This window comes from Erwinia sp. QL-Z3 (assembly GCF_004551645.1).
GTDB classification, from domain to species: Bacteria; Pseudomonadota; Gammaproteobacteria; order Enterobacterales; family Enterobacteriaceae; genus Erwinia; species Erwinia billingiae.
This window is the reverse complement of record NZ_CP037950.1, coordinates 460170-517840: the sequence shown is the minus strand read 5'-3', so window position 1 is coordinate 517840 and position 57671 is coordinate 460170. Positions and strand designations below refer to the sequence as shown.

The window sequence follows — 57671 nt, the reverse complement described above, 5'->3', positions numbered from 1 at the left end:
CTCAAACCAATATGGCGTGCGTCAGGCGATAATGCCTGACGGCAGCAGTGGCGGGACCTTTTACGAATACCAGTACGACCGCACTATCACCGAAACCCAGGTGACGGAAAGCGATCCGGGGCAGATTATTGCCGGCGGCAACCTGACCATCAACAGCAGCCAGGTCAATAATCATGACAGCCGTATCGTCGCCGGGGGGCTGCTCGGCGGTGCGATTGGCGAGCTGAATAACATCGCCACCACCGGGGAGCGGGTGATCACCGATACCGGCACGCAGACCCGCTGGTATGCCAAAAAGACACGACAACCGTTAGGCCCAACCAAAACCTCGCAGGGTAAAGACAGCAGTGAATATGATCCGGAGCCTGTCGTGCAGACCATTGATTTGCTAACCCTGGCCTGGCAGGGCAATGAGCCGGTGAACGGTAGCGGGACCTCCACCGCCAGCCGACAGCCCGCAGGCATCACGGTGACGGTTGTCGATCCTGGCGCCGTGTCTGCCCCGGCAGGGCAGACACCCGTTACGCTGCCGCCAGGGCAAATCATGGAAATTGTTCAGCCAGGCAGCGATAACAGCACCATCCGCGCGATAGCGCCGGACACGAAACTGCCGGACAACAGCCTGTTCCAGCTACATCCTGACAGTAACGTTGGTTATCTGGTGGAGACCGATCCACGCTTCACCAACCAGAAACAGTGGCTCGGCAGCGACTATATGCAGAACCAGTTCACCCAGGATCCGAATAACGTGCTGCGCCGTCTGGGCGATGGTTACTACGAGCAGCAGCTGATCCGCAGGCAGGTCATTGCGCTGACGGGCAACCGCTATCTGAACGGCTACAGCAATGACGAGGCGCAGTACCGGGCGTTGATGGACGCCGGCGTGCTCTTTGGCAAAACATACAGCCTGACGCCAGGCGTGGCGCTGTCGGCGCAGCAGATGGCCCTGTTGACCAGCGATATGGTCTGGCTGGTGACGCAGACGGTTAGCCTACCGGACGGCAGCACGCAACAGGTTCTGGTGCCGCAGCTGTATGCCCGCGTGAAGCCGGGCGACCTGGACGGCAGCGGTGCGCTGCTGTCGGGCAACGACGTGTCGCTTGCAGTCAGCAACGATCTGACCAACAGCGGGCACATTACCGGCCGGACGGTGACCCAACTGACGGCGGATAACCTGAATAACAGCGGCTTTATCGGCGGTGATAAGGTTGACCTGCGGGCCCGCACCGACATCAACAACATTGGCGGCACGCTGCAGGGCGGCAGTAACCTGACCGCCATTGCCGGGCGCGACCTTAACAGCATCAGCACGCTGGGCGGCAGCACGGGTAACATCACCTTTGACCGTCCGGCGGGCATTTACGTGCAGGGTGAAAACGGCACGCTCGGCCTGCAGGCGATGAATGATATCAACCTGACCGCGGCGCAAATCAGTAACGCTGGCGCGGGCAGCCAGACGCAGATTATTGCCGGGCACGACCTCAACCTGAACACCCTGACCACCACGGGCAGCGAAAGCGGCGACTGGGGCGGCGGCAATTCACGCAGCCTGACGCAGAGCACGGAGGTGGGCAGCCAGATTAACGGCGGCGGCGACGTGTCGCTGCTGGCTGGCAACGACCTTAACGCGCGCGCGGCGGCGGTTACCGCGCAGGACAGCCTCAGCGCGGTGGCGGGCAACGACCTTAATCTGACCAGCAGCAATGCGACTTACCACCTGACGGAAGACAGCCACCAGAGCAGCGGCGGGTTGCTGTCGCGGAAATCGGTCACCACTCACGACGAGGTGCAGAGTCAGACCGCGATCGGTAGCAGCTTCAGCGGCGACAGCGTGTCGCTGCAGGCGGGGCGCGATCTGACGCTAAGCGGCAGCAATGTTGTTGGTACCAATGACGTGGCGCTGTCGGCAGGCCGCGATCTGACCCTCACCACCGCAGAAGAAATGCGGCAGGAAAATCACCAGTATAAAGAAACCAAAAGCGGGCTGTCCGGCACCGGAGGCATCGGCTTCACGGCCGGCAGCAGCTCACTGAAGGTGACCGACGATGCGTTATCCCACAGCAGCGCGGGCAGCACGGTGGGCAGCACCAACGGCAATGTCAGCCTGACCGCCGGCAACACCCTGACGGTGAAAGGCTCTGACCTGCTGGCCGCTCAGGATCTGACTCTGAGCGGCAGCGAGGTGAATATCCTCGCGGCCGAAAATCAGAGCACGCAGAAGCACACCGTGGAGCAGAAGCAGAGCGGCCTGACGCTGGCGCTGTCGGGCGTGGTGGGCAGCGCAATCAATTCGGCGGTGACCATGGCAACCGATGCCGGCAGTGAAACCAGCGGACGGCTTGCGGTGCTCAAGGGGATGCAGGCTGCACTGACCGGGGTTCAGGCTTATCAGGGGGCGTCACTGGCGGAGGCCGGGGGAAGTGCGGGAAGCCTGGTGGGGGTTAACCTGTCGTATGGCAGCCAGTCGTCAAAATCTGAACAGACGATGACGCAGAACCAACACCAGGGCAGCCAGCTGACGGCCGGCAATAATCTGAGCATTACCGCCAGCAAGACCGACATCAACATTCAGGGCAGCAAGCTGCAGGCGGGCGGGGATGCAAGCCTGAGCGCGGCGCGTGACCTGAACCTGATTTCTTCGCAGGACAGCCAGAAGCTGGAGGGAAAAAACAAGAGCCAGGGAGCCTCCGTTGGCGTCGGCATCAACTTTGGTCAGGGTGCCAACGGACTGTCGCTGAACGCCAGCGTCAATGCCGGAAGAGGCAGCGAAAGCGGTAACGGCACCACCCACAATGAAACCACCGTCAGCGCCGGTAATAATCTCAACATTGTCAGCGGCCGGGACACCACGCTGACCGGTGCGCAGGTCAGTGGCGAGAAGGTGGCTCTCGAGGTCGGCCGCAACCTGACGATGACCAGCGAGCAGGACAGCGACAATTACGACTCGAAGCAGCAGAACGCCAGCGCGGGCGGCAGCGTCAGCATGGGCGGCGGCAGCGGCACGGTCAGCCTCAGTCAGGATAAAATGCACAGCACCTGGCGCTCGGTGCAGGAGCAGACCGGAATATTTGCCGGCAGCGGCGGCTTTGACGTGACCGTCGGCGAACACACGCAGCTGAACGGTGCGGTGATGGACTCATCGGCAGACGCGGATAAAAACAGGCTGGATACCGGCACGCTGGGCTGGAGCGACATAAAAAACGAGGCCGAATATAAGGTTCAGCACCAGAGCGTGGGCGTCAGCAGCGGCGGCAGTATGGGGACACAGTTTGCGGGAAATGCGGCGAATAACCTGCTGACCGGTGCCAACCGCAGCGGAAGCGACAGCTCAACGACCAAATCGGCGGTCAGTGAAGGCACGATTGTCATTCGCGATCCGCAAGGTCAGCAGCAAAGCGTGGCGGATATCAGTCGCGATACTAAGAATGCGAATGCTGGGCTAGGAAAAATCTTCGATAAAGAGAAAGAGCAGCAGCGCCTGAAGGAAGCCCAGCTAATTGGTCAAATCGGTGCACAAGTCGGGGATATCGCACGGACGCAGGGGCAGATTGCCGGAGAGAGAGCCAAGAACGATCCGGCCGCGCTTGAGGCAGCCAGAGACAAGCTGGCCGCTTCCGGTAAGCCATATACGGATGAAGATGTTGCAAAACAGGCTTATAACACGGCGATGGCACCCTATGGCACCGGCAGTAGTTTGCAACAGGGGATCGGCGCAGCTACGGCTGCCATACAGGGGCTTGCGGGCGGGAATATCGCGCAGGCGGTAAGTGGCGCGGCGAGTCCTTACCTTGCTGAACAAATCCATAATATGACCACGGACGCGTCAGGCAAGGTCAACACCGAAGCGAACCTGATGGCGCATGCCGTGCTGGGTGCGGTGGTTGCTCAGGCACAGGGCAACTCAGCGCTTGCCGGAGCCGCAGGCGCGACAACCGGCGAGTATATCGCGCAGCAGCTTTATCCGGGGATCGACCGCAAAGATCTTACGGAAGAACAACGACAGACCATCAGTGCACTGGGAACGCTAGCAGCGGGCCTTGCAGGCGGCATTGTTGGTGACAGCACCGGTAATGCTGTGGCAAATGCGCAGGCAGGTAAGAATTCGTCCGAGAACAACAATCTTTCACTACCCGGTTGTCTGGGCAGTTACGGTCAGGCAGCGGCTTCGCTGGGAAGCTCAATGATTGATGCCGGTGCAACCACGGAAGTAATTAACACGGCGCTTATTGAGAATGCGAAAGGTGATTTACCGGAAGGCGCAAATATTACCAAGGCCATTGTTGAGGGATATAAAGATGGCGTGCTTATTGCCGGATCAGCTTATTTAGGCCCGGCAGCAAGTATTGGTAAAGTTGTGGCAGGTGCTACAATAGCGGAGATTGCTAATGGTACTTATCAATGGTTCGATCTTAGCCAGCCAGGTAATGAAAATAATAGCTGGGATTACTGGGGGAGTGCCTCGGCAGCCGTTACTGGCGCACTTGCACCTGGTCGAGATATCTGGAAGAACGTAGGCATTGCAGCAGCAGGATCTGTATTCACTGATGGACCAGATGCCTTGGCTGTAGGTAGTTCAGCCGCCGGGGCATGGGCCGGTGGGATATTCGGTCAATATATGCCGGGGGTAGTGAACTCAGTGACAGGAAAAGATGCTCCAGGATTCATATTTGATACAATAGGCTCACTCGGCACAGAATTTTTAGGTGGTTATTCGAGAGATTTATTCATTAGAGCGAATCCGCAAAATACCTCTGAAAAAGAAAAGGAAGTTTCAAAATGATCCCCTATATCAAAATGCTAGTGTATTCTTGTGTTTTCTGTATGTTTTTTTGTTTTGTGCTTGGAGCTGGAGCTTCGCTCATTGCATATATTAAAAATGGATATTTTTTGATTCCTGATGGACAAATAACGCGAGCTATTCTTTTTGGAGGCATTGCAGGAACGGCGATAACTTTAGCTACATTAGTTTTTAACTTGATCGACAAATATAATTCGGGAAAAACTCCTCCATCAGACCCTGACTGATCTTCACATCAATTTCAGTCCATGTTGTTGGGATTTTACCAACCAAGCCTGCTAGTTGACATATGTAGCCTTTGCTTAGTAAAGCTGATTAACAATTACTGTTAAAAATCTGCTGCTCCAGGATATTGCTCAATTTGATTATACAATAGCATCAGCACACTGGGCAGTAGCGCCGGCAGTAACCTGACGGTGAAGGGCTCCGACCTGCAAGCCGGCCAGCGAGCTGACGGAATCGGAAAGGCAGACGGTAAGCGCGCTGGCAACGCTGGCCGCAGGTCTTTCAGGCGGGTTGATCGGAGACAGCAGAGCGGATGCTGTATCTGCAGCCCAGTCGGGCAAGACGACGGTGGAGAATAATCTAATGGCTGGGAATGAGCAGTCGCAGGCGAAGTTTGTACAAGAACACGGTAAGGATGTGCTGTCCTGTTCAGATAATCCAACATCAGCCAGCTGCCAGCGTGGTGAGGCGGTTAATAAAGCGATTGCTGGCGCGTTGGCAACTGGAGGCGTGGCATCTTAACTGCGCCAGCACAGGCGATGTGGACGCTGGGTGCAGGGTTTAACACAGTTGCTCAGTACGCCGATGATGGTACGGTGAACCCGGTAAACTCAATTGTGGCTGGCTGGACAAACGTTATCACCATCGGAAATGGGTGACAGGCGGTTGGAATCCTAAGTTTAATCCTGAGCTTTTAAAATATACCGAAGTTGAAGGACAACTGGGGATCTCTGAGCAAATGCTACCGAGAAAATTCCCCGTAGCATAGGAAATATTGGAGCTTAAGCAATTTCAGAGGGGAGCGCAAAAGCTGCTGAGAAGGCACGCAAAAAATCAGGAGAGGTAAATGAAAAATGATCTTAATCTCAGGGTGATTCAATCATTGTTTAACTTAGTTGCCACTGTGGTTTTTATAATTGTTGTTTCTGTTATAGGAAAGGTTTTTTTCTCATTACTACTTTGGCTCTTTGGGGAAGGGTTTGTTATCACCTCGCAGGATGTTTACACGGAATAAAAGTTGGTTCTTATACAGGAGGTGTCGGGGGGCGGGTCTTGCCTTACTTAGTTTTTTTAAAGTAATAAAATTTTAAACTTTTGGCATTTTTTAATACCACTTGGTTAAGAGGTTGTTACTTCTATTAGCCAATATCCATGACCAAACAAAAAGCCTTGACACTACAACGGCTAAGTTCCACAGTTCGGCTGCCCGGGGATTGGGTGGGGTTGACCCAGGCGGTTTCTACAACGGGAAGTAAAGTTCCCGGTAAGAGAACCCCGCATTAATATTCCTGAAAGGAATGATGAGCACAATTTTTATTAATTAAGGATGATTTATGAAAACAACGATTATCTCTCTGGCTATTTTAACTGCCATTAGTACCGCGACTGTTGTGCACGCCGCAGACCACACCATCACCCTGGGATATGCGCAAAGCAAAGTACAGGATTTTAAAAACATCCAGGGGGTTAATGCGAAATATCGCTACGAGTGGAACTCTCCTCTCAGTATCATAACCTCATTTACCTATTTGAATGGCAGTAATGACGGTCATTATTCAAACGTCAATAATACTATCTATCCAGAAGTTGATGTAAAGTATTATTCTTTAGCCGTCGGCCCGGCATATCGTATCAATGATTTTTTCAGTCTCTATGGTTTAGTTGGCGTGAACTATAACAAAGTTAATTACAGCTATGACTTGGAAAAGTTTGGCTTGGGAAATTCAAGCAGTACGAGTGACAATAAATCTACCAACCTGATGTATGGCGCGGGTGTGCAAATCAACCCATGGAATAATCTCACCATCGACGTGGGTTATGAGGGTTCAAGAGTCACAGACGGCGTTACGGATTACGCAGTGAATGGATTTAATGTGGGTGTTGGCTACCGCTTTTAAGTCGCGAGTGCACTGTTAAGAAGAATCCGGCCATGTGCCGGATTTTTTCTGCGCTTTTAGGGTATTAATCGCTAAAAGATAACGCTCAGCCAAATGATGATTGTCATCACCACGGCGACTAACTGTGCCGCACCGCCAATATCTTTGGCGCGTTTAGAGAGGGGATGAATCTCTAAAGAGATACGATCAACCACCGTTTCAATGGCGGTATTCAACAATTCCACGATCAGCAAAATAAAGCAGGTGGCAATTAACAGCAGTCTTTCTGTTTTTGTGATGTCCAAAAAAAATGTAATGATTAGTAAGAATGCGTTAATGATGATGAGTTGGCGAAAAGCATCCTCGGTGAAGATGGCATCTTTCAAACCTTCCCAGGAATTATTGACGCTGCTGATGAAGCGATTGATGCCTTTTTTCTTTTCAAAGGACATGCGTTTACTCTTATAAATGAGTTTGAATTAACCTACCCAATTAATAACGTCAGGTGAGTTATTTGGGGCTTTTAATGATTAATTATTTTAATTAATCATCTCGCGGCGATATTCACTTACAGTACAGTGCCACATGGCCGGCTGCGGGTAAGCAACACCGCCGCGAGAGTCGACGGTAAATAGCGTCTGCAGATGGCTCAGAGCGTCTTTTCAAACAGGCGATAGCGCTTATAGGGCACCGCACCAATGCGCTCCAGAATCGTTCGCATGCCGGTGTTGGATTCCAGGCTCCACGACATCTCCAGCGCATCAATATTGCGTTTTGCAAAGGGATCTCGTAACGCCTCAATCAGCAACAGCGCCATAATTGGCCCCATCCGACTGAACTGGAAATCATGGCGAACCCCCATCAATGGCACCCGCGCTGTGCGCACGCCGCTGACCTTCAGTCGCCATAACAGTTTTGCCCAGCCGAAGGGGAATAGACGGCCCTCTAAGCCAGCGATAGCCTCGTTAATATTTGGCAGGCCAACGATAAATGCGCAGGGCACCGAATCCACTTCGGCGATATAAATCATGTCGTCAGGCACCAGATATTTCAGCTGATCGCCCATGGTGGCGAATTCGTGTTCCGTGAAGGGCACAAACCCCCAGTTATTCTGCCAACCGGAGTTGAAGATTTCCCGCAGCACCTGCATTTCTTCGGCAAACTTCTTACGATTAAGGCGACGAATGCTCGCCTTTTTTCTCATCTGAGACATCAGCTTAGTCAGCGAAGGTTCAAAATGCAGATCGGTGCGTTTCATCAAATAGGCCAACAGATCAATGCCTTGTGCATAGCCTTGCTGTTCAAGGTAATTAGCGTAATAGGGTTTGCCGTGCGTCATCAGAGCAGAAGGCGGCGTATCAAATCCCTCGATTAATAAGCCGCTTTCCTGGTTGATATTCATGCTGAAAGGGCCGGTAATCTTTACCGCCCCTTTGGACTTCAGCCAGGCTTCGGCGGCCGCGAATAACGCCTCGAAAACCGCCGGATCGTCAATCGCATCAATCATGCCGAAATGCCCGGTATCCTGGCCATAACGTTCACGATGCAGACTGTCGATTTGCGCAGTAATTCTCCCGACAACCTTACCGTCTTTTTTCGCCAGAAACGCCTGCCACTCAATATGTTCAACGCTTGGGTTTTTCTTTGAAAGATGCTCCTCACGCTCAATAAACAGCGGATCAATCCAGTTGGGATCGTCGCGGTACAGTGAGGAGGGAAAAGCGATAAATGCCTTCAGATCGCGCTTGTCAGCGACTTTTTCAATGTGAATCATAAAAAACCTTTAATTATTTTCGTCTGTTCGAAGAAGCCCGTGGCTATCTGGCAGGCAATATTGAGTGCTTAACGCGATGAATAAACAGAACTGAATACTGATGCGTTTGATGGCAAAAGCATTATTTGTTAATAAGGATCCGGATTCACGCTGGTCAGTATTATTTTGAACATTACGTGCTTATGAAATTATTGGCAGAGTCCATCCTTTACTGGTTAAGCAATTTATGCTTTTGCGCTTTCGTGCTATTAGTTTTGTAAAGACCCGTGAGCGTTTTTAGTCTACTGAGTTTCTTTTGCTGGAGTGCGGCTATTTTTTATCACTTAATGCTTTTGTCATAATCATCGTGAATCAGCTATTCACTTTTAACCGGCTTCCGGCTACTGTTTATGAAGTGTTTAGGTTCAGTAATGAACATGTGAAGGTGCTGGAATATACCCTGGCATCCTGAATATGAATGCCAGTGAGACTCTTTTTCTTTAGTAATGGGTGGTTTGCGAATGCAAAACTGCCTGCGAAGCTAATGGCGGAATAAAAAAGAGTTAAATAACGGATTATAAAAAAATTTCATAATAAAACTTCAACTCTCTCGCCAACCCTGCCTGTCGCATTTGGTGATTTGAATCTATGGCTGATTTGTCTATGTCTGAAACACGCTCAACTCACTCTCTTCCTATGCGCTATGCCGATTTTGGCTCTCTGGTGGAGGCGTTAGATTACGCCGCCCAGGGGAGCACAGGAATGAACTTCTACGACCGGCGTAATCAACTGGTTTCCGTGCTGGAATACCGGACGCTCAAAGAGCGGGCGATAAGCGGCGCTCGTCGTTTGCTGTCGCTGGATCTGAAAAAAGGCGACCGCGTTGCGCTGATCGCAGAGACCAGCGTCGGTTTTGTCGAAGCGTTCTTTGCCTGCCAGTATGCCGGCTTAGTCGCGGTTCCGTTGGCCATTCCGATGGGCATCGGCCAGCGGGCGTCGTATATCGTCAAGCTGAAAGGATTGATTTCCAGCTGCGCGCCGGCGGCGATTATTAGCAGTGACGAGTGGGTGCCGTTAATCAGCTCAGCCACAGAGAATGCACCGCCTCCGCATATTCTCAGCAATGCCGAATTCAATGCCCTGCCGGAACGGGATATTGCGTTAACAAAACCGTCCGCCGACGATATTGCCTACCTGCAATATACCTCCGGCAGCACGCGTTTCCCGCGCGGCGTGATTATTACCCAGCGTTCCGTGATGGCCAATCTGCAGGTTATCAGCCATGACGGCATTAAATTACGCGCTGGCGACCGCTGCGTGTCCTGGCTGCCGTTTTATCACGATATGGGGCTGGTCGGTTTTCTGCTAACGCCAGTGGCGACGCAGCTTTCAGTGGATTATCTGCGGACGCAAGATTTCGCCATGCGGCCTTTACAGTGGTTAAAGCTGATCGATAAAAACCGTGGCACGGTCACCGTCGCGCCACCTTTTGGCTACGATCTGTGCCTGCGTCGCAGCAACATGAAAGAGCTGGCCGGGCTGGATCTTTCCAGCTGGCGCGTGGCCGGCGTCGGCGCGGAACCTATTCCTGCCGAGCTGCTTAAGCAGTTCGGGGAGCATTTCAGCGATCTTCATTTCGACCCTGACGCTTTTATGCCTTGCTACGGCTTAGCTGAGAACACCCTCGCGGTGAGTTTCTCGGAAGAGAACGCCGGTGCGCAAATTCATGAGATCGACCGCGAAGTGCTGGAATACGAAGGCCGCGCCGTCGCGCCAGGCAAAAATACCCTGGCCACCTCCTCATTTGTGAATTGCGGCAAGGCGTTGCCTGGTCATCGCATTGATATTCGCAGTGAGAATGGATCGGTGTTGCCGGAACATCAGGTCGGGCATATTTATATCGCCGGCCCCAGCCTGATGAACGGTTATTTCCGCGACGATGTCTCGCAGCAAATGATCAAGGCGACGGGCTGGATGGATACCGGCGATTTGGGTTATCTGTCAGGCGGAAACCTTTACGTCACCGGCCGCAAGAAAGACTTAATTATTATTCGTGGCCGTAATATCTGGCCGCAGGATATTGAATACGTTGCCGAAGCGGAGCCGGAAATTCACGCCGGCGATGCAATTGCGTTTGTCACCGAAGAGCACGGCGAGGGCGCCAGAATTATATTGCAGATCCAGTGCCGGATCGGCTCTGAGGAACGCCGTGAGCAAATTGTTCACTCGCTGTCGGCCAGCATTCAAAGCGAATTCGGCGTGGCGGTGGATATCGAACTTTTGCCGCCTCACAGTATTCCACGCACTTCCTCGGGTAAACCGGCGCGAGCAGAAGCCAAAAAGCGCTGGTTATCCGCCGCCCTTTATCCTGCTGTGCAGCTGGCTGGGCTGGCCTGATGAGCACCACGGTCGCAGTGACGGGCGCAACGGGTTTCATTGGGAAACACATCGTCGGGAATCTGCTGTCGCGGGGCTTCAGGGTGCGGGCCTTAACCCGCACGCCGCAACCCTCCACCGATGACAATCTGGTGTGGATCCAGGGCTCGCTGGAAGACCAGGCTTCACTCTGGGAACTGGTGCGCGGGGCGACCTGCGTTGTGCATTGTGCTGGGCAGGTACGGGGCAGTTCGCAAGATACCTTCACCCAATGCAATGTTAACGGCAGCGTCGGCCTGATGCAGGCGGCCCGGTTAAGCGGCAGCTGTAAGCGATTCCTGTTCCTGTCGTCTCTGGCAGCCCGTCATCCTCAGCTGTCCTGGTATGCGCGATCGAAATTTGTCGCCGAGCGCGAGCTGACCTCAATGGCCGTTGGCATGTCTCTGGGCATATTTCGCCCGACGGCGGTTTACGGGCCGGGTGATAAAGAGCTGAAACCGGTTTTTGACTGGCTGTTACGCGGCGTGCTTCCCCGGCTGGGCTCGCCCGAAGCGAAGCTCTCGTTTCTGCACGTCAGCGATCTTGCCGAAGCCGTCAGCCAGTGGCTGGTAGCCGACGTGCCGGAGACGCAAACCTGCGAACTCTGTGATGGCGTGCAGGGCGGATACAACTGGCTGCGATTGAAGGCGATCGGTTCAGCGGTGCGCGGAGGTCCGGTGCGGTTGCTGGGCGTGCCGTTGCCAGCGCTTAAATTCTTCGCCGACGTCAGTATGTTGTGGAACCGGCTGGCCAGAACAGAGCCGATGCTGACGCACAGCAAAATCCGCGAATTAACCCATCAGGACTGGTCGGCAAGCAACACATCTTTATCCGAAACCATTCACTGGTTTCCAGAGGTCAGTCTGGAACGCGCGCTGCGTGAAAGACTGTTTTAATTCTTACGAGTAGAGGTTTTCAACGTTCTTATGCTAAATCGCGACGAAGTGATGGATTATATTCTTACCTGCTTACAGGACATCGTTAAGGGCGGGGTGGAGGTCAGGCCGGACAGCGATCTCGTTAACGATCTTGGCCTGGAATCCATCAGAGTGCTGGATTTGCTGATGATGCTGGAAGACAAGCTGGATATTTCTATTCCGATTAATATTCTGCTGGATGTCAGAACGCCTGAGCAATTGCTTGTCGCGCTGCAACCTCACCTGGAGAGCGCCAATGGGTCTGTATGATAAGTTTTCACGCCTCGCGGGTGAGCGTGAGCAATTCCAGACGTCCGGACTGAATCCTTTTGGAACCTGTATCGATGAGATTTACTCCGCGACGGAAGGGCGCATTGGCGACCAGAAAATTGTGCTGGCCGGAACCAACAATTACCTTGGACTGACCTTTGATGCGCAGGCCATTGCTGATGGTCAGGCCGCTTTAGCCCTGCAGGGAACCGGCACTACCGGCTCGCGTATGGCAAACGGCAGCTACGGTTCACACCTTGCACTGGAGCAGGAGCTGGCGACCTTTTTCAACCGCCCCTGTGCCATCGTTTTCTCCACGGGCTATACCGCTAACCTCGCCGTCATCAGCACCCTTGCGGGCCCTGGCGCGGTGGTGCTGATTGATGCCGACAGCCACGCCAGTATTTATGATGCCTGTGCGTTGGGCGGCGCTGAAATTATCCGTTTCCGTCACAACGATGCTAACGATCTGGAACGCCGGATGGTCCGTCTGGGCGAACGGGCAAAAGAGGCGATCATCATCGTCGAAGGCATTTACAGCATGCTCGGCGACGTGGCTCCACTGGTGGAAATTGTCGATATCAAGCGCCGGTTTGGCGGGTATTTGCTGGTCGACGAAGCCCATTCCTTCGGCGTGATGGGCGAAAACGGTCGCGGTCTGGCCGAAGAGCTGGGTGTGGAAGAAGAGGTCGATATTATCCTCGGCACCTTCAGCAAAAGCCTGGCCTCGATTGGTGGCTTTGCCGTGGGCAGTAAAGCCATGGACGTGCTGCGCTACAGCAGTCGCCCCTATATTTTCACCGCGTCACCTTCGCCATCCAGCATTGCTTCGGTGCGTGCCTCCCTGCAGAAAATCGCGCAGCAGCCTGAGTTACGCAAAAAGCTGTGGAGCAATGCCAACCGTCTTTATAACGGGCTGGCGCAGATTGGTTATGAGCTGGGGCCACGGATCAGTCCGGTGGTGCCGGTGATGATCGGCTCGAAAGAAGATGGCCTGAATTTCTGGCGCGATCTGATAGCGAAAGGGGTTTACGTCAACCTGGTTCTGCCGCCGGCGGCGCCGTCTGGCGTCACGCTGCTGCGCTGTAGCGTCAATGCGGCACACAGTGATGAAGAGATCGATAAAATCATTCAGGCGTTTGCGGAACTGAAAAAGTAACCGCGCATTCCCTGCTCATGCATGAGCAGGGAATGCAGGATGAAAGCGGAGGTTATTGCGAGTGGGCGACCGACTCACCTTCATAAACCGGCACATAACCCTGGGCGGCCATGAATTCAGCGATAGCTATTTCCGCCGCGGCAATCACCTGATCGACAGGTTTATTGGCATCAATATCAACCAGCTGTGCGCCTTCAAAAGTCAGTAGCGGTGTGGCAGCCACTTTTTTGCTGAGTTGTTCGCGGCGGTGATCGGGCTTACGTGCACAGGCCACATCGAGATCAACATTCAGTTTGATCACCAGGTCTGGCTTATGTGCGGCCATCCACCTGAAGGCAGAACGCTCGCGCCCGGCCATCCATTTTACCAGGCCGTTGCCTTTGGTGTCTGGCGGGAACACCGTTCCGTCATAGGCACCGGGAATTTGCGCCTGAGGAAAACGGTCGGTTAAGACCATCAGCCCTTGTCGACGATAAGCCAGCATGCGGCGAAAACGTAATAAACGGCGAACGACAAAGGTCATTATCACCACCGACGGCAACAGACCCAGTTTGGTCTTTTTCGTTTTGACTTTTTTGGTATTGCGCTCGATAGCACGTTCGAAGGATTTGCCCATTAATGGCAGTTGTGAAACGGCGCGTCCGACATTACCGGCCTGTTTACCGAGGTGAACCCTTACCGCAGGACCATATTTTTTGACATGGACAATCAGATGTTCGCAGACAGTAGACTTTCCGGAGCCATCACTGCCAATTACCGCAATAAGCGGCGGGAGTCTGGAGGTCATAATACCTTGCTCTTTATCAACACTGAATGAAATGTACCATTTTGACCGCAGGAAGTCGTTAGCGCGCCATGGTTATAAAATGCTAATTGTTGACGGGTCTGGGTACGGGAAATTAAATCAGGCGGTTGGGTTTTTACTGAGTGATTTATTCTGCGGGTGAGCGGGTAAATATAGGTCGTCGGGCATGGATTTGTGCGTTTTAGAGCACGAAATAATAAGAAAAATAGCGTGAAAAGACGGTTTAGATGCCCGCTTAGCCGGTATTTAACAATACCTGCTACCCGGCGATAAATGACTTGAACCCATAGAGGAACAGAATAAAATGGCTTTTTTACCTGTGGATAGCTTGTTGTGCGCCAGAAAATAAATTCCCAGTCGCGTTATTCCCCGGTGCGCGTAATCGCTATTACAGGTTGTGATGGTTCCGGAAAATCGACGTTAGCTGCCAGTCTGGTTAAGCACTTCTCTTCGCAACAGCCGACGGAATTTCTCTATCTCGGTCAGTCATCAGGATTGATAGGAAAGTGGATCGCCGATCTGCCAATAATTGGTGCGCCGTTTGGCCGCTATTTGCTGAAGAAATCCGATCGCGTTCACCAGCGTCCTTCCACGCCTCCCGGCAATGTTACCGCGCTGGTGATTTTTCTGCTCTCTTTCTGGCGTGCTTATAAGTTCTGGAAAATGCTCAGAAAAAATCGCCCGGGTCAGTTGCTGATCGCCGACCGCTATCCGCAGGCCGAAGTGCCAGGTTTTCGTTTTGATGGACCGCAGTTGGCCAAAACCCACGGCGGAAATCGCTGGATTGGCTGGCTCAAAAATAAAGAGCAAAAGCTCTACCAATGGATGGCCTCATATCCGCCATTATTATTAATCCGTCTGGATATTGATGCGCAGACCGCACATGCCCGCAAACCCGATCATTCGCTCGCCGCCCTGCACGAGAAAATTGCCGTTATTCCGCATCTGAACTTCAATGGCGCAACCATTCTCGATCTCGATGGCAGAGAGCCGGAGAATAAAATTCTGGATGAATCATTACGTGCGATTCAGGCCTCATTAACCTATTCAGAGACAGAGTTATTTCATGACCATCATGCTGAAGAAAATTAACACCGAGCGTGCAGAAGATGACGTGGATGAGTCTTCTTCCTGTATCCCGGGACTTATTGCGGTTGTCGGCAGTGACGGTACCGGAAAATCGACGCTGACGGCGGATTTAGTCAGGAATTTGCAAAAGCAAAGGGTAACGGAACGCCGTTATTTAGGCCTGATATCCGGTGAGGATGGCGATAAAATTAAACGCTTACCGGTTATTGGTGTCTGGCTTGAACGTCGGCTGGCGGCAAAATCGGATAAAACCCAGCGCATGAGTAATAAGCCTCCGGCACTGTGGGCGGCTCTGATTATGTACGGTTTTTCATTGTGGCGTTCGTCTAATTTACAGAAAGCGATCCGCCTGGCGCAGAGCGGCGTACTGGTGATCAGCGATCGTTATCCTCAGGCTGAAATATCGGGTTTTTATTATGATGGTCCCGGCATTGGCGTGGAACGGGCCAAAGGCTGGTTAATGAGCCGACTGGCCGAAAGTGAGCGACGCTTATATCAGCAGATGGCGCTGATTCGTCCGCAGCTTATTTTGCGTCTGGATATTGATGTTGATACCGCCTATGCGCGTAAACCGGACCACAGTTATGAAGAGTTAGAAGATAAAATTTCTGCCATGGTCAGAATTCAGTACAACGGTTCGCGCATTATCGAACTGGATGCCCGCGCGCCTTACGATGAAGTGTTGGCGAAAGCGCTGGATTCGATCACGGCTGTTGCCGCCGGTTCCACATCATGAAGCACTGGTTTAAGGATGGCGCCTTTCGCACGATGCTGAAAAATGCCGCTTATCTTGGATCCGGCAGTGTGGCAAGTGCCTTGCTGGGCCTGGTGGCGCTTTCCTGTGCCGGCAAAGGCATGTCGACAGAAATGTTTGGCGTACTGGTGGTTATTCAGGCCTATACCAAAGCGGTCAGTGATTTAATTAAGTTCCAGACCTGGCAATTCGTGGTGCAATTCGGCACCCCAGCACTGGAAGGTAAGAATATCTCCCGCTTCCGCGACGTGATTTCGTTCTCCTTCGGGCTCGATATCCTTAGCAGCGTCGTGGCTGTATTGGGTGGAATGGCGCTGCTGCCTTTCCTTTCTCACTCGCTGGGACTGGATACTCACAGCCTGTGGCTGGCGGTGCTTTACTGCACGTTAATTCCGTCGATGACCTCGTCCACGCCGACCGGTATTTTGCGGGCGTTTAACCGCTTCGACTTAATTGCCGTGCAGCAGGCGATTAAGCCGTTCCTGCAGGCGGTCGGCAGTCTCTTCTGCTTCTATTTCGAGCTGGGTTTCCCCGGCTTTATTATTACCTGGTACGTTTCCAACCTTATCGGTGGCTCGCTGTTTTGGTGGTTCGCCGCGCGCGAGTTGCGATCCAGAGAGATTCATAATGCGTTAACTCCCCGACTGATGAACACCGCTCGCCGAATTGAAGGCGCGTGGGACTTTGTCTGGACAACCAATTTCGCCCATACGATTTGGGCGGCGCGAAACTCCTGCAGTACGGTGTTGGTTGGGATCGTTTTAGGTCCGGCGGCGGCCGGCCTGTTTAAAATTGCGCTGACCTTCTTTGATGCCACCGGCACGCCCGCCAAGCTGATGGAGAAAAGCTTTTACCCTGAAATCATGCGCCTCGATCCGCGCACCAGCAAGCCGTGGCAGCTCGGCCTACGCTCCGCGCTGTTTGCCGGTGGAATCGGGGTGGCGGTAGCCGTGCTGGTGCTGGTCGTCGGCAAGCCGCTTATTTCCGTGGTCTTCGGCTATAAATATTTGCAGGCCTATGACCTGATGCAAATTATGCTCGGTGCGATCATCGTTTCTATGCTGGGCTTCCCGCAGGAATCCTTGCTGTTTATGGCGGGCAAGCAGCGGGCATTCCTGATTGTGCAGACGATTTCTTCGGCCTGTTATATTGCGCTGCTGATCGGCATGTCGCACTTTTTCGGCGTTCAGGGCGCGGCGCTTGCCTATTTTGCTGGGCAATCCTTAGACGTATTATTAACGATGATCCCGACGTTACATGCGTGGCGTCATCGCAATGCCCTGCGGTTTACCCTGCCTCAAGAGAGTCAACAAAATGGATAATAGTTGGAAGAAATTTCCTGTAGAAACCACGGAGTTATTATTTGCCGCGGTGGAAGAGGATGACATCGTTGACGCGAATTTCAGTCTGCCGCAGCAGATCGCCTTGCCGTGCTCTCAGGAAGGACTGCGAAATAATTATGCGCTCTGCCTGCAATTTTGGGAGGACGGGTTTACCCGTGAGGAATTACTGGGTCTGGTTAATGATTTCCTCCGGGGACGCGAAATGTCGGCGTCGACGCGTTTACGCTACAAATATATTCGCGCGCGCTATAAGCATTTACGTTTTGCTCAGCGCCTGTACGGTAAAAAACATCAGTCGGGCCATCTGTTCCATCTGACCACCGTGCTTCTTGGCCACTTCCAGGATGCGTTTCGTAATGGCAATAAAAAGAACCTGGATCTGTACGGCAATATTCTGCGGGTGTTCCTCAGCAAGCCGATCTGGTCGCAGGTCAGCTATGGCCTGCGTCATTTAGAGTTAGAAACCGAAAGCGGATTTATTGCCTATCGTCAGGATCAGTTGCGGCAACTGCAAACGTTGATTGCCAACCCGATGCTGACCGGCAAGGAGTTTCACGACGTCCGCAAAATTGTCAGTCAGCAGGTTTCCTTTTACGACACCCTCCGATCCCTCGATCCCGATAACGTCGAAGCGCGGAAAATTTCCCGCTTTATGGCCGCCATTAACGGGCTGATGGGTGACCGGCATGATGTGATGGTGGCCGACAAGCTGTCTGGCGGTAAGTCCTACGACGCGCCTGCGGTGTTGGATATCGATATCCGCCAGCGGCTGGAATCCCTGCTCGCCAAGTTTCACGCGCAGTGATCAACGCCGGGATGCTGGGCAAGCTGCTGACCCTGGTATTGCTGCTGCTGCCATTGGCGGCCTCCGCTCATAACTTTGTTTATGGCCAACCCGTTGCGCCCGTGGCTATCGCCGACCGTGGCGAGTTGATCCTCAGGGAAGGGGAATTCAGCTATCAAAACTGGAACAGCGGCGAACTGGCGGGAAAGGTGCGGGTTGTGCAGTACATCGCGGGCCGTACGTCGGCGAAAAAGAAAAACTCGCTGCTGATCACCGCCGTTAAAGAGGCACAGTTTCCCGAGGATCGCTTCCAGCCCACCACCATCGTCAACACCGATGACGCGATCCCCGGCTCCGGTTTCTTCGTTCGCGGGAAGATTGAGAAGAACAAAAGGAATTATCCCTGGGCACAGTTCGTTATCGACAGCGACGGCATCGGGCGGAAAACCTGGCAGCTGCCTGAAGAGAGCTCCACCATTTTAGTGCTCGATCGGGAAGGGCGCGTACGTTGGGCCAAGGATGGGTCGCTGAGTTCGAGCGAAGTCAGCGATGTGATCGGCCTGGTGCAAAAGCTGATCGGCAGCGGCCAATCATGATGTGCAACCTGACGATGAGCCCTGTTGAGAAAAGCGGCTGGCCTGGCGCGAAAGGAGAACCGTTGTGTCGCTGATTGAACGCTATATCACGGTTGAAATTCGTCGACTGGTGATGGTTATCGTCGGTTTTCTGGTGGTGATGTTCGCCAGTTATTCCGCACAGCGCTACCTGACCGATGCCGCTAATGGCACACTTGCGCTGCAGGTGGTGTTTGATGTCGTCTGCTACAAAGTATTGATTGCGCTGGAGATGCTGCTGCCGGTTGGACTGTATGTTGCCACGGCCGTCGCGCTGGGCCAGCTTTACACTGACTCTGAAATCACCGCAATATTTGCGGCCGGTGCCAGCCCGATTCGCCTGTATAAAGCGGTGCTGTTTTTAGCGATTCCACTGGCGGTAGTGGTGACGCTGCTGTCTCTTTACGGCCGTCCGTGGGCGTATGGCAATATCTACCGGCTGGAGCAACAGTCGCAGTCGGTGCTGGATGTCAGCCATTTACAGGCCAATAAATTTAACGTCAATGGTAGCGGCAGAATGGTGATGGCCAGCCGTATCGATCCCGCCAGCCATCAGCTTACCGACGCGTTGATTTACTCCCGCTCCGGAAAAAATACCAACCTGTACCGGGCGCATTCGGTGGTGGTCACCGATCCCTCTCCGGCCACTCCCAGCGTCAACCTGAGGAATGGCACCGCGTATGTGCTGGATCGCGAGGGCGCGCAGGACAATATGCAGCACTATCACAGCCTTAATATCGCGTTGAAACCCTTTATTGAAAGTCAGGAAGTCAGGCGTAAGTCGGCTCCCGTGGCCGATTTATGGCGCTCGTCGGATCCGGCGGATAAAGCAGAGCTGCAGTGGCGTGAAAGCCGCGGCCTCAGCACCCTACTGATGGTGCTGTTAGCCATTCCGCTCAGCCGAACCAAACCGCGACAGGGACGCTACGCCACCTTGCTGCCGCTGACGCTGCTGTTTACCGCCATTTTTTATGGTGGCAACGTCTGCCGCACGCTGGTAGCCAACGGATCGCTACCTGCCATCCCCGGCGTGTGGCTGGTTCCGCTGGTGATGCTGACTGGCCTGGCGTTTTGTCTGGCGCGCGATTTCTCACTGCTGCGGAAATTCTCACTGCTGCGGAAATTCTCACGATGACTATTTTCAGCCGCTATCTGATGCGGAATATCTTTATCGGATTTGCTGCGGCCGCCGGTTTGCTGATCCCGCTGTTTACCACCTTCAACCTGATCAACGAACTGGATGATGTGGCGCCGGGCGGCTATCGCTGGACGCAGGCGCTGCTGGTTGTGGTGATGACCTTACCGCGTAGCCTGGTGGCTCTTGCGCCCTTTGTTGCCTTGCTGGGCGGCATTGTCGGGCTGGGACAGCTATCCAAAAGCCTGGAACTTACCGCTATCCGCACCGCCGGGTTTTCGATCTCCCGCATTGCGCGGGTAATGTTCTGCGCCGGGCTGGTGATGACTCTGACGCTCGGCGCGGTAGATGAGTGGGTGGCCGCTCCGTTGCAACAGCGGGCGTTGCAGATAAAGAATGTCGCAATGGCGAAAGCAGAAAGTGACTCCGATGCCGGCAATGCGCTGTGGGCCAGGAGTCAGGATGACTTTGTGACGGTGCAATCGTTGGATAATCGGAACCAGCCGGTGGGGATCGAAATCTTCAGCTGGCAGCCCGACCTGACGTTGAAGTCCTATATTTTTGCGCAGGGCGCGACCATCGCCGGAAAGGGCATGTGGACGCTGCACAACGTCACCGAAAAGCGCTGGGATAAGCAGCAGGAAACCGTCAATAACCTGCCAGAAATGCAGTGGCAGTCGCTGTTTTCGGGTGAAGATTTGAAGAGGCTCACGTTACCCGCAGAAAGCTTCTCGGCCCGACAGCTCGCTGACTATATTGTCTATCTGCACAAAACCGGGCAGCCAAGTCTGGAGTATGAAAGTGCGTTGTGGCAGAAAGCGGGGCGACCCATTTTGATTCTGGCGATGATCCTGCTGGCGGTTCCCTTCACCTTCAGCACGCCGCGTGCGCCGGGACTGGGAAGTCGCTTAGCGCTTGGGGTAATCGTCGGGCTGGTGACCTGGATTGTTTACCAGATCGTTCTGAACCTCGGGATCCTGTTCACAATCAATGCCCAGCTAACCACGCTGGTGCCGCCGGTATTGTTGCTGGGGCTGGCGGTGGGGTTGATCTATCGCTTCGATCGGCGGCTAAAGTATTAGATACGTAGCCTGACAAACCGAGCAGACCGCTCCCTTGCCCTGGATCCCGCGTAAGAATGAGGAACACTCAATGATCACGTTATGCAAAGCCTGCGGTACATCTTATGAGATAACCGATCCCCCGCCAGCACAATGCACTATATGCCAGGATGAACGACAGTATGTCCCCGCGACCGGGCAGCAATGGGTTGATTTTGATGTCCTTTGTGCTTCGCACAGCAATAAGTGGAAACAACACGACAGCGCTCTCCTGAGCATCCACACCATGCCAAATTTTGCCATTGATCAGCGCGCGTTTATTCTGCGTACACCTGAGGGCAATATTCTGTGGGACTGCATTGCCACGCTGGATGACGCGACGAAAACGTTAGTGGCCTCACTGGGAGGACTCAAGGCTATCGCGATATCGCATCCGCATTACTACACCACCATGCAAGATTGGGCTGAAGAATTTAACGCCCCAATTTACCTTCATGCCAGCGACCGTGAATGGGTGATGCGCGACAGCCCATGGATTACCTTTTGGGAAGGCGACACCCTCGAGTTGACCGGTGATGTCAGCGTGATACGTCTTGGTGGCCATTTTGCGGGCGGCTGCGTTCTGCACTGGGCGCGAGAGGAAGGCATCGTGCTTTCCGGCGACATTGTTCAGGTAGCCCCTGGCGGGCAGGGCGTCTCCTTTATGTGGAGTTACCCCAATATGCTGCCGTTGCCCGCCGCAACGGTCAGCGACATCACTCAACGCCTGAGTTCGGTGAAATTTAAGAAACTTTATGGCGCGTTTGAAGGAAAGGATATTACTGCTAACGCAGACGAAATCGTGCGGCGTTCAGGCGAAAAGTATCTTCGCTGCCTCAGATAAACGGGCAGAAAATTACTAAAACCCGCAAACTTTGTCCTCAGCGACGCTGATAAGGTTAACAGGCTGAGATGTTGCCCCCGTGACTGCGGGAGGGTTGGATGTCTTTTACGGGGACAGAAAAACATCAGTCCGGCAGGCAAATCACCGCACAACCGATTTGATCTTTAAGGCGCATGCCCTCCGTGAAAACCGCGCCGGAGCTTCAACTCCCGGAGTTACGAATACACTACCGGTCTGCTGCTGTGAGCTTGAGTCATGTGATGCGTTTTTCTCAATCGACAAACCGTGATTCTATCGTGTTATATGTTTAGTGGCGTCTGGAGGTCCGCGTACAGGATTACGAGCTTTTTACTGAGGAGAGGGGATGTATCTGAAGAAGCGCGTTTAAGAGGAAATCAAAAAAACTCATTTAAGCGAAAGATAAAAATATTATTGTTGATGCAGCGCGTAGTATTTCGACTTGCGCTCGAATGCACAACCTCTCATTTCCACTAAAAAGTAAAAAACCAGAATTTTCACTGTGGCGAATGTATTTCGTACAATTTGAGCCGCTAATTCAGACCGATCGTTTCTTAAACACCATTATCCCATGGGGTTTGCAGGATATTGCTAAGAAAATTCTTGCATATCATTATGATCCATTTTTGTTAATTAACCTTTTTGTAATATTTAGTTACATTAATCAGGTTCCCATAACACAACCAACATTTTTACACTCCTTTCAATGAGCACATCGAGTTATATTAATAAAATAGAAAGAATGTTGAGGAAATGTCATAAACTCAGGTTGGATATTGATGGGATATTGGCAGGTTGACTTAAAGTAGTGGAATAACGCAGGTGTTTCATCGGCAGGCTGTAAGCAGTTATGCCGTATTTCAGGGTATTTATTTTTATAGCTTTATTGATAGCAAGATGCATAAACGTTGTGTTCTACCAATCCCCTGCCGTTATCAGATGAGCCGTTCAGGCGTGGTGCTGTCGGTGTCGGATTCTATCAACCCGGACTTTTTAAAACAATATCATCAATTTCTTCTAATAGGGTTAAGTAAATGATCAAGATATTACACCGCAAGAGAAAACGACTGTCATTTTTAATGGCGAATGTGGCGATATCTGTTGTTTCTTTTATTGTGATTTCATTGTCTGGAACTTTTTTTTCTGTGTCAGTTTTTGAACATCATAGTAACGCATTCAAACTACTTGAATATGGTTTTTCTAGATCCTGGGTATTTGGCATCATCTGTGAGTTAGTTTACATTACTGCCGGGGTTCTGATTGTTATTGTAAATATTCAGCGATTAAGAGATATGGGATACAGAATGCCGATAACTATATCCATTCTTCTTATTTTGCTAGGATTTGCTTCCTCAGGTTTTTCATGGCTTGCAGGTGTCAATTTTATATCCATGACAATAGATGTTGGATTGATTATTTTCTTCTTTATTATGTTGTTTACCTCATCTAAGGCGTGAACGCATGCTTAATTAGCCTGGAAATTAGAGAAAACGCGCTTCACTGAGGAAAAATCCTCGGGTTTTATTTTAAAGTCCAGATAGGGTTTGGCAAACAAAGAATTATGTGAAAAGTATATTCTGAGCCACGATGGGAATACTTGACCCCGTCAATCGGTGTCCGCTCGGGAGGAAGGGGCCACATGGCTTTCTTGAAGTCGATCTCAGACCACCTGGCAAAGCGTAGTTTACTGGGAATGATGATTTTGGCGGGGAAACCAAACAAAAACGGACCTCCGTGGAGGTCCGTTGATATGAATTTGGTGCCCGGACTCGGAATCGAACCAAGGACACGGGGATTTTCAATCCCCTGCTCTACCGACTGAGCTATCCGGGCAACGCGGCGCATTAAACCGTACTGGCAGCGGGGCGTCAATGGCTTTGTCGTCAAAACGCAACTGATTGCACTCTTTTCCATCAACCTGAGTAAGAAGTGATAATTTCCTGATGTAAGTCGTCTGTGGGTTGGGGTGGCAAGGTTGGGGGTGAGTGGGCTGTGGAGTACGGTAAGTCGTCTGTGGGTTGGGGTGGCAAGGTTGGGTGAGAGTGGGCTGTGGAGTACGGTAAGTCGTCTGTATGTTCTGATGGCAAGCTCAGGGAGAGAGAGTTGAACACAAAGACGCCGTGCACCCATCCCTGGGGGCTCAGCGGCGACATCCCTGTCGCCGATGCTTTGCTTATCAACTCTCTCTCCCTTCCCCTAAGCTTCAAAGTCGAATGATTAATTGTGGACACACAGGTCAAAATCCCACTCGCTCTGTCGCCTATGCTTTGCTTATCAACTCTCTCCCCTTTCCCCTAAGCTTCAGTGTCGAATGGTTGATTGTGGACAGAGGTCAAAACCCGGCCCAGCTGGCTGCCCTTGACCTGTGCATCCCCCAAACCTATCAACTACGCGAATGTTATAAGGTGGCGGCAAAGAGCGCGGTAGCCGAGTGTCTGCGGCAGGGATGCCGCAGCCAAGCCTCCAGGGAGGGATTTACGGCGTCTCGGATACCGCGCTCTATGCTGACGCCAAACCACGGAGGCGGTGTTGACCTGTGTATCCACCAAACCTATCAACTATGCTGACGCCAAACCACGGAGCCGGTGTTGACCTGTGTATCCACCAAACCTATCAACTATGCTGACGCCAAACCACGGAGCCGGTTTGGACCTGTGTATCCACCAAACCTATCAACTATGCTGACGCCAAACCACGGAGCCGGTGTTGACCTGTGTATCCACCAAACCTATCAACTATGCTGACGCCAAACCACGAAGCCGGTGTTGACCTTCACCCCGTTGAATATCTTTGCAACAAAACTGCATAACCAACAGAAAAATAACCTTTTTTATTTTTATCGACAATTTTACCTGCTAAATATCAATAGGTTAGCCAACCTGCCGCCAGCCGCTAAATTCACCCGCCGTCTTGAACCTGAAAAAAAAAAGTGCCATCATTGCGCCCACTCTGACGGATAACGTCACCACGCCACTTTAAGGTCGCCGCCATGCCTGGTTCACTGCTGAAAAACAGCACCTGTACCCGACATTCACGTATGTCGCTGGCGCGCCGATCCGCTTGTCACATCCTGTCGAAAAAATCTCTCACCGTGCGGTGAGGTTTTCATACGCTTACTGTTGGCCATGAGTAAAAACAGACGCGATCTGATTTTACTGATGTCTATCGGTTGAAGCCGGACCCTGTTGGCTGTTCACCTGTCTGACACCTTTCGCCGGAAGAGGGCTATTGCCGTCTCCCATTGCTGTGCCTCTGGCACCCACTCATCCTTGACGCCTGAGGATTTGTGCTATGACACCACTGAAAATTGCAGCCAGCACCACTGTGGCTATCCACCTCCAGACCGGACGCGAAGTTGTTACGCTGGAGAAAACTGATTTTACGGATGTGGCGGCGGTGGTCGTCTCTGTTGCCGACTCCCGTAGCGGCATGCTGGCGCTGCTGCGCCATACCGGCTTTAACCTGCCGGTGTTTATCTCGCTGGACTATCCTGAGCAGGAACAGGAAATTGACCTGCCGGAAAACGTCGGCCTGCTGACCGGTGCCGGCGACGATGCGATCAAACTCGAAGCCGCCGCGTCCGAATACCAGAGCGAACTGCTGCCGCCGTTCTTCAATACGCTGACCAAATATGTCGCGATGGATAACAGCACCTTTGCCTGTCCCGGCCACCAGGGCGGTGCTTTCTTCAAAAAGCATCCGGCTGGACGTCAGTTCTTCGACTTCTTCGGCGAAAACGTCTTCCGCGCCGATATGTGCAATGCCGATGTTAAGCTGGGCGACCTGCTGATCCACGAAGGATCGGCGAAACATGCACAAAAGTTTGCCGCGAAAGTCTTCAACGCCGATAAAACCTATTTCGTGCTGAACGGCACCTCCAGCGCCAATAAAGTGGTGACCAACGCCTTGCTGACGCGCGGCGACCTGGTGCTCTTCGACCGTAACAACCATAAATCGAACCACCACGGCGCGTTGATCCAGGCCGGTGCGACCCCGATCTACCTCGAAACCGCCCGCAACCCGTTTGGCTTTATCGGCGGTATCGATGCGCGCTGCTTTAACGAGGACTACATCCGCGAGCAGATTAAACAGGTGGCGCCGGAACGTGCGCAGGAAGCCCGTCCTTTCCGCCTGGCGGTGATCCAGCTTGGCACCTACGACGGCACCGTCTATAACGCCCGCAAAGTGATCGACAGCATCGGCCACCTCTGCGACTACATCCTGTTTGACTCGGCTTGGGTCGGCTACGAACAGTTTATTCCGGTGATGGAAGCCTGTTCGCCACTGCTGCTGGAACTCAACGAAAACGATCCGGGCATCTTTGTTACCCAGTCGGTGCATAAACAGCAGGCCGGTTTCTCGCAAACCTCGCAGATCCATAAAAAAGATAACCACCTGCGCGGCCAGAAGCGCTTCTGTAGCCATAAACGCCTCAACAATGCCTTTATGCTGCACGCCTCAACCAGCCCGTTCTATCCGCTGTTTGCTGCGCTGGACGTGAATGCCAAAATGCATCAGGGCGAAGCGGGGCGTCGCCTGTGGCACGAGTGCGTCACCCTCGGCATCGATGCCCGTAAAGCAATCCTTGCCCGCTGCGAAATGATTAAGCCATTTATTCCCGATGAAGTGGACGGCAAACCCTGGCAGGATGCGAAAACCGAAACCATCGCCTCGGATGCCCGCTACTTTAGCTTTGCGCCGCGCGCTGACTGGCATGGCTTTGAGGGCTACGAGAAAGATCAGTACCTGATCGATCCCTGTAAGCTGCTGCTGACCACGCCGGGCATCGATGCCGCCAACGGTCAGTACGCGTCCTTCGGCATCCCGGCTACTATCCTGGCTAACTACCTGCGCGAAAATGGCGTTGTACCGGAGAAGTGCGACCTTAACTCGATCCTGTTCCTGCTGACGCCCGCAGAGAGCGTCGAGAAAATGGCCCATCTGGTGGCCAAGCTGGCGCAGTTCGAACAGCACGTCAAAGAGGATGCGCTGTTATCCGACGTACTGCCAACCATCTACCGCAAGAATGCGAAGCGCTACGCAGGTTACACCCTGCGTCGTCTCTGTCAGGAGATGCATCAGCTGTACGTCAGCTATGGCGTGAAGGATTTGCAGAAGGCGATGTTCCGTCAGGAAAGCCTGCCAAAAGTGATGATGAACCCGCAGGATGCCAATATCGAATTTATTCGTGGCAACGTCGAGCTGGTGCCGATTGCGAAGGCGGAAGGACGCATTGCGGCGGAAGGCGCACTGCCTTATCCTCCGGGCGTGCTCTGTGTTGTGCCTGGCGAAGCCTGGGGCGGGGCGGTTCAACGCTACTTCCTCGCGCTGGAAGAAGGGCTTAATCTGCTGCCTGGCTTCTCGCCGGAACTGCAGGGCGTCTATGCCGAAGCCGATGAGAATGGCGTGAAGCGTCTGTTTGGCTACATGCTTAACGCGTAACGGCGGTCAGTAACAGGTGAGTATCAGGGGCCGCGATTGTGGCCCCTGTGCTTTTGCGGCAGCTCAGTCCGCCGTCAGCGCTTTTTCATCTTCACGCGCCTGACGGACGATCGCTTTGGCTATCCCCTTGCCAATATCTTCCAGCTGCACGTTATCGCAGCCCCAGATATCCTTCATCACCAGAAAAATCTCCGAGCCGTACACCAGCGACAGCGACTGAACCACGCGCTCCACCATCTTCGGCGACATCTCCTGGTTTAACGGCTCAACCACATGCTGCAGCATCGCCTTGCGGTTACCCCTGATCAGCTTCTCTTTTTCAGGCCGTTCGCTGGAACGTGACTGTGCCCACTGCGTCAGAGAAAGGTGCAGGGCAGCACGCAGCGTGCCTTCATGCTCCAGCATGCGCGGGAAGGCAAATCCCAGCATCTCATCAATGCGGTCGCCGGTGTCTTGTTTAGTCGGACGCCAGTTTTTGATCGGGCTGAGCGTCTCAGTCACGATGGCCGAAACCAACGCGCTCTGAGTGGGAAAATAACGGTAGGCAGTCGCCCGCGAAAGCTGTGCTTCCTGAGCCACTTCGGTGATCGACGGGAAGGCACCACTGTCGAACATCTTCATTGCTGTTTCAATCAGTAAGCGTCGTGTTCTTGCCCTTGTAGCGGTTAATGTCATAACCCCAGCGGAATCCCTTTGCTCCACAATAACCTCATTTGTTCAATTAATTCGGCTTGAAATTCAAGCGATTGACGAATAATGCCCGGAAGAAATCGCGATGACTTCGGGGCAAATCTAAAAGCCAGACCTCAGCCGTAAGCATAGTCAACATCTCTGTGAGACGCATATTTCATTCAATTGATTTACCAATAATGAAGGTGGTACTGTAATCTCGTGGCCTTGAAAATAATGAGGCGTACAGGTTATGTACGTTTTTATTACTGGTTTTTCAAGTTCTTATTTCGTCTGATAACAGGGTGTTGTTACGACTATGAGTATAAACGCAGGTTATATCTACGCTGTTGCTACAGCAGATACTAAAGGAAGGGAACTGTTTTACGTCAGTGATTGCATCGCCAAAACCGGTGCAGACGTGTTAACAGTTGATCTGTCAACTCAACCAGTTATGCCTTCTGAAGCGGATTTCCCCCCGGAACTGATCGCCGACTTCCATCCCGATGGGCGCAACGCGGTGTTCTGCGGCGACCGCGGTAGAGCCATTGATGCCATGGCGCTGGCATTTAAGAATTTCCTCAGCAAAAGAAGCGACCTGCTCGGCGTGATTGGTTTGGGCGGATCCGGCGGAACGGCGCTGATCACCCCGGCGATGCAGGCACTGCCCATTGGCATCCCGAAAGTGATGGTTTCTACCATGGCCTCCGGCGACGTCTCCGGCTATGTCGGCGCCAGCGATATCACCATGCTGAATTCCGTGACCGATGTGGCGGGCCTGAACCGCATCTCCCGCCGGGTGCTGGCCAACGCCGCCCACCAGGTTGCGGGTGCCGTGTTGTGGGACGTCGAAGAGGATCCGAATGAAAATCCGGCGCTGGGGCTGACCATGTTCGGCGTCACTACGCCCTGCATCCAGCACGTCAGCGCCGCGCTGGAAAAGGATTATGACTGCGTGGTGTTCCACGCCACCGGCAGCGGCGGCATGGCGATGGAAAAACTCACCGCCAGCTATATGCTGTCCGGCCTGCTCGATCTGACTACCACCGAAGTGTGCGATCTGCTGTTTGGTGGCGTGCTGGCCTGTGATGATACCCGCTTTGATGCGCTGGCCAGCTCAGAGGTGCCCTGCGTGATCTCCTGCGGTGCGCTGGATATGGTCAACTTCGGCCATGCCGACAGCGTGCCGGAAAAATATGCCGACCGTCTCTTCTATCATCACAATGCGCAGGTTACGCTGATGCGCACCACGGTTGAGGAGAATGTGGCGCTGGCAACCTGGATCGCCGATAAGTTGAACCGGTGTCAGGGGAAAATTGTGTTCCTGATCCCGGAAGGCGGATTCTCGGCACTGGATGCGCCAGGCCAGGCATTCTGGTCTCCGGACGCCGATCGGGCCTTTATTACCACGCTGGAAGACCGTTTAGTGCAGACGGCAAAGCGTAAAATACTTCGCGTACCCTATAACATTAACGACCGGGAATTTGCACAGATTGCTGTGGAGCAGTTCCGCCAACTGGCAAAGGAGTACTGAGAATGGCTTTTACCCGTCAGGAAATACTGACAAAATTTAACCAGATGATTGCCCGCCGCGAGCCGATTATCGGCGGCGGTGCCGGCACCGGCCTTTCTGCGAAATGCGAAGAGGCAGGCGGCATCGATCTTATCGTCATTTATAACTCAGGCCGTTATCGCATGGCCGGACGCGGCTCGCTGGCCGGACTGCTGGCCTACGGTAACGCCAAGGAGATTGTGGTGGATATGGCGAAGGAAGTGCTGCCGGTGGTGAAAAACACCCCGGTTCTGGCCGGCGTCAACGGCACCGATCCGTTCTGCCAGTTCGATCGTTTTCTGGACGAGCTGAAAGCGTTGGGCTTTTCGGGCGTGCAAAACTTCCCGACCGTCGGGCTGATCGATGGTAACTTCCGCGCCAATCTGGAAGAGACCGGCATGGGCTACGGTCTGGAAGTCGATATGATCCGTCTGGCGCACCAGAAAGAGATGCTGACCACGCCGTATGTGTTCAGCGAAGCCGATGCCATCGCCATGACCGAAGCCGGTGCCGATATTATCGTGCCGCATATGGGGCTGACCACCGGTGGGAATATTGGTGCAGAAACCGCGCTGAAGTTAGCGGATTGCGTGCCGCTGATTAATCAGTGGGCCACGGCGGCGAAAAGCGTGCGGGAAAACGTGATTGTGCTGTGCCACGGCGGGCCGATTTCCAGCCCGGAAGATGCCCAGTACATTCTGGATAACTGCCCGCAGTGCGACGGTTTTTACGGGGCCAGCTCAATGGAGCGTCTGCCAACCGAAACCGCACTGACCGACACCACAAAACAATTCAAAAATATCAGCCGTTAATTTTTGCCCACAGCAGGGCGTATCAACCATAAAAAAGGGCAGCCCTTACGGAGCTGCCCTTTTTTTTGCCTCACTATCAGTACGAGTGGTAGCTCTTCTGCGCGCTGCTCACTTTATACAGATAACGACGGGATTCCGCCGACGGATGATTGGTGGTCAGCGTCTGATACACCTCGGCTGGCGACAGATTGTTGATGGTGTTAAACGCCCGCGTTTTATCGCTGGAGAACACTTTCAACACGCTGCCCGCGCCACCGTTATAGGCAGTGATCACTGCATAACGCCGCGAGGTTGGGTTGGTGATCCCGGCCAGATAACTGCCCTGCAGGATCGACAGATAGGCGGTACCGGCATCAATGTTGTTTTCCGGATCCAGCAGATAGCTGCGGCTCGGCTTGCCCCATTTGCCCTTCATGCGGAACACGTCAACCCCGGCGGTATGCTGCACCACCTGCATCAGTCCCAGCGCATCGGCATTACTGACCGCATACGGGTTAAAGCTCGATTCAATCTGCATAATCGCCAGGATCAGCGACTGATCGACGCCATACTTCGCGGAGGCTTCACGCACCATCGGCAGGTATTTATGGGCACGCTTATCCAGATGGTTTGGCACCATCGGAATGGTGATCGAGTAGATCACATGCAGCCCGGACGTGCGGCGTTGCAGCTTGTTCTGGATCAGATAGTCCGCAAAGGTGGCCGCACGGCCTTGCCAGCGGATCGCCTGTCCGGTGTTATCCAGCACCTGGCCGTAAAGCAGCGGCTCGGTACCAAGCTTAATATCATTGGCATCCGAGTACAGGTCGACATTCCCCGGATCGTTACCGATCAACAGGGTAGTGATGATCGCCTGACGCAGGCTGGTCATCGGATCGGTCCCGGCAATGGTCTCGATGGTGATCGATCCCGACTCAAAGTTGATGTGGCTGCGGGTGTAATATTGATCGCTGTACTTCACGTAGTCTTTGGGGCCGGCGATCAGCACTTCGTTGATGCCCCAGATATTCTCGATGTTATGGGCAAACTGTCCCATCAGAATATCGAATCCGTTGGTGTCTTTAACCCACTCTTCGTGGAAAGCCGGCTTTTTGTTGCCTGAGCAGGAAATCAGCAGCGGCGCTATTACCAGCAAACTAAGTAGTTTCTTATTCATCTTGTCGTGCTTCGCCCACATTGAGAGGGCCTCATCTGTGAGGCCCAACGATTATTCTTCTGGCGGGGTGTAACCTTCGATATGGACCTCATGCCCTTCAAACAGGAATTTGATCATCTCCTGTTCAAGCTGCTTACGATCGTCGGGGTTCATCATGCTGAGCTTCTTCTCGTTGATCAGCATGGTTTGTTTGCTCATCCACTGTGACCAGGCTTCTTTCGAAATCTCATTATAGATACGTTTGCCCGTCTCACCCGGATACAGCTGGAAATCCTGCCCTTCGGCGTCACGTTGCAGGAACGTGCAAAAAATCATTCGGCTCATTACTCTTCCTCTTCTGTCGCGCGGATGTTCAGCGCTTTCTGTTGTGGCTGACGCAGCTGTTGTAACAGGCGATCCACCGGCGCGGCCAGCCCAACGGACTGTGGCTGCGCTAAGTTATACCAGAGACCAGCGCCTTCATCCATTACCGCGCCTGCCGGAGGCAGTTCCAGCCACATTGGGACAATATCCAGGTGGAAATGGCTAAAGGTGTGACGAAACGCGATGCTCTGTTGCAGCGTTGCGCCATCAATGCGTTTGTCGCTCAGCCACTGTTGCAGCTCGGGCAGGGTAGCAAACTGCGGGAAACAGAACAGCCCACCCCACAGGCCGACCGGCGGGCGCTGTTCCAGCCAGACTTCCTGATCCTGCTGCATCATCAACAGCCAGCCGGTGCGCACCGGCAGCGTCTGTTTTGGCTTCTTGCCGGGGTAACTGGCCCAACTGCCGTTAGCATAGGCGATGCAGCCAAGATTCAGTGGGCAGATTTCGCATTTAGGTTTTGAGCGGGTACAGACCATCGCCCCTAAATCCATCATCGCCTGATTGAACTGGCTGACGCCTTCAGCCGGAGTGACCTCTTCACTGATCTCCCACAGGCGCTTCTCGACCTCTTTTTTGCCCGGCCAGCCGGACACGGCATAGCAGCGGGCCAACACGCGCTTAACGTTGCCGTCGAGGATTGGATAATGCTGCCCGAGAGATAAAGAGAGGATCGCGCCCGCCGTCGACCGGCCGACGCCGGGCAAATCCATCACCTCGTCAAAGGTCTGCGGGAAAATGCCGTTGTGCTTCTCCGCCACCGTTTTCGCCGCTTTATGCAGATTGCGCGCGCGGGCGTAGTAACCAAGGCCGGTCCATAAATGCAGAACTTCATCCAGCGGGGCGTTGGCTAAATCGCTGATTTCAGGGAAGCGCGCCATAAAGCGTTCGAAATAAGGGATAACCGTCGCGACCTGCGTTTGCTGCAGCATCACTTCCGAAAGCCAGACTTTATACGGCGTTTTTTCCAGCTGCCAGGGCAGAGTTTTGCGGCCAAAGCGCTGATACCACTCCAGTACCTGCCGTGAGAACTGCGGCGCTTGCATCATGTCAGAGAAATATCCTGGATAAGTGAAAATCAGGCTGGGATTCCAGCACAGACCAACTATGCTGTAAACCGGAAGTTACCGGGGCTTGCTTAACCGCTGTAACTTTGCATAATGCCCCCTTTCCAGAGATTGCAGACCAGCAGGCAGAAATATGAAGAGTGATGTCATTTCCCCGGAGTTTGATGAGAACGGTCGCCCAATGCGCCGTATTCGCAGCTTCGTTCGTCGTCAGGGTCGTCTGACGAAAGGCCAGCAGCACGCGCTGGACAATTACTGGCCGGTAATGGGTGTTGAGTATCAGCCTGAACCTGTTGATCTGGTCAGCTTATTTGGCCGTGAATCACCGGTGGTGCTGGAGATCGGTTTCGGCATGGGGGCTTCTCTGGTCACCATGGCGCAAAATAATCCGGCGCAGGACTTCCTCGGAATTGAAGTGCATTCACCCGGCGTAGGCGCTTGCCTGAGCAGCGCGCAGGAAGCCGGCGTGGAGAATCTGCGCGTGATGTGCCACGATGCGGTCGACGTGTTAGAGAAGATGATCCCGGATAATTCACTGCGTATGGTGCAGCTGTTCTTCCCGGACCCGTGGCACAAAGCGCGTCATAATAAACGCCGTATCGTGCAGGCCCCGTTTGCCGAGCTGGTGATGCGCAAGCTGAAGCTGGGCGGCGTGTTTCATATGGCTACCGACTGGGAAGCCTATGCCGAGCACATGCTGGAAGTGATGAACAGCATTGCTGGCTATAAAAACCAGTCAGAAACACAAGACTACGTGCCGCGCCCAGAGTCGCGTCCGTTAACGAAATTTGAACAGCGTGGCCAGCGTCTTGGTCACGGTGTTTGGGATCTGATGTTTGAGAGGATTAAATAATGGCTACCCAACGCAGTCGTCGCTTACGCAAGAAAATGCATATCGATGAGTTTCAGGAATTAGGTTTCTCAATTGGTTTCTCCTTCCCGGAAGGTACCAGCGAAGAGACCATCGACAAAAGTGTTGATGCGCTGATCGAAGAAGTGATCGACCCGAACGGCCTGGCCTTTGATGGCAGCGGCTACCTGCACTGGGAAGGTTTGATTTGCCTGCAGCAGACCGGCAAATGCACCGATGAGCACCGCGAGCTGGTGCGCAAATGGCTGGAAGAACGTAAACTGAACAACATTCAGGTCACCGAACTTTTCGATGTCTGGTGGGACTAAGTCAGTATCCCTCGTAGCATCTGAAAGGATGTCGGGATAAACGGATGTTTGTTGGGGCCACGCATGCGTGGCCTTTTCTTTCTCAGGAGAATGCAAAATGCGTAAAGCGATGATGGTGGCAGCGCTGTTGTTGGCAGCGGGTCAGGCTCAGGCTGACTATCAATGTAGCGTGAAACCCCAGGATGACATCGTGATCTCCCCGCAGACTGTGCAAGTGGTGGGTGCCAGCGGCAATCTGGTGATCACCCCAACCGGCGACGTGCAGCAAAACGGCAAAGCGGCCACGGTTGACACCGCCACGCGCCAGAAAGCGATTGATTACCAGACCGCATTACGTCGTGATTTGCCGTGGATCGATCAGGGTGCACGTCAGCGTCTGGAAAAAGGCCGCGTTGCGCTGGATAAAGTGATTGTTGAAAAGCTCGGGCAGGACAGCAACGTGCGTAACCGTCTGACCTCGCTGGATACGCAGCTGAAACAGCAGATGAACCGGATTATTGAGCATCGCAGCGATGGGCTGACCTTCCATCATCAGGCCATCGATCAGGTGCGCAAAGATGGCGAGGCGCTGGTGCAGAGTGCGATGGGCGGCGTGGTGCAGGACAGCCTGAACGAGATGGGCAGCAAGCAGGCCGGTAACGGCGGGAATCCGCTGCAGGCGCTGATGGGCAATCTCGGCGGTTTACAGCAGTCGTTACAGGACGAGTGGAAAGGGCAGGAGCAGGATTTCCAGAACTTCGGTCATGAAGTCTGTAACCGGGTGACGGTGCTGGAAGATCAGCGCCAGGCGATGATTGCCGGCCTTAAGTAAGCCCAACCGTGCACGATAAAAAAACGCCTGATGAAGTTCATCAGGCGTTTTGTTTTTATGGCGTCTCTTCTTCTGCAAGGAACAGCTCAAGCAGTGAGTTGAGGAACAGCTTCCCTTTTTCCGTCACCTGCCAGCTTTCCGCCGTTTCCGTCAGATAGCCTTCGCTGAGGGCGCGATCGATTTGCGGGCGGATGCTGCTCTCATCGAGGCCGGTATACAGCGGATATTCGGCACGTGGCGCCGCTTCCAGCAACCGGAAGCGGTTCATAAAGAATTCGAACGGCTTGTCGCTGTCGCTGACGTCTTGCTGACGGTCGAGATACTTTCCGGCCATAAACCCGCGTGGAGGACGGGTTTTGGTGGTGCGGATAATGCGACCGTCGGTCTGGGTCAGCTTGCCGTGTGCGCCACAGCCAATCCCTAAGTAGTCACCAAAGCGCCAGTAGTTGAGGTTGTGCTCACAGCGATAACCCGGTTTGGCATAGGCCGAGGTTTCGTACTGCACGTAACCTGCCGCCGTCAGCAGCCGATCGCCCTGTTCGAAGATATCCCACAGCGCGTCGTCATCCGGCAGTTTTGGCGGACGTGAGGCAAACAGCGTGTTGGGTTCGATAGTCAGCTGATACCACGACAGATGCGGTGGGTTCAGCGCAATCGCCTGGCGTAAATCGTCCAGCGCCTCTTCAAGGGACTGATCCGGCAATCCGTGCATCAAATCGAGGTTAAAGCTGCGCAGATTCAAATCTGTTGCCAGTTGAGCCGCACGCTTTGCCTCTTCCGGGCCGTGAATGCGTCCCAAACGCTCCAGTTTCTGCGCGCTGAAACTCTGCACCCCAATTGAGATGCGGTTGATTCCGGCGCGCTGGTAGCCGCTGAAGCGGTCTGCTTCCACGGCACCGGGATTGGCTTCCATGGTAATTTCCGCCGTGGCAGAAAGGGGCAGGCGGGCGCGAACGCCATCCAGCAACATCTGCATGGCTTCACTGCTTAACAAACTGGGCGTACCGCCGCCGATGAAAATGGTGCTGACTTCGCGCCCGGAGGTCAGGTGAAGATCGGCATCCAGATCCGCCAGCAGGTGCTGCACATACTCCTGGTGCGGCACGTCCCCTTTAAGCGCGTGCGAATTGAAGTCGCAGTAGGGGCACTTCTGCACGCACCAGGGAATATGGATATACAGACTGAGTGGTGGCAGCTTACGCATTGCGCATCGCTTCCAGCAGCAGCGTCATGGCTTTGCCACGATGGGAAACCGCGTGCTTCTCGGCTTTGGTCATCTCACCGGCGGTTTTACCCAGCTCTGGAACAAAGAAGATCGGGTCATAGCCGAAGCCGCCTTCGCCCACGGCGCTGCGGGTGATTTCACCCTGCCAGCTGCCATGAAACACCAGTGGCGTCGGGTCTTCTGCGTGGCGCAGATAAACCAGCACGCAATGGAACTGCGCCTGACGCTTATCGTCAGGCACGTTTTCCAGCGCCGCCAACAGCTTCAGCAGGTTCTGCCGATCGCTGGCGTCTTCCCCGGCATAGCGCGCCGAGTAAATGCCCGGTGCGCCGCCCAGCGCATCGACCGCCAGCCCGGAGTCATCGGCAATTGCCGGCAGGCCGGTTATCGCCGCCGCATGACGCGCTTTCAGGATGGCGTTTTCAATAAACGTCAGGCCAGTCTCTTCAGCTGACTCCACGCCCAGTTCGGTTTGCGCCACAATGTCGAGGCCAAAGGCGGCCAGTAAATCAGCCATTTCACGAACTTTGCCGGGGTTGCCGGTGGCGAGCACTACTTTTTGCATATCAGGTCCAGAATTTTCAGGTTACAGCAGATACCAGAGGCCAGGGAACAGGTCCATGCCCAGGTAGTTCAGCATATAGAGGATCAAAATCACTACCATGGCCGAGAAGTCGATACCGCCCATCGCGGGCAATATCCGGCGTATAGGGGACATCAGCGGCTCGGTCAGTTGGATCAGCACCTGATCCACCGGGCCACGGCCCTGGCTGATCCAGCTCATCAGTGAACGGATGATGATCACCCAGAACACCAGGTTGCCCGCTGACTTCAGCAGCGATAACAGACCCACCAGCAGATTCATCGGGTCAACCGAGAAGGCACCCACCTGAATCAGCAACAAAATCGGGTATTTCAGCGTCGTCAGCACAAACGCCAGCAACAGTGACGCGGTATCTACCGGGCCAATGGAGGGCAGGATCCGTCGCAACGGTTTCACCACCGGTTGGGTAATTTTAACGACAAACTGCGCCAGCGGGTTATAGAAATCGGCTCGTGACCACTGCATCCAGATACGTAATAACAGCACCATTACGTACAGATCGATCAGGGTTTTGACCAGGAAAGTCAACGTCAGCATGGGGTTCCTCAGTTATTGTTGTGAGCGGCGCTGTAATCACGCGCGCCAAAAATAGCGGTGCCAATGCGCACCATGGTACTGCCTGCCGCGATTGCAGCATCCATATCGTCGCTCATTCCCAGAGAAAGCGTATCGACAGCGGGATAGTCTTTTTTCAGTGCGTTAAACGCCTCTGCCATCTGCTGGCACACCGCTAACTGCCGCGCATACTCCGCTTCGGGTGCCGGAATGGCCATCAGGCCACGCAGCGTTAAGCGCGGCAGCAGGGCGATCTCTTTTGCCAGTTCGCTCAGAGCCTCCAGCATGATGCCAGATTTACTGTTTTCGTCACTGATGTTTATCTGAATCAGCACATTCAGCGACGGCAAATCAGCCGGACGCTGTTCGTTAAGCCGGGTGGCAATTTTCAGCCGGTCCACGGTGTGGCACCAGCCAAAGTTCTCCGCCACCAGTCGGCTCTTGTTGGATTGCAGCGGACCAATAAAGTGCCACTCCAGGGCGGAATTCCCCAGCGCCAGGATCTTATCCACGCCTTCCTGCACGTAGTTTTCACCAAAACACCGCTGGCCCGCAGCAATAGCTTCTTCGACCGCGCTCTGGGGTTTTGTTTTGCTGACTGCAAGCAAAGTAATCTCTGCCGGATCGCGCCCGCACTTTGCGGCTGCCGCGGAGATTCGCTCGCGGACTTGCTGTAGGTTGTGCTGAATCGAGGTCATAGTCAGGGAGTATTATATGGATATTGAGGACATGGTGGCCCTTAGTGTAAAGCATAACGCCTCGGATCTGCACCTTTGCAGTGGTCATTCTCCATTCTGGCGCCGTTGCGGCCAACTTGAGCCGATCGGCGCTTTACCGGTGGTCACCAGCACGATGCTGGAAAGCCATGCGCGGCACTGGCTGACCGACGCCCAGCAGGCGGCATTCGCACAGGCCGGGCAGCTGGATTTTGCCCTGACCATGGCGGACGGAACACGGCTGCGTGCCAACCTGTTCCGCCAGCGGCAGGGGCTGTCGCTGGCGTTGCGAGCGATCGCAAGCGAAAGCCCGGATATGGCCGCGCTAAAGCTGCCGGAAATTACCCGCTCGCTGCTTCAGCTGCAGGCCGGGCTGGTGCTGGTCACCGGGGCAACCGGCAGCGGAAAGTCCACCACGCTGGCGTCAATGATTGCCGCCATCAACCAACAGCAGGCGCGGCATATTCTGACGCTGGAAGATCCCATCGAGTTTCTGCATCACAGCCAACGCTCGCTGATCCAGCAGCGCGAAATAGGCACGCATTGCGCGTCGTTCAGCGAAGGGTTGCGCAGCGCGCTGCGTGAAGATCCCGATGTCATCCTGCTGGGCGAACTGCGCGACGGCGATACCATTCAGCAGGCATTAACCGCCGCGGAAACCGGGCATCTGGTGCTGGCAACGCTGCATACGCGAGGCGCAACGCAGGCCGTGGATCGGCTGGTAGATGTGTTTCCGGGAGCGGAGAAAAACCTGATCCGCAGCCAGCTGGCCGGGAGCCTGAAAGCGGTGATCGCGCAACGGCTGGAGCCGGAAGGCGAGGGCCGCATCGCACTGTTCGAAGTGCTGGTCAATACGCCAGCGGTCGCGAACCTGATCCGTGAGGGCAAAACCCATCAGCTTGGCGGATTACAGGAAACGGGATCGCAGGTCGGCATGCAAACCTTTTCTCAGTGCCTCAAACAGAGGCAACAAGCGGGAATGCTGCTCCAGCTGGCAGGGGATTAGGGTGGATTGTGCGACCTCAGGACCAGCTGTTTTCAAACCAGCTTTCGAGGATGATCACGGCGGAAAGGGAGTCGACGCTGCCTTTACTCAGGGCACGAAAACCCCCGCGCTCGAACAGCTCGGCGCGGGCTTCTACCGTGCTCAGGCGCTCGTCATGAAGGTCAACCTGCACGCCAAAACGGCCATGAATGCGGTTGGCAAACTTACGTGCCCGGGCCGTCAGCGGTTGCTCGGTGCCGTCCATGTTCAGCGGCAGTCCAACCACCACGCGATCGGGTTCCCACTCTTTCAGCAACGCTTCAATCTTGTTCCAGTCCGGCGTGCCGTCCTGGGCCTTCAATGCCGCCAACGGCCTGGCGGTGCCGGTTAACTGTTGGCCGATCGCGACGCCGATGCTTTTGGTACCAAAATCAAACGCAAGCAAGGTCATATGGCTCATCAGGCGTGACCTGCATCGCTGGCGATATTGTGAATATCCACGCCGATGCTTTTTGCCGCTTCACGCCAGCGTTCAGCGATCGGGGTTTTGAACAGGATATTGCTGTTAGCCGGGGTGGTGAGCCAGGCATTTTCCAGCAGCTCACTTTCCAGCTGGTCTTTTTCCCAGGCGCAATAACCCAACGCGACCAGCACGTCTTTTGGCTGCTCCGGGGTTCCCAACGTTTCCAGCACGTCACGGGAGGTGGTGATCACCGTGTTGTCAGAAACACGAATGCTGGAGGCAAAGGTACGCTGGGCTGAATGCAGGATAAACCCCCGATCTTCCGCCAGCGGGCCGCCAGAAAAGACCGGCTTGTCGAGTTTGACCTCGGCTTCGCGTGGGGTAGGGCTGATTTTTAGCTTCTTGAGAATGCCGTCAACGGTCAGATTGTCCATTGGCTTATTCACAATCACGCCCATTGCCCCATCATCATTGTGCTCGCAGATGTAAACCACCGAGCGCTTAAACAACGGGTCTTGCAGCGTGGGCATCGCAATCAAAAAATGATGCTGTAAATTCATATCAGGATTCTGTAGTAGGGTTAACCGCCCAGGGCTGGCGCCCCGGGCGTAATTAACGGGTTAATAAAGGGGCCCGTTGACCCCATTCGATCTGTCAGGCCAGACGCTTTTCAATCGCGTCCATCAGCATACCAGTAATTGAAACCGGGAATGCTGCCTCGATCTCACGGATGCAGGTTGGGCTGGTCACGTTAATTTCGGTCAGCTTGTCGCCAATAATGTCCAGACCGACAAAAATCAGTCCTTTGGCTTTCAGCGTTGGGCCAACGCGACGGGCAATTTCCCAGTCGCTTTCGGTCAGCGGGCGGGCTTCGCCACGGCCACCGGCCGCCAGATTGCCACGGGTTTCGCCGGACTTTGGAATACGCGCCAGGCAGTAAGGCACCGGCTCGCCATCGACAACCAGCACGCGCTTATCGCCTTCGGTGATCGCCGGGATGTAGTTTTGCGCCATGCAGTAGAAGTTGCCGTGCTCGGTCAGGGTTTCAATGATCACTGACAGATTCGGGTCTTCTTTCTTGATGCGGAAAATTGACGCGCCGCCCATGCCGTCCAGCGGCTTAAGAATGATGTCGCCATGCTCCTGCCAGAATTCGCGGATCTTCTGCGCACTGCGCGTCACCAGCGTGTCCGGCGTCAGCTCGGCAAACCAGGCGGTGAACAGCTTTTCGTTACAGTCGCGCAGGCTCTGCGGCTTGTTGACGATGAGCGTGCCTTTTTCCTCTGCACGTTCAAGAATGTAGGTGGCGTAGATGAATTCGGTATCGAACGGTGGATCCTTGCGCATTAATACCACGTTCAGATCGGCCAGCGCGATGTCCTGCTCGCTGCCGAAGTCGAACCACTTGTCGTAGTTCTGCTCCACGCTCAGGGTGCGGGTGCGCGCACGCGCTTCGCCGCCACGCAGGTAGAGATCGTTCATTTCCATGTAATGAATTTCGTACCCACGGCGCTGTGCTTCCAGCAACATGGCGAAGCTGCTGTCTTTTTTAATATTGATGGAGGTAATCGGGTCCATCACAATGCCAAGCTTAATCATTATTGCTTCTCCAGTGAGCTCTTTTTTTTGCGGATGGGTTAGCCCAAATCGCCAAACCGGACCTGCAGGGCGGTAATCGCCGTCAGGGCCGTCGTTTCTGTTCTGAGCACTCTTGGGCCTAACAGAATATCTGTAAAGCCATATTGTGCTGTCATGCTGATTTCATCAGCGGTTAAGCCGCCTTCCGGGCCAATCAGCAGGCGTACCCGTTCAACGGGCAGCGGCAGAGTATTGATGCTCTGGCTGGCGCGGGGATGCAGGTTCAGCTTTAGGCCATCGTCCTGCTCAGCACTCCAGCGCTCCAGCATCATCGCTTCACGCACCTCAGGCACGCTGTTTCTGCCGCACTGTTCACAGGCAGCAATCACAATTTTTTGCCATTGCTGGTGTTTTTTCGCCAGCCGCTCAGCATCAAGCTTTACGCCACAGCGCTCAGAAAACAAGGGGGTGATCACATTTACCCCAAGTTCTACCGCCTTCTGAATGGTGAACTCCATCTTCTCACCACGCGACATCACCTGGCCTAAATGCAGGTGAAGCGGGGATTCACGGCTATCTTCGCGGCTTTCGCCGAGGGAAACGCGGACGCTTTTTTTGTCGGCCTGCACGATCTCAGCGGCAAAAGTCAGATTACTGCCATCGAACAATTCCAGGGCCTGTCCGGCACCCATTCGCAACACGCGGCCGACATGGGTCGCGGCCTCGTCGCAGAGAGCAATCTCGCTGCCCGCGGTAAGCAATTCGGGATGAAAAATGCGGGGTATACGCATGGAAATCCTGATAAATGTTAGCGGCCGGAAAACAGATCCGGCCTGAAGATGGGCTCTAGTTTAGGTCAGTGATTTTACCGCTGGCAAGCTTGCTGTACATAGGGATTGTGGTTGCCCTGTACGCGCGCGATGCGATTGTCCCGTTCGCACTCCCATGAAGTGACCGGATACTGCTTGTTCCAGACGGTCATCAGCTGGGTTTGCTGCCTGGACATGTCGATCTGATAGCGATCGCGCATATAGAACCAGGTGCGGGCAATGGCGCCGCGCGCACGCGCAGGGGGCTCGGCCTGTTTGTTTTTGAAATCGATCTTCATTTCACACTGACCATACTGGCGCTCGCCGCCATTCCACTGGCTGTACATAAAGTTTCCACGGTCGCCATTCACTTCGCCGATCGAAGGCTGAAGGTTGTGCAGATCGGTCTCGATCTGGCGGTAACCGGCATCTTTCGCGCACTGTTTGCGGCCGCCATTTTGCCAGCACTGACGCTGGTGGCCGAACGTCCAGGCCGGCACCACGTGTTCCCACTCGATGCGTTTCGCCCGGTTGGCATTTTTACGCACCTGATAGCCACAGGAGGCGAGGTCAGGCACGCCTTTTTTCCCTTTCCAGTGGATTTTACAGCCGCAATAGAACGATCCTGGCGCATCGGCGTTGATTTGAGCCGCATATTCTTTGGCCTGACCAAAGCTGTTCTGGTGATAGTTATCCAGGCTGAGGCCGTGAGCGAAAAAAGTCGGTAAAAACAGGGAGAGTGACAAGCAGTAAAAAATTTTGCGAAGCATGTTGCGGGCCTGGCCTGATAAACGAGGCGGCGAGAGTAACAGATGCGATTCGCTTCGGGAAATCAGTGCCAGAAAATCAGCGAGTTATTGCTGAATAATTGGCCATCAGGACGATTTTTCGGATTGTTGGAACTCGCCGGGAGAGAGGCGATCGCCGCAGCGGACGCATCGATACTCGCTTTCGCCCCTGACGACACGGTTATGGCGGCGTACCGTCAGCTGATGCTGCTGACAGCCACAACGGTAGGGGAAAGAGCGACTGCGCACCGATTCAATCTCAAACTTATGGGTGCGCTGCGCCGGCACATCCAGAATGCTTTCCATCATCCACTTCCACTCTTTGCCGTGCGGCGCGACCCGGCCAAAGTGTTTCCACACCAGCAGATGCGCCAGTTCATGCGGCACCACTTCATCAATAAACGCCTGCTGATTTTCCAGTAACAGCACCGGATTCAGGCGGATCTCCCAGTGTTGCAGCCACGCGGTGCCCGCTGCCGTGCCGCGTTGTTGGTAGACCAACTTGGGTTCAGGGTAGCTGCGTTCCAGGCGATGGTTTGCCAGCTGCAATTTTTCACGCAGTGAGCGCATCACGGCTTGTTGCAGGGCAATGGGAAGTCTGAGGGATTTCATACGGCAGAGAATACGATGTGGCAGGGGGGAATTCAATAAAGCTGGCCGGGTTTCCCCGGCCAGAGAGTCTTAGTCACGATGACCGATATCGCGCAGCTTCTTGCCGCCCAACAGGTTACGTTCAATGTGTTCCAGCGAAATACCTTTGGTTTCCGGGATCAGCACGATGGTCAGAATGATAAACAGCACGTTCAGACCGGCGTAAACCCAGAAGGTGTTCGCGTTGCCCAGGGTGTTGAGCATGGTCAGGAAGGTCGCGCCGACAATCATGTTGGCAATCCAGTTGGTTGCCGTAGACACGGTGATACCGAAATCGCGGCCTTTCAGCGGCTGAATTTCAGAACACAGAACCCAGATCAACGGACCGGCACTCATCGCAAAACCGATGATAAACATCAGCAGCATGGCGATAGCGAAGTACTGACCGGTTGAAGAGTGGATGCCCACGTGCAGCATGGTGCCGAGGATACCCATACCGACCGCCATCACCAGGAAGCCCAGTTTCAGCGTTGGCTTACGGCCCCAGCGGTCAACCAGACCGATAGCAATAAAGGTCGCCAGTACGTTAACCAGACCCACAATCACCGTGCCCCACATCTGCTCGGTGGTGTTGGTGAAGCCCGCAATTTCAAAAATCTTCGGCGCGTAATACATGATGACGTTCATCCCGGTGAACTGCTGCATGATCTGCAGAAGCACGCCCAGGTATACCGCGCGACGGAAGTTGCTGTTGCCTTTAAACAGGCTCCAGCCGGATTGTTTGATCTTCAGGCTTTCACGAATTTCGTCCAGCTCGCGTTTCGCTTGCTCGCTGGTGTCACGCAGACGGTCCAGTACGCGCTGAGCGGTACGGAAATCGCCTTTGGCGGCCAGCCAGCGTGGGCTGTTAGGCAGGAAGCAAACGCCAACCAGCAGCAGCGCGGCCGGGATGGTGATCACGCCCAGCATCCAACGCCATTCGCCGGTGTAGCTGAACGCGGTATCAGACAGATACGCACCCAGAATACCGATGGTGATCATCAGCTGGTACAGGGAAATCATACTGCCGCGAATCTTCTCTGGTGCGATCTCAGAGAGGTACAGCGGCGCGGTATAGGAGGCAACGCCAACGGCCAGACCCAGCAGAACGCGGGCGAAGATCAGCATTTCCGGGTTGGATGACATCGCTGACCACAGCGAGCCAATCACAAACAGAATGGCACCGATCATCAGGCTTTTTTTACGGCCCAGGCGGGAAGACATCCAGCCGCTACCGACGGCACCGACGGCGGCACCAAACATCATTGAGCTGACGATCCACTCCTGCTGATGTGCGGTAACGTTAAAATCTTTCGCGATGAATGGCAGGGCACCGGCGATAACGCCGATATCCAGACCAAACAGCAGGCCGGCCAGTGCTGCGAGGAAACAAACAAAGAAGGTCATCGCCTTGTTTGATGTCCTGCTCTTTTTCTTATTATCAGGCATAACGCCTCCATTAAAGTGGTACTGCTTATTGTTGTTATAAATGTTAGAAAACCTTGGCCCACAAGACTGTGCTGCAGATCACATTGGTGTAATCGGTTACACACCAGATCATTCCTAAATGCAGCATTTTCACGCGCGCTTACGCTTTATAACCAGTTAGTCATAGTAGTAAATAGTTTCACTTAGTTCCCGAGTGCCCTTCTATCAGACAGCGCTGAAAATAGCGCATTAGGCTACAGGTTGTTAAGAGAGTTAATTCTTAATTATCAGATATTGGTAAATATTTCTGAGTGTAACCGTTAACAATCAACGCGTCTGAAGCCAAAAAAAGTGTAGACAGCGATGGCCATTCCGCCAGCGTCAGACAGCAAAAAGGGCACCCACCGGGTGCCCTGTGTCCTGCAAGCTGGTGCTTACTTCAGGCCAGCAGCTTCACGCAGCTGTGCAGCCTTGTCGGTTTTTTCCCAAGGGAAATGTTCACGACCGAAGTGACCGTATGCCGCGGTCTCGCGATACATCGGGTGCAGCAGGTCCAGCATCTGAATCAGACCGTATGGACGCAGGTCGAAGAACTCGCGCACCAGCAGCGTCAGCTGCTCGGTAGAGACTTTCTCAGTACCGAAGGTTTCCACCATGATGGAAGTCGGTTCAGCCACACCAATCGCGTAGGAAACCTGAATCTCACAACGGTCAGCCAGGCCAGCCGCAACGATGTTTTTCGCCACATAGCGTGCTGCATATGCCGCTGAACGGTCAACCTTAGACGGATCCTTACCGGAGAACGCACCGCCGCCGTGACGCGCCATGCCGCCGTAGGTATCAACGATGATTTTACGACCCGTCAGACCACAGTCGCCCATTGGGCCACCGATGACGAAACGGCCCGTCGGGTTAATGTGGTATTTGGTGCTGGCGTTGATCCACTCTGCTGGCAGAACCGGCTTGATGATCTCTTCCATCACCGCTTCCTGCAGATCTTTCAGCGAGATATCTTCAGCGTGCTGAGTAGACAGAACCACGGCATCAATACCGACGATTTTGCCATCGTCATACTGGAAAGTGATCTGGCTTTTTGCATCCGGGCGCAGCCATGGCAGGGTGCCATTTTTACGCACTTCAGCCTGACGTTGAACCAGACGGTGAGCATAGGTCACCGGTGCAGGCATCAGCACATCAGTTTCGTTAGTGGCATAACCAAACATCAGACCCTGGTCGCCCGCACCCTGTTCCAGAGGATCGGTGCGGTCTACGCCCTGGTTGATATCAGGTGACTGTTTGCCGATGGCGTTCAGTACGGCACAAGAGTTGGCATCAAAGCCCATATCGGAATGGACATAACCGATTTCGCGTACGGTGTTACGGGTGATCTCTTCAATATCAACCCAGGCCGACGTGGTGATTTCACCACCGACCAGCACCATGCCGGTTTTCACATACGTTTCGCACGCGACACGCGCTTTCGGATCCTGCTCGAGGATGGCATCGAGCACAGCATCAGAAATCTGGTCGGCGATTTTATCAGGATGTCCTTCTGAGACGGACTCGGAAGTGAAAAGGTGTTTGGCCATTAATTCTTTACCTTACTGAATACGGGTTGATAACGACTGCATAGCGCTAAAGACTGTTTGCCAGTTCTCACCGGCTTCGGTTCCCAGCGCCCCCTCAGGCAAAGCCATGAGCAGTACATAACAGGTGACGCTTAGAAGTTAACCATTTAGATGGATTAACATCTGGACGGCTATTTTAGGTCACTCATTAATCGGATTGCCAGCCTTTTTTCTTTAAAGCTTTTTTCAGCTCAGGTAAAAAGTGGAACATTTTCATGACAGGCTTCTCATTCCGCACATTAAGGAATTGCATAATGTTATACTTGAGAGACCGATTGGCGCGGCCTTTCAGCGTTTTATGCTGAATATCCCGCTCGCCGATGGCTTGTTGTTGCGGGTTATCCCTGCGATAGTAGTTAACTGTTCCGCATCACTGAAATTTGAGGCTCGCAATGTCTGACGACATTAAGACAATGAAGGGTTCGTCAGCTGGCGAACAAGGTGGACTCCGCTCTATGCAGGAGGTGGCCATGAGCGATCAAGAAGCCAGCAAGATGCTGCGCACCTACAATATTGCCTGGTGGGGTAATAACTACTACGACGTCAATGAGTTAGGGCACGTCAGCGTCTGTCCGAATCCGGACGTCCCGGAAGCCCGGGTCGACCTGGCGAAGCTGGTGAAAGAGCGCGAGGCCGAAGGCCAGCGTCTGCCCGCCTTGTTCTGCTTCCCGCAGATCCTGCAGCACCGTCTGCGTTCGATTAACGCCGCGTTCAAACGCGCGCGGGAATCTTACGGCTATCGCGGCGATTACTTCCTGGTCTATCCGATTAAGGTTAACCAGCACAAACGCGTTATCGAATCGCTGATCAACTCCGGCGAACCGCTGGGGCTGGAAGCCGGTTCGAAAGCCGAGCTGATGGCGGTACTGGCACACGCCGGTCAGACCCGCTCGGTGATTGTTTGTAACGGCTATAAAGACCGTGAATACATTCGTCTGGCGCTGATCGGCGAAAAGATGGGCCACAAGGTCTATCTGGTGCTGGAAAAAATGACCGAAGTGAAGCTGGTGCTGGAAGAGGCGGAACGTCTGAACGTGGTGCCGCGTCTCGGTATCCGTGCGCGTCTGGCGTCTCAGGGCTCCGGTAAATGGCAGTCCAGCGGCGGCGAAAAATCCAAGTTTGGTCTGTCGGCGACGCAGGTGCTTAAGCTGGTCGATATCATGCGTGAAGCTGGCCGGATGGAAAGCCTGCAGCTGCTGCATTTCCACCTCGGTTCTCAGATGTCCAATATTCGCGACATCGCCACAGGCGTGCGTGAATCGGCCCGTTTCTATGTTGAGCTGGCTAAACTCGGCGTCAACATTCAGTGCTTCGATGTCGGTGGCGGTTTGGGCGTGGACTATGAAGGAACGCGTTCGCAGTCTGACTGCTCCGTTAACTACGGCCTGAACGAATATGCCAACAACGTGATCTGGGCGATCGGCGATGCCTGCGAAGAGCATAATCTGCCGCACCCTACGGTGATCACCGAGTCTGGCCGCGCCGTCACGGCGCACCACACCGTGCTGGTGTCGAACATCATCGGCGTTGAGCGTAACGAATTCAGTGAGCCAAAGACGCCGTCTGCGGACTCGCCACGTCCGATTGTCAGCATGTGGGATACCTGGCAGGAGATGCATCAGCCAAACAACCGTCGCTCGCTGCGCGAATGGCTGCATGACAGTCAGATGGATCTGTTTGATATTCATACCGGCTACTCGCAGGGCACTTATGACCTGACGCAGCGCGCCTGGGCTGAGCAGCTTTATCTGAGCATCTGCCACTATATTCAGCAGCATCTTGACCCGACCAACCGCGCGCACCGTCCCATCATCGACGAACTGCAGGAGCGTATGGCGGACAAGATTTACGTCAACTTCTCGCTGTTCCAGTCGATGCCGGATGCCTGGGGTATCGATCAGCTGTTCCCGGTGCTGCCGCTGGAAGGGCTGAACAAGTCGCCTGAACGTCGCGCGGTGCTGCTGGACATCACCTGTGACTCCGATGGCACCATCGATCACTATGTTGATGGCGATGGCATTGCCACCACCATGCCGATGCCGCAGTACGATGTGGATAATCCTCCGATGCTCGGCTTCTTTATGGTCGGCGCTTACCAGGAAATCCTCGGCAACATGCACAACCTGTTCGGCGATACCGAAGCGGTGGATGTGTTTGCCTATGCCGATGGCCGCGTTGACGTGCATCTGTCTGACGAAGGCGACACCGTTGCAGACATGCTGGAATACGTGCAGCTGGATCCGCAGGAGCTGCTGACGCACTTCCGCAACCAGCTTAAAGAGAGCGATCTGGACGAAGAGCTGCGCGCGCAGTTCCTCGAAGAGTTCGAATCTGGCTTGTACGGCTACACTTATCTGGAAGACGAATAATCTTCACCTGCTGGACGAGTTGACCACGCCGATGGCGGGCGTGGCAATTCTCCGCAAAATCCCTTCCTCGTCGGGTTTAACGACGCGGTGGGGATTTTTTTTATCTCTGTTTCAGCCGAAAGCTGGCCTGGTCCGGCTTCACAGTTAAAGAGGATTTGGTATGAATAACACCCTGGGCAACCAGTACGACAACTCGCTGGTGTCAAACGCCTTTGGTTTTATGCGTTTTCCGGTCAACTTCCAGCCTTACGACAGCGACGCTGAGTGGGTGATCACCGGTATTCCTTTCGATGCCGCGACCTCCGGTCGTCCTGGCAGCCGCCTGGGCCCTGGCGCGATCCGTCAGATCTCCACTAACCTGGCGTGGGAAGGCTGCCGCTGGCCGTGGAACTTCGATCTGCGTCAGCGTTTAAAGGTGATCGACTGCGGTGACCTGGTGTACGCCTTTGGCGATTCTCAGGATCTGACCGACAAGCTGCAGGCGCATGCCGAGAAGCTGCTGGCCAACGGCAAGCGTATGCTGACCTTCGGTGGCGATCACTACGTGACGCTGCCGCTGCTGCGCGCTCATGCTAAATACTTCGGTAAGATGGCGCTGGTGCATTTTGATGCCCATACCGATACCTATTCCAACGGCCCGACCTTCGATCACGGCACCATGTTCCACCATGCGCCGAAGGAAGGCCTGATCGATCCGGCACACTCGGTGCAGATCGGTATCCGTACCGAGTTTGATGCCTCACTGGGCTTCAACGTGCTGGACGCGGCGCAGGTTAACGAGCGCAGTGTTGATGACATCCTCGCTCAGGTGAAGCAGATCGTTGGCGATATGCCGGTTTATCTGACCTTCGATATCGACTGCCTCGATCCGGCGCATGCGCCAGGCACCGGCACGCCGGTGATCGGCGGTCTGACCACCGATAAAGCCACCAAGCTGGTGCGCGGTCTGCAGGGGCTGAACATCGTCGGGATGGATCTGGTGGAAGTCGCACCGGGCTATGACCAGTCCGACCTGACCGCTCTGGCTGCCGCCACGCTGGCGCTGGATATGCTGCATGTTCAGGCCGTTAACAAAGGCTAGTTTCATCAGCAGAAATGAGAAGGGCGCCGGATAAGGGCGCCCTTTTTTTATGGCAACACGCGGTTATTTACCGGCAGCGATACGCTCTTTGATGTGCTGAGCGCGCGCTTCGGAAGCCGGGTGGGAGTCAAACATCGAGCTTTGATGGCTGCTTTCCAGTTTCGCCAGTTTTTCGAAGCTGGTGACCAGGCCGTTAGGATCGATGTTGCGCTTTTTCATCAGGTCGAAAGAGTAATCATCTGCCTGCGATTCCTGCTTCTGCGAGAACTGCGCGTTAACCAGTTTCTCACCCAGGTCTGCAAGCTGCGACTGGGACAGCGTACCGGCGATGCCGCCCACGGAACCCATGGCGGTACGGGCAGCGGTGGTGCTGTAGGCAACCTGCATCGCGCGACGGCTATGGCCTAATGCCACGTGGCCCATTTCATGGCCCAGCACACCCTCGACTTCATTGTCGGTCATCATATCCATCAATCCGCTGTAAACGCGGATACAGCCGTTCGCCATCGCCCAGGCATTGACGTCTTTGGTGATGTACACCTTGTAGTTGGCAGGCGTGCCGTTGATGTTGTCACCCAGTGCGGCGGAGATTTTCGCCAGGCGCTGCGCATACGGGCTGGAGTCGGGCGCAATTTGCGCTTCGCTATCCATCTGCGCACAGGATTTCACGCTGAGTTCTTTGACCTGTTCATCGCTAATGGTGGCGGCCTGATAGGCCTGCGCACCAGACTGCATCAGCGCATTGCTGTCTACTCCCTGACAACCAGAAAGTGCGGTAATCAGTCCCAGAGAAACGAAAGAGAGGGGTAATTTCATATTATTTCATCCATCAGTAACAAGGTAATAAAAACAAGTACCTGCCAAACCGGCAGAAAAAAACGCTGCTTATAAAGAGAGCGTTATAACGTGCGCATCTACGAATGCATAGTGGTTATAGCCACAAACCGCAAGTTTACGCCTGCTATTTTGCACGTTTCGCCATGTACAGCAGACCCGTCTTTCATGTACATTGAGGGTCGACTTTTACAACTTTGCCTGATAACTCATTGATTAAAATAGGTTAAGGACGGCGAAGCGTTTAATCCGACCTGGAGTAGAACATGTCTTCTCGTAAAGAGCTTGCTAACGCCATTCGCGCATTAAGTATGGATGCGGTACAAAAAGCCAAATCTGGCCACCCTGGCGCCCCGATGGGCATGGCAGATATCGCCGAAGTGCTGTGGCGTGAATTTCTGAACCATAACCCTACCAACCCACTGTGGGCCGATCGCGACCGCTTCGTGCTGTCGAACGGTCACGGCTCCATGCTGATCTACAGCCTGTTGCACCTCACCGGCTACGATCTGCCGATTGCTGAGCTGGCAAACTTCCGTCAGCTGCACTCTAAAACTCCAGGTCACCCGGAATTCGGTTACACCGCAGGCGTGGAAACCACTACCGGCCCACTGGGTCAGGGCGTGGCTAACGCCGTAGGTATGGCCATTGCCGAGCGCACGATGGCGGCGCAGTTCAACCGTCCGGGTCACGATGTTGTTGACCATAACACCTATGTGTTCATGGGTGACGGCTGCATGATGGAAGGTATCTCCCACGAAGTGTGCTCGCTGGCCGGTACGCTGAAGCTGGGCAAACTGGTTGCCTTCTATGATGACAACGGTATCTCAATCGACGGTCACATTGACGGTTGGTTCACTGACGACACCGCCAAGCGTTTCGAAGCTTACGGCTGGCACGTGGTGCGCGGTGTTGACGGTCACGATGCAGCCGCAATCAAGCAAGCAGTTGAAGAAGCGAAAGCGGTTAGCGACAAGCCTTCCCTGTTGATGTGCAAAACCGTGATTGGTTTTGGTTCACCAAACAAAGCCGGTACCCACGATTCACACGGCGCACCGCTGGGTGATGACGAAGTGGCACTGACCCGTAAGCAGTTGGGCTGGAGCCACGCGCCGTTCGAAATCCCACAGGATATCTACGCGCAGTGGGATGCGAAAGAAGCCGGTCAGGCGAAAGAAGCCCGCTGGAACGAGAAGTTCGCGGCCTACGCTAAAGCGCACCCGGAGCTGGCGGCAGAATTCAAACGCCGTATGGGCAACGAGCTGCCGGCTAACTGGCAGGCTGAGTCGCAGAAGTTCATCGAACAGCTGCAGGCTAACCCAGCAAAAATCGCCAGCCGTAAAGCGTCGCAGAACACGCTGGAAGCCTTCGGTAAACTGCTGCCAGAATACCTGGGCGGCTCGGCTGACCTGGCGCCAAGCAACCTGACCATGTGGTCTGGTTCTAAGCCAATCAATGAGGATCTGGCCGGTAACTACATCCATTACGGTGTGCGTGAATTCGGTATGACCGCCATCGCTAACGGCATCACGCTGCACGGCGGCTTCCTGCCATACACCGCGACCTTCCTGATGTTTGTTGAATATGCGCGTAACGCTGCGCGTATGGCTGCACTGATGAAAATCCGTCAGGTGATGGTCTATACCCACGACTCCATCGGTCTGGGCGAAGACGGTCCTACGCATCAGCCGGTTGAGCAGATGGCCAGCCTGCGCGTCACCCCGAACATGAGCCTGTGGCGTCCATGTGACCAGGTTGAGTCTGCGGTTGCCTGGAAATACGCTATCGAGCGCTTCGACGGCCCAACGGCACTGATCTTCTCCCGTCAGAACCTGGCGCAGCAGGATCGTACGGCTGAGCAGCTGGCCAATGTGGCTCGCGGTGGTTACGTGCTGAAAGACTGTGATGGTCAGCCGGAAATCATCCTGATCGCCACCGGTTCAGAAGTTGAACTGGCGGTGGGCGCGTATGACAAGCTGACCTCCGAAGGCCGTAAGGCGCGCGTGGTGTCGATGCCGTCTACCGATGCCTTCGACAAACAGGATGCCGCATACCGTGAAGCGGTTCTGCCGAAAGCGGTCAGCGCCCGTGTGGCGATTGAAGCCGGTATCGCAGATTACTGGTTCAAATACACCGGTCTGAACGGTGCAATCGTCGGTATGACCACCTTTGGTGAGTCAGCGCCTGCAGAGCAGCTGTTTGAAATGTTTGGCTTCACCGTGGATAACGTGGTCGCTAAAGCGAAAGAACTGCTGTAAGCCCAGCGGGGCGGGATTGCTTCCGCCCCGTTTTCACTTTTCCGCCGTCATCCCCGGCCGTGGAATTTTCTAAATCTGTGACTTAGATCTAAAGATTGTCGCAGCAATTGATCCTCGTCATTCCTATTATTCCTCCATTCTATTATTCTCGCTGAACCGTTTCAGTTTGCGTAGTTGCTGAAGATATACGGGCTTAGTACAGTTTTTCTGATGCAAGAATTCCCTGTACAAATTTGAACGTCTGGCTCAGGCTAACGCTCCAGTTTTACACCGAATTCGGATGCAGGAGTGATATGACGGTTCGCATTGCCATAAACGGTTTTGGTCGCATCGGGCGCAACGTGTTGCGTGCTCTTTATGAAACCGGGCGTCGTGCAGAGATCACCGTGGTGGCCATCAATGAGCTGGCTGACGCGGCGGGAATGGCGCATTTACTGAAGTACGATACCAGCCACGGGCGATTTGCCTGGGATGTCCGCCAGGAGCGGGATCTGCTGTGGGTCGGCGAAGATACCATTCGTCTGCTGCATCGTGCGGAAATCAGCGATCTGCCGTGGCAGGAGCTGAATGTCGATGTGGTGCTGGATTGTACCGGCGTGTATGGCAGTCGTGCAGATGGCGAAGCCCATCTGGCCGCCGGCGCGAAAAAAGTGCTGTTCTCCCATCCTGGCGGAAACGACCTGGATGCCACCGTGGTTTTCGGTGTGAATGAGAAAGAGCTGCAACCGGACCACCTGATCGTCTCCAACGCTTCCTGCACCACCAACTGTATTATTCCGGTGATTAAACTGCTGGATGATGCCTTCACCATCGAGTCGGGCACCGTGACCACTATCCACTCAGCCATGCACGATCAGCAGGTGATAGATGCGTACCATCCCGACCTGCGACGCACGCGCGCAGCCAGCCAGTCGATTATTCCGGTCGATACGCGTCTTGCCGCCGGCATTACCCGTATTTTTCCTAAATTTAACGACCGTTTTGAGGCGATAGCGGTACGTGTCCCTACAATAAACGTGACGGCGATTGATTTGAGCGTCAGCGTGAGGGAGGCGGTGCAGGCGTGCGAGGTTAATGCCTTGTTGCGAAACGCGTCAGAAGGGGCATTTAGTGGTATAGTTGACTATACGGAATTACCGTTAGTCTCCATAGATTTTAACCACGATCCGCACAGTGCCATAGTGGACGGCACGCAGACGCGGGTCAGCGGTCAGCACCTGATCAAGACACTTGTCTGGTGCGACAACGAGTGGGGCTTTGCTAACCGAATGATCGACACAACGTTAGCGATGGCCGCAACCGGTTTCAGGTAGGGCGCGGTTTGCGCCTGTCAAAACTTAGAGAATCAACGAGAGGATTCACCATGTCTGTAATTAAGATGACCGATCTGGATCTTGCTGGCAAACGCGTACTTATTCGTTCTGATTTGAACGTGCCAGTGAAAGAAGGGAAAGTGACGTCGGATGCACGTATCCGTGCCTCATTGCCGACCATCGAAGCGGCGTTGAAGCAGGGCGCGAAAGTGATGGTTACCTCCCATCTTGGTCGCCCGACTGAAGGTGAATACAACGAGGAGTTTTCCCTCCTGCCAGTTGTTAACTATCTGAAAGACAAACTCTCTTCTCCTGTTCGCCTGGCGAAAGACTACCTTGACGGCCTGGACATTGCCGAAGGTGAGCTGGTCGTTCTGGAAAACGTTCGCTTTAACAAAGGCGAAAAGAAAGACGACGAAGCCCTCTCTAAAAAATATGCCGCCCTGTGCGACATCTACGTGATGGATGCCTTCGGTACCGCACACCGCGCGCAGGCGTCTACCCACGGCGTCGGCAAATTTGCCCCAATCGCGTGTGCTGGCCCACTGCTGGCTAACGAACTGGACGCGCTGGGTAAAGCGTTGAAATCGCCAGAGCGCCCAATGGTGGCGGTGGTTGGCGGTTCTAAAGTCTCTACCAAGTTTGACGTGCTGAACTCGCTGGTAAAAATCGCGGACACCGTGATTGTCGGCGGCGGCATTGCCAACACCTTCGTGGCGATTGATAACAACGTCGGTAAGTCTCTGTATGAGCCTGATTTTGTTGATGCGGCGAAAAAACTGCGTGACGAATTTAAAATCCCGGTTCCTACCGACTCCCGCGTAGGCACGGAATTCTCTGAAACTGCACCGTCTACCGTGAAAAAAGTCAGCGAAGTGAAAGATGATGAAGAGATCATGGACTTCGGCGATGAAACCGCACTGGCAATGGCTAAGATCTTGAAAGAAGCCAAAACTATCCTGTGGAACGGTCCGGTTGGCGTGTTCGAATTCCCGAACTTCCGCAAAGGCACTGAAATCATTGCTAATGCGATTGCAGACAGCGACGCATTCTCTATCGCAGGTGGCGGTGATACGCTGGCGGCCATCGATCTGTTCGGTATCGAAGATAAGATCTCTTATATCTCTACCGGCGGCGGTGCTTTCCTGGAGTTCGTGGAAGGCAAAACACTGCCAGCAGTCGCCATGCTTGAAGCGCGTGCAAAACAGTAATTACTGGGGCGGGAAGTTGCTTCCCGCCAGAATGATTTACCCGTTTGACGGGTTCCGAATCTCTTAATACGACCGACGAAACAGGACAAAAAACATGTCTAAAATTTTTGATTTCGTAAAACCAGGCGTTGTCACCGGCGACGACGTGCAGAAGATCTTCAAAGTAGCGAAAGAAAACAAATTCGCTCTGCCAGCCGTTAACTGCGTCGGCACCGACTCTATCAACGCCGTTCTGGAAACCGCTGCTAAAGTTAAAGCCCCGGTCATCATTCAGTTCTCTAACGGTGGCGCAGGCTTCATCGCCGGTAAAGGTCTGAAATCAGACAAGCCACAGGCTGCAGCAATCCTGGGCGCAATCTCTGGCGCGCACCACGTGCATCAGATGGCAGAACATTACGGCGTGCCGGTTATCCTGCACACTGACCACTGCGCGAAAAAACTGCTGCCATGGATCGACGGTCTGCTGGACGCGGGTGAAGCTCACTTCGAGAAAACCGGTAAGCCACTGTTCTCTTCTCACATGATCGACCTGTCAGAAGAGTCACTGGAAGAAAACATCGAGATCTGCAGCACCTATCTGGCCCGTATGGCTAAGATCAACATGACGTTGGAAATCGAACTGGGTTGCACCGGTGGCGAAGAAGACGGCGTGGACAACAGCCACATGGACGCTTCTGCACTGTATACTCAGCCAGAAGACGTTGATTACGCTTACGAAAAACTGAATGCCATCAGCCCGCGCTTCACTATCGCTGCGTCATTCGGTAACGTGCACGGCGTGTACAAGCCAGGCAACGTTAAGCTGACTCCGACCATCCTGCGTGATTCTCAGGACTATGTGAGCAAGAAACATAACCTGCCACACAACTCGCTGGATTTCGTCTTCCACGGTGGTTCCGGTTCTTCTGCTGCAGAAATCGAAGAGTCAATCAGCTACGGCGTGATCAAAATGAACATCGATACCGATACCCAATGGGCAACCTGGGACGGTATCCTGCAGTACTACAAAAAGAACGAAGGCTATCTGCAGGCCCAGCTGGGTAACCCGGAAGGCGCAGACAAGCCAAACAAAAAATACTACGATCCACGTGTCTGGCTGCGCGCATCCCAGTCATCAATGATCGTTCGTCTGGAGCAGGCATTTAAAGAGCTGAACGCAGTCGACGTTCTGTAATTTTGCCGCGTTAACGACAGTATGAAAAAGGTCCCTTACGGGGCCTTTTTTTTCGCCTGTCCGGTAACAAATTGTTAATTTGACTGCTTATTTGGCAGAGCGCGGCATTATTGGTTACCCTTTGAGTTTGGGATGTCAGTTTGTCTGGCAAAAAACTGCTTACTTCCCGCAGGGGAACAACAACAGGAAAACGAAATGGAAGATCTGAACGTGGTACATGGCATTAACAACGCAGGAGGTTGGCTGGTGCGCAACCAGGAGCTGCTGTTGAGTTATGTCGTGAATATCGTGGCGGCCATTGCGATTATCATCGTCGGGATGATTGTGGCGCGACTCATCTCCAACACCCTGAATAAAGTGCTGCTGGCGCGTCACATCGATGCCACGGTAGCCGACTTCCTTTCAGCGCTGGTGCGCTACGGGGTCATCGCCTTTACGCTGATCGCCGCCCTGGGCAGGGTAGGCGTGCAGACCGCCTCGGTGATCGCGGTGCTCGGTGCCGCCGGCCTGGCCATTGGTCTGGCGCTGCAGGGTTCGCTGGCTAACCTGGCGGCCGGCGTGCTGCTGGTTACCTTCCGTCCGTTCCGTACCGGTGAATTTATTGATATCGGCGTGATGGGGACAGTGCAGAGCGTGCAGATCTTCTCTACCACCCTGAAAACCGCCGACGGCAAAATTGTCGTGGTACCGAATGGTAAAATCATCGCCGGGAATATTGTTAACTTCTCGCGGGAGCCGGTGCGCCGTAATGAGTTCATTATTGGTGTTGCCTATGATGCCGACGTTGATCAGGTGATCAAACTGCTGCAGGAAGTGGTTGATGCCGAGCCTCGCGTGCTGCGCGATATGGGCATCCAGATTGGCCTGAATGAACTTGCCGCCTCTTCAGTGAACTTCGTGGTGCGCTGCTGGAGTAATGCCGGTGACCTGCAGAACGTCTACTGGGATCTGATGAAGAACTTCAAGCGCACGCTGGACGCGCATCAGATTGGCATTCCTTATCCGCAGATGGACGTTCACCTGCATCAGGTGAAGTCGGCTGAAGATCAGCAGGCTGAAGCCAAAACCGCG

53 protein-coding genes and 1 tRNA gene (2 of these 54 cut by a window edge) are annotated in these 57671 nt (G+C 54.1%); 33 read left to right on the top strand and 21 right to left on the bottom strand.

What is annotated here, in order from left to right; translation table 11 throughout:
- The 5 genes from E2F51_RS03045 to E2F51_RS03030 form a co-directional block, all read left to right on the top strand.
- Positions 1-4780 carry the 3' portion of a hemagglutinin repeat-containing protein gene (locus E2F51_RS03045; protein ID WP_134822704.1) on the top strand. The gene continues 3674 nt to the left of window position 1, outside the view, so only the last 4780 of its 8454 coding nucleotides appear in the window; the start codon falls outside the window, past its left edge; it ends in the stop codon at positions 4778-4780.
- Complete coding sequence (locus E2F51_RS03040) at positions 4777-5025, top strand: hypothetical protein (protein ID WP_134822703.1); 249 nt, start codon at positions 4777-4779, stop codon at positions 5023-5025. The genes E2F51_RS03045 and E2F51_RS03040 overlap by 4 nt, the downstream gene beginning before the upstream one ends.
- 223 nt (positions 5026-5248) lie before the next feature.
- Positions 5249-5545 (top strand): VENN motif pre-toxin domain-containing protein, encoded by a 297-nt coding sequence (locus E2F51_RS24010; protein WP_371732174.1) that lies wholly within the window; start codon positions 5249-5251, stop codon positions 5543-5545.
- Between the two features lie 325 nt (positions 5546-5870).
- Complete coding sequence (locus tag E2F51_RS23780) at positions 5871-6038, top strand: hypothetical protein (protein WP_157868034.1); 168 nt, start codon at positions 5871-5873, stop codon at positions 6036-6038.
- A gap of 319 nt (positions 6039-6357) precedes the next feature.
- Positions 6358-6921: an Ail/Lom family outer membrane beta-barrel protein gene (locus tag E2F51_RS03030; protein ID WP_134822702.1), complete on the top strand. Its 564-nt coding sequence runs from the start codon at positions 6358-6360 to the stop codon at positions 6919-6921.
- A 71-nt stretch (positions 6922-6992) separates the two neighbouring features.
- On the opposite strand, the gene E2F51_RS03025 is transcribed toward E2F51_RS03030, so the two are convergent.
- On the bottom strand, positions 6993-7352 hold the full coding sequence (locus E2F51_RS03025) for a diacylglycerol kinase (protein ID WP_013203735.1): 360 nt from the start codon (positions 7350-7352) through the stop codon (positions 6993-6995).
- A gap of 197 nt (positions 7353-7549) precedes the next feature.
- Positions 7550-8674, bottom strand: a complete 1125-nt coding sequence (locus E2F51_RS03020) for an N-acetyltransferase (protein WP_134822701.1) — start codon at positions 8672-8674, stop codon at positions 7550-7552.
- Positions 8675-9316: 642 nt separating this feature from the next.
- On the opposite strand from E2F51_RS03020, the gene E2F51_RS03015 reads away from it, so the two are divergent.
- Genes E2F51_RS03015 through E2F51_RS03000 form a run of 4 tightly spaced genes read left to right on the top strand, consistent with a single transcriptional unit; the run spans position 9317 to position 13414 of the window.
- Entirely contained in the window at positions 9317-11050 is a 1734-nt protein-coding gene (locus E2F51_RS03015; RefSeq protein WP_013203732.1) for a fatty acyl-AMP ligase, read from the top strand.
- Positions 11050-11964: an NAD(P)-dependent oxidoreductase gene (locus E2F51_RS03010; protein WP_134822700.1), complete on the top strand. Its 915-nt coding sequence runs from the start codon at positions 11050-11052 to the stop codon at positions 11962-11964. Before E2F51_RS03015 ends, E2F51_RS03010 begins: the two co-directional genes overlap by 1 nt.
- A 30-nt stretch (positions 11965-11994) precedes the next feature.
- Positions 11995-12255 (top strand): acyl carrier protein, encoded by a 261-nt coding sequence (locus E2F51_RS03005; RefSeq protein WP_134822699.1) that lies wholly within the window; start codon positions 11995-11997, stop codon positions 12253-12255.
- Positions 12242-13414 carry a pyridoxal phosphate-dependent aminotransferase family protein gene (locus E2F51_RS03000; protein WP_013203729.1) on the top strand — a complete coding sequence of 391 codons (1173 nt, stop codon included), beginning with the start codon at positions 12242-12244 and terminating at the stop codon, positions 13412-13414. Before E2F51_RS03005 ends, E2F51_RS03000 begins: the two co-directional genes overlap by 14 nt.
- A 52-nt stretch (positions 13415-13466) precedes the next feature.
- Here the strand turns inward: E2F51_RS03000 and E2F51_RS02995 are convergent, their stop codons facing one another.
- Positions 13467-14201, bottom strand: coding sequence for a thymidylate kinase (locus tag E2F51_RS02995; RefSeq protein WP_134822698.1), 735 nt, complete (start codon positions 14199-14201; stop codon positions 13467-13469).
- 351 nt (positions 14202-14552) lie between these two features.
- On the opposite strand from E2F51_RS02995, the gene E2F51_RS02990 reads away from it, so the two are divergent.
- The 9 genes from E2F51_RS02990 (at position 14553) to E2F51_RS02950 (ending at position 23357) form a co-directional block, all read left to right on the top strand.
- Entirely contained in the window at positions 14553-15311 is a 759-nt protein-coding gene (locus E2F51_RS02990; RefSeq protein WP_209215471.1) for a hypothetical protein, read from the top strand.
- The gene (locus tag E2F51_RS02985; RefSeq protein WP_134822697.1) at positions 15295-16044 is read left to right on the top strand and encodes a hypothetical protein; all 750 of its coding nucleotides are present in this window, start codon (positions 15295-15297) and stop codon (positions 16042-16044) included. Before E2F51_RS02990 ends, E2F51_RS02985 begins: the two co-directional genes overlap by 17 nt.
- Positions 16041-17384 carry a lipopolysaccharide biosynthesis protein gene (locus tag E2F51_RS02980; protein ID WP_013203724.1) on the top strand — a complete coding sequence of 448 codons (1344 nt, stop codon included), beginning with the start codon at positions 16041-16043 and terminating at the stop codon, positions 17382-17384. The genes E2F51_RS02985 and E2F51_RS02980 overlap by 4 nt, the downstream gene beginning before the upstream one ends.
- Positions 17377-18210: a hypothetical protein gene (locus E2F51_RS02975; RefSeq protein ID WP_134822696.1), complete on the top strand. Its 834-nt coding sequence runs from the start codon at positions 17377-17379 to the stop codon at positions 18208-18210. Before E2F51_RS02980 ends, E2F51_RS02975 begins: the two co-directional genes overlap by 8 nt.
- Positions 18211-18221: 11 nt before the next feature.
- Positions 18222-18785: a YtfJ family protein gene (locus E2F51_RS02970; RefSeq protein WP_134824800.1), complete on the top strand. Its 564-nt coding sequence runs from the start codon at positions 18222-18224 to the stop codon at positions 18783-18785.
- Positions 18786-18849: 64 nt separating this feature from the next.
- Positions 18850-19938, top strand: a complete 1089-nt coding sequence (gene lptF, locus E2F51_RS02965) for an LPS export ABC transporter permease LptF (RefSeq protein WP_134822695.1) — start codon at positions 18850-18852, stop codon at positions 19936-19938.
- Positions 19935-21020, top strand: coding sequence for an LPS export ABC transporter permease LptG (gene lptG, locus E2F51_RS02960; RefSeq protein ID WP_134822694.1), 1086 nt, complete (start codon positions 19935-19937; stop codon positions 21018-21020). Before lptF ends, lptG begins: the two co-directional genes overlap by 4 nt.
- Before the next feature lie 70 nt (positions 21021-21090).
- Positions 21091-21882 carry an MBL fold metallo-hydrolase gene (locus tag E2F51_RS02955; RefSeq protein ID WP_134822693.1) on the top strand — a complete coding sequence of 264 codons (792 nt, stop codon included), beginning with the start codon at positions 21091-21093 and terminating at the stop codon, positions 21880-21882.
- 1052 nt (positions 21883-22934) lie between these two features.
- Complete coding sequence (locus E2F51_RS02950) at positions 22935-23357, top strand: hypothetical protein (RefSeq protein ID WP_134822692.1); 423 nt, start codon at positions 22935-22937, stop codon at positions 23355-23357.
- 300 nt (positions 23358-23657) lie between these two features.
- Here the strand turns inward: E2F51_RS02950 and E2F51_RS02945 are convergent.
- A tRNA-Phe gene (locus E2F51_RS02945) sits at positions 23658-23733 on the bottom strand.
- A gap of 1458 nt (positions 23734-25191) precedes the next feature.
- Between E2F51_RS02945 and E2F51_RS02940 the strand changes: the two genes are divergently transcribed.
- Positions 25192-27342, top strand: a complete 2151-nt coding sequence (locus E2F51_RS02940) for an ornithine decarboxylase (protein WP_134822691.1) — start codon at positions 25192-25194, stop codon at positions 27340-27342.
- A 63-nt stretch (positions 27343-27405) separates the two neighbouring features.
- Here the strand turns inward: E2F51_RS02940 and E2F51_RS02935 are convergent, their stop codons facing one another.
- Complete coding sequence (locus tag E2F51_RS02935) at positions 27406-28017, bottom strand: TetR/AcrR family transcriptional regulator (protein WP_134822690.1); 612 nt, start codon at positions 28015-28017, stop codon at positions 27406-27408.
- A 313-nt stretch (positions 28018-28330) separates the two neighbouring features.
- Here E2F51_RS02935 and E2F51_RS02930 point away from each other — a divergent pair, with 313 nt between their 5' ends.
- Both E2F51_RS02930 and E2F51_RS02925 read left to right on the top strand, forming a co-directional pair.
- Positions 28331-29545, top strand: coding sequence for a Tm-1-like ATP-binding domain-containing protein (locus E2F51_RS02930; RefSeq protein ID WP_013203699.1), 1215 nt, complete (start codon positions 28331-28333; stop codon positions 29543-29545).
- A 2-nt stretch (positions 29546-29547) separates the two neighbouring features.
- Positions 29548-30375: a phosphoenolpyruvate hydrolase family protein gene (locus E2F51_RS02925; RefSeq protein ID WP_134822689.1), complete on the top strand. Its 828-nt coding sequence runs from the start codon at positions 29548-29550 to the stop codon at positions 30373-30375.
- A gap of 76 nt (positions 30376-30451) precedes the next feature.
- Here E2F51_RS02925 and mltC read toward each other — a convergent pair whose 3' ends face one another.
- Genes mltC through mutY form a run of 3 tightly spaced genes read right to left on the bottom strand, consistent with a single transcriptional unit; the run spans position 30452 to position 32943 of the window.
- A complete protein-coding gene (gene mltC / locus E2F51_RS02920) occupies positions 30452-31531 on the bottom strand; it encodes a membrane-bound lytic murein transglycosylase MltC (RefSeq protein WP_053143936.1) in 1080 nt (359 codons plus the stop codon).
- A gap of 51 nt (positions 31532-31582) precedes the next feature.
- Complete coding sequence (locus E2F51_RS02915) at positions 31583-31855, bottom strand: oxidative damage protection protein (RefSeq protein WP_013203695.1); 273 nt, start codon at positions 31853-31855, stop codon at positions 31583-31585.
- Positions 31855-32943, bottom strand: a complete 1089-nt coding sequence (gene mutY / locus E2F51_RS02910) for an A/G-specific adenine glycosylase (RefSeq protein WP_134822688.1) — start codon at positions 32941-32943, stop codon at positions 31855-31857. Before mutY ends, E2F51_RS02915 begins: the two co-directional genes overlap by 1 nt.
- 151 nt (positions 32944-33094) lie before the next feature.
- Here mutY and trmB point away from each other — a divergent pair, with 151 nt between their 5' ends.
- From trmB to E2F51_RS02895, 3 genes are all read left to right on the top strand, one after another.
- Positions 33095-33814: a tRNA (guanosine(46)-N7)-methyltransferase TrmB gene (trmB, locus tag E2F51_RS02905; protein WP_013203693.1), complete on the top strand. Its 720-nt coding sequence runs from the start codon at positions 33095-33097 to the stop codon at positions 33812-33814.
- Positions 33814-34140, top strand: coding sequence for a YggL family protein (locus E2F51_RS02900; protein ID WP_013203692.1), 327 nt, complete (start codon positions 33814-33816; stop codon positions 34138-34140). Before trmB ends, E2F51_RS02900 begins: the two co-directional genes overlap by 1 nt.
- Before the next feature lie 97 nt (positions 34141-34237).
- A complete protein-coding gene (locus E2F51_RS02895) occupies positions 34238-34951 on the top strand; it encodes a DUF2884 domain-containing protein (protein WP_013203691.1) in 714 nt (237 codons plus the stop codon).
- 55 nt (positions 34952-35006) lie between these two features.
- On the opposite strand, the gene hemW is transcribed toward E2F51_RS02895, so the two are convergent.
- From hemW to E2F51_RS02875, 4 genes are read right to left on the bottom strand one after another with little or no spacing between them, the layout of a single operon-like run.
- On the bottom strand, positions 35007-36155 hold the full coding sequence (gene hemW / locus E2F51_RS02890; protein ID WP_134822687.1) for a radical SAM family heme chaperone HemW: 1149 nt from the start codon (positions 36153-36155) through the stop codon (positions 35007-35009).
- Positions 36148-36741 carry an XTP/dITP diphosphatase gene (locus tag E2F51_RS02885; protein WP_134822686.1) on the bottom strand — a complete coding sequence of 198 codons (594 nt, stop codon included), beginning with the start codon at positions 36739-36741 and terminating at the stop codon, positions 36148-36150. Before E2F51_RS02885 ends, hemW begins: the two co-directional genes overlap by 8 nt.
- 21 nt (positions 36742-36762) lie before the next feature.
- Positions 36763-37317 (bottom strand): YggT family protein, encoded by a 555-nt coding sequence (locus tag E2F51_RS02880; RefSeq protein WP_013203688.1) that lies wholly within the window; start codon positions 37315-37317, stop codon positions 36763-36765.
- Positions 37318-37325: 8 nt separating this feature from the next.
- A complete protein-coding gene (locus E2F51_RS02875) occupies positions 37326-38033 on the bottom strand; it encodes a YggS family pyridoxal phosphate-dependent enzyme (protein ID WP_105760125.1) in 708 nt (235 codons plus the stop codon).
- A 16-nt stretch (positions 38034-38049) separates the two neighbouring features.
- Between E2F51_RS02875 and E2F51_RS02870 the strand changes: the two genes are divergently transcribed.
- Positions 38050-39057, top strand: coding sequence for a type IV pilus twitching motility protein PilT (locus E2F51_RS02870; protein ID WP_134822685.1), 1008 nt, complete (start codon positions 38050-38052; stop codon positions 39055-39057).
- 16 nt (positions 39058-39073) lie between these two features.
- Here E2F51_RS02870 and ruvX read toward each other — a convergent pair whose 3' ends face one another.
- The 8 genes from ruvX to metK form a co-directional block, all read right to left on the bottom strand.
- The gene (ruvX, locus tag E2F51_RS02865; RefSeq protein ID WP_013203685.1) at positions 39074-39496 is read right to left on the bottom strand and encodes a Holliday junction resolvase RuvX; all 423 of its coding nucleotides are present in this window, start codon (positions 39494-39496) and stop codon (positions 39074-39076) included.
- Complete coding sequence (locus E2F51_RS02860; RefSeq protein ID WP_013203684.1) at positions 39496-40059, bottom strand: YqgE/AlgH family protein; 564 nt, start codon at positions 40057-40059, stop codon at positions 39496-39498. Before E2F51_RS02860 ends, ruvX begins: the two co-directional genes overlap by 1 nt.
- A 94-nt stretch (positions 40060-40153) precedes the next feature.
- On the bottom strand, positions 40154-41098 hold the full coding sequence (gene gshB / locus E2F51_RS02855; protein WP_013203683.1) for a glutathione synthase: 945 nt from the start codon (positions 41096-41098) through the stop codon (positions 40154-40156).
- 38 nt (positions 41099-41136) lie between these two features.
- Positions 41137-41868, bottom strand: coding sequence for a 16S rRNA (uracil(1498)-N(3))-methyltransferase (gene rsmE, locus E2F51_RS02850; RefSeq protein WP_134822684.1), 732 nt, complete (start codon positions 41866-41868; stop codon positions 41137-41139).
- A 74-nt stretch (positions 41869-41942) separates the two neighbouring features.
- The gene (endA, locus tag E2F51_RS02845; RefSeq protein ID WP_134822683.1) at positions 41943-42656 is read right to left on the bottom strand and encodes a deoxyribonuclease I; all 714 of its coding nucleotides are present in this window, start codon (positions 42654-42656) and stop codon (positions 41943-41945) included.
- Between the two features lie 105 nt (positions 42657-42761).
- A complete protein-coding gene (locus E2F51_RS02840) occupies positions 42762-43286 on the bottom strand; it encodes a SprT family zinc-dependent metalloprotease (RefSeq protein WP_013203680.1) in 525 nt (174 codons plus the stop codon).
- A gap of 69 nt (positions 43287-43355) precedes the next feature.
- Positions 43356-44753 carry a sugar porter family MFS transporter gene (locus E2F51_RS02835; RefSeq protein WP_013203679.1) on the bottom strand — a complete coding sequence of 466 codons (1398 nt, stop codon included), beginning with the start codon at positions 44751-44753 and terminating at the stop codon, positions 43356-43358.
- 413 nt (positions 44754-45166) lie between these two features.
- A complete protein-coding gene (gene metK / locus E2F51_RS02830) occupies positions 45167-46321 on the bottom strand; it encodes a methionine adenosyltransferase (protein WP_013203678.1) in 1155 nt (384 codons plus the stop codon).
- Between the two features lie 337 nt (positions 46322-46658).
- On the opposite strand from metK, the gene E2F51_RS24270 reads away from it, so the two are divergent.
- The 3 genes from E2F51_RS24270 (at position 46659) to speB (ending at position 49810) form a co-directional block, all read left to right on the top strand.
- Positions 46659-46760: a virulence promoting factor gene (locus E2F51_RS24270; RefSeq protein ID WP_225309839.1), complete on the top strand. Its 102-nt coding sequence runs from the start codon at positions 46659-46661 to the stop codon at positions 46758-46760.
- Positions 46753-48729 (top strand): biosynthetic arginine decarboxylase, encoded by a 1977-nt coding sequence (speA, locus tag E2F51_RS02815; protein ID WP_134822682.1) that lies wholly within the window; start codon positions 46753-46755, stop codon positions 48727-48729. The genes E2F51_RS24270 and speA overlap by 8 nt, the downstream gene beginning before the upstream one ends.
- A gap of 160 nt (positions 48730-48889) precedes the next feature.
- Positions 48890-49810: an agmatinase gene (speB, locus tag E2F51_RS02810; protein ID WP_134822681.1), complete on the top strand. Its 921-nt coding sequence runs from the start codon at positions 48890-48892 to the stop codon at positions 49808-49810.
- Positions 49811-49873: 63 nt separating this feature from the next.
- On the opposite strand, the gene E2F51_RS02805 is transcribed toward speB, so the two are convergent.
- Positions 49874-50626, bottom strand: a complete 753-nt coding sequence (locus tag E2F51_RS02805; protein ID WP_134822680.1) for a M48 family metallopeptidase — start codon at positions 50624-50626, stop codon at positions 49874-49876.
- 284 nt (positions 50627-50910) lie between these two features.
- On the opposite strand from E2F51_RS02805, the gene tkt reads away from it, so the two are divergent.
- The 5 genes from tkt to mscS form a co-directional block, all read left to right on the top strand.
- The gene (gene tkt / locus E2F51_RS02800) at positions 50911-52902 is read left to right on the top strand and encodes a transketolase (RefSeq protein ID WP_134822679.1); all 1992 of its coding nucleotides are present in this window, start codon (positions 50911-50913) and stop codon (positions 52900-52902) included.
- A gap of 293 nt (positions 52903-53195) precedes the next feature.
- On the top strand, positions 53196-54215 hold the full coding sequence (epd, locus tag E2F51_RS02795) for an erythrose-4-phosphate dehydrogenase (RefSeq protein WP_013203673.1): 1020 nt from the start codon (positions 53196-53198) through the stop codon (positions 54213-54215).
- Positions 54216-54265: 50 nt separating this feature from the next.
- Positions 54266-55426 (top strand): phosphoglycerate kinase, encoded by a 1161-nt coding sequence (gene pgk, locus E2F51_RS02790; RefSeq protein ID WP_013203672.1) that lies wholly within the window; start codon positions 54266-54268, stop codon positions 55424-55426.
- A 94-nt stretch (positions 55427-55520) separates the two neighbouring features.
- Positions 55521-56600: a class II fructose-bisphosphate aldolase gene (fbaA, locus tag E2F51_RS02785; protein ID WP_013203671.1), complete on the top strand. Its 1080-nt coding sequence runs from the start codon at positions 55521-55523 to the stop codon at positions 56598-56600.
- Between the two features lie 195 nt (positions 56601-56795).
- Positions 56796-57671: the 5' portion of a small-conductance mechanosensitive channel MscS gene (gene mscS / locus E2F51_RS02780; protein ID WP_134822678.1), read on the top strand. The gene runs 39 nt beyond the window's last position; 876 of the gene's 915 nt are visible here — the first part of the coding sequence; its start codon is at positions 56796-56798; its stop codon lies off the right edge, out of view.

Coding starts and splice junctions, on each gene's coding strand:
- E2F51_RS03040 (WP_134822703.1), top strand. CDS start 4,777: ATGATCCCCTATATCAAAATGCTAGTGTATTCTTGTGTTTTCTGTATG.
- E2F51_RS23780 (WP_157868034.1), top strand. CDS start 5,871: ATGAAAAATGATCTTAATCTCAGGGTGATTCAATCATTGTTTAACTTA.
- E2F51_RS03030 (WP_134822702.1), top strand. CDS start 6,358: ATGAAAACAACGATTATCTCTCTGGCTATTTTAACTGCCATTAGTACC.
- E2F51_RS03025 (WP_013203735.1), bottom strand. CDS start 7,352: ATGTCCTTTGAAAAGAAAAAAGGCATCAATCGCTTCATCAGCAGCGTC.
- E2F51_RS03020 (WP_134822701.1), bottom strand. CDS start 8,674: ATGATTCACATTGAAAAAGTCGCTGACAAGCGCGATCTGAAGGCATTT.
- E2F51_RS03015 (WP_013203732.1), top strand. CDS start 9,317: ATGTCTGAAACACGCTCAACTCACTCTCTTCCTATGCGCTATGCCGAT.
- E2F51_RS03010 (WP_134822700.1), top strand. CDS start 11,050: ATGAGCACCACGGTCGCAGTGACGGGCGCAACGGGTTTCATTGGGAAA.
- E2F51_RS03005 (WP_134822699.1), top strand. CDS start 11,995: ATGCTAAATCGCGACGAAGTGATGGATTATATTCTTACCTGCTTACAG.
- E2F51_RS03000 (WP_013203729.1), top strand. CDS start 12,242: ATGGGTCTGTATGATAAGTTTTCACGCCTCGCGGGTGAGCGTGAGCAA.
- E2F51_RS02995 (WP_134822698.1), bottom strand. CDS start 14,201: ATGACCTCCAGACTCCCGCCGCTTATTGCGGTAATTGGCAGTGATGGC.
- E2F51_RS02985 (WP_134822697.1), top strand. CDS start 15,295: ATGCTGAAGAAAATTAACACCGAGCGTGCAGAAGATGACGTGGATGAG.
- E2F51_RS02980 (WP_013203724.1), top strand. CDS start 16,041: ATGAAGCACTGGTTTAAGGATGGCGCCTTTCGCACGATGCTGAAAAAT.
- E2F51_RS02975 (WP_134822696.1), top strand. CDS start 17,377: ATGGATAATAGTTGGAAGAAATTTCCTGTAGAAACCACGGAGTTATTA.
- E2F51_RS02970 (WP_134824800.1), top strand. CDS start 18,222: ATGCTGGGCAAGCTGCTGACCCTGGTATTGCTGCTGCTGCCATTGGCG.
- lptG (WP_134822694.1), top strand. CDS start 19,935: ATGACTATTTTCAGCCGCTATCTGATGCGGAATATCTTTATCGGATTT.
- E2F51_RS02955 (WP_134822693.1), top strand. CDS start 21,091: ATGATCACGTTATGCAAAGCCTGCGGTACATCTTATGAGATAACCGAT.
- E2F51_RS02950 (WP_134822692.1), top strand. CDS start 22,935: ATGATCAAGATATTACACCGCAAGAGAAAACGACTGTCATTTTTAATG.
- E2F51_RS02940 (WP_134822691.1), top strand. CDS start 25,192: ATGACACCACTGAAAATTGCAGCCAGCACCACTGTGGCTATCCACCTC.
- E2F51_RS02935 (WP_134822690.1), bottom strand. CDS start 28,017: ATGACATTAACCGCTACAAGGGCAAGAACACGACGCTTACTGATTGAA.
- E2F51_RS02930 (WP_013203699.1), top strand. CDS start 28,331: ATGAGTATAAACGCAGGTTATATCTACGCTGTTGCTACAGCAGATACT.
- E2F51_RS02925 (WP_134822689.1), top strand. CDS start 29,548: ATGGCTTTTACCCGTCAGGAAATACTGACAAAATTTAACCAGATGATT.
- mltC (WP_053143936.1), bottom strand. CDS start 31,531: ATGAATAAGAAACTACTTAGTTTGCTGGTAATAGCGCCGCTGCTGATT.
- E2F51_RS02915 (WP_013203695.1), bottom strand. CDS start 31,855: ATGAGCCGAATGATTTTTTGCACGTTCCTGCAACGTGACGCCGAAGGG.
- mutY (WP_134822688.1), bottom strand. CDS start 32,943: ATGATGCAAGCGCCGCAGTTCTCACGGCAGGTACTGGAGTGGTATCAG.
- trmB (WP_013203693.1), top strand. CDS start 33,095: ATGAAGAGTGATGTCATTTCCCCGGAGTTTGATGAGAACGGTCGCCCA.
- E2F51_RS02900 (WP_013203692.1), top strand. CDS start 33,814: ATGGCTACCCAACGCAGTCGTCGCTTACGCAAGAAAATGCATATCGAT.
- E2F51_RS02895 (WP_013203691.1), top strand. CDS start 34,238: ATGCGTAAAGCGATGATGGTGGCAGCGCTGTTGTTGGCAGCGGGTCAG.
- hemW (WP_134822687.1), bottom strand. CDS start 36,155: ATGCGTAAGCTGCCACCACTCAGTCTGTATATCCATATTCCCTGGTGC.
- E2F51_RS02885 (WP_134822686.1), bottom strand. CDS start 36,741: ATGCAAAAAGTAGTGCTCGCCACCGGCAACCCCGGCAAAGTTCGTGAA.
- E2F51_RS02880 (WP_013203688.1), bottom strand. CDS start 37,317: ATGCTGACGTTGACTTTCCTGGTCAAAACCCTGATCGATCTGTACGTA.
- E2F51_RS02875 (WP_105760125.1), bottom strand. CDS start 38,033: ATGACCTCGATTCAGCACAACCTACAGCAAGTCCGCGAGCGAATCTCC.
- E2F51_RS02870 (WP_134822685.1), top strand. CDS start 38,050: ATGGATATTGAGGACATGGTGGCCCTTAGTGTAAAGCATAACGCCTCG.
- ruvX (WP_013203685.1), bottom strand. CDS start 39,496: ATGAGCCATATGACCTTGCTTGCGTTTGATTTTGGTACCAAAAGCATC.
- E2F51_RS02860 (WP_013203684.1), bottom strand. CDS start 40,059: ATGAATTTACAGCATCATTTTTTGATTGCGATGCCCACGCTGCAAGAC.
- gshB (WP_013203683.1), bottom strand. CDS start 41,098: ATGATTAAGCTTGGCATTGTGATGGACCCGATTACCTCCATCAATATT.
- rsmE (WP_134822684.1), bottom strand. CDS start 41,868: ATGCGTATACCCCGCATTTTTCATCCCGAATTGCTTACCGCGGGCAGC.
- endA (WP_134822683.1), bottom strand. CDS start 42,656: ATGCTTCGCAAAATTTTTTACTGCTTGTCACTCTCCCTGTTTTTACCG.
- E2F51_RS02840 (WP_013203680.1), bottom strand. CDS start 43,286: ATGAAATCCCTCAGACTTCCCATTGCCCTGCAACAAGCCGTGATGCGC.
- E2F51_RS02835 (WP_013203679.1), bottom strand. CDS start 44,753: ATGCCTGATAATAAGAAAAAGAGCAGGACATCAAACAAGGCGATGACC.
- metK (WP_013203678.1), bottom strand. CDS start 46,321: ATGGCCAAACACCTTTTCACTTCCGAGTCCGTCTCAGAAGGACATCCT.
- E2F51_RS24270 (WP_225309839.1), top strand. CDS start 46,659: ATGCTGAATATCCCGCTCGCCGATGGCTTGTTGTTGCGGGTTATCCCT.
- speA (WP_134822682.1), top strand. CDS start 46,753: ATGTCTGACGACATTAAGACAATGAAGGGTTCGTCAGCTGGCGAACAA.
- speB (WP_134822681.1), top strand. CDS start 48,890: ATGAATAACACCCTGGGCAACCAGTACGACAACTCGCTGGTGTCAAAC.
- E2F51_RS02805 (WP_134822680.1), bottom strand. CDS start 50,626: ATGAAATTACCCCTCTCTTTCGTTTCTCTGGGACTGATTACCGCACTT.
- tkt (WP_134822679.1), top strand. CDS start 50,911: ATGTCTTCTCGTAAAGAGCTTGCTAACGCCATTCGCGCATTAAGTATG.
- epd (WP_013203673.1), top strand. CDS start 53,196: ATGACGGTTCGCATTGCCATAAACGGTTTTGGTCGCATCGGGCGCAAC.
- pgk (WP_013203672.1), top strand. CDS start 54,266: ATGTCTGTAATTAAGATGACCGATCTGGATCTTGCTGGCAAACGCGTA.
- fbaA (WP_013203671.1), top strand. CDS start 55,521: ATGTCTAAAATTTTTGATTTCGTAAAACCAGGCGTTGTCACCGGCGAC.